The sequence below is a fragment of the Duganella sp. Leaf126 genome (genome assembly GCF_001423125.1).
In the GTDB taxonomy this organism is placed as follows: Bacteria; Pseudomonadota; Gammaproteobacteria; order Burkholderiales; family Burkholderiaceae_D; genus Rugamonas.
Map to the genome: position 1 here is coordinate 1 of NZ_LMNW01000031.1, position 57,671 is coordinate 57,671.

Here is a 57,671-nt window from a genome sequence, read left to right on the forward strand (position 1 = left end):
CCGGCCGAAGCTGAGGCAAACTACTATCAACAACTTTCCGAGCAGGCTATGTCACCTGACTCACACCAAACGGCCTCCTAAATTTCCGGGGCGATTCAGGGCGAGCAGGACATCGCCAACCTCGACGCCATCGCCGCGAAAAAGGCCGAAGCTGACGCGATAGGCAAGACCATCGACCAGTTGAGCAATACACTCCATGGCGCGGACCAGAATTCGGGGAAGAAAGGGGAACTGGTCGAGCTTGAAGCACACATCAAGGACAAGTGCTGGGCTCAGCAGCAGAAGCACGCAAACATCTTTAAGGAGGCGTTCACGGGCTCTCGCAATAGCTCCGAGCGATTCAAGGAGCGTACGCTCACGGAGATGGCGTCGAACAAGGCCGAGCTAAAACCGCTGAACTATCTAACCGAGAAGGCCAAGACCGTTTTCGGGCCGACTCCCACCATTGAGTCTGCGGTTCCGGCGCTTGGCGCCACCGGGGTCACAGAGCACGAATCAAATCCAATCCTCACTAAGAAGGTTATCGGCAAGGAGGACGTGAATATCGCTGAGTTGATCCAGCGGCTGGGCAGCAGCGACTGGGTCAAACAAGGCCAAGTGTTCTACGGAAAGAGCGCGCCCACGTGTCCATTTTGCCAGCAGAAGGTGATCGACGGCTTCGAGGCCAGCCTGTCGAGCTACTTTGACGAGACGTTCGAGCAGGACACCAAGGCCATCGCCGATATGCAAAACAATTACGCCCGCGACGCTGACGCCTTACGCGCGAGGCTAAAAGCGGTTGCCGACGCAGAATCGAAGTTCATGGACATGGCGGCGTTCGTTGCCGAGCAGTCGGCCATTGAGTCGCGGCTCGCCACGAACACGCTCCTGATATCCAACAAGCGCAAGGAACCGAGTCTCCCCATTCAGCTCGAATCGCTGGCTGAAATGCTTGCCGCCGCCGTGAAGCTGATAGCGGAGGCCAACACCGCCGTCGCAGCCCACAACAAGATCGCTCAGAATATCACCAAGGAGCGCTCCGACCTGACTGGCCAAGTGTGGAAGTATGTTCTGGAAGTGGAGCTCAAAGCAGACCTGGCCGCATATGTCACCAAGCGCGCAGGGCTCGTGGCCGCGATCACGAAACTGAGCGGGCAAATCCAAGAGGCCGGTGCATCCAAGCTTACAGCCGGGAAGGACATCAAAACGTTAGAGAAGTCAGCGACGAGCATCGAGCCCACCGTCGATGGAATCAACGCCCTCTTGAAGTCATTTGGCTTTCGAAGCTTCGCACTCGCCAAGGCGGACGATGGCCCGTTTTACAAACTGGTCCGCTCCAATGGCAGCGACGCCAAGGAATCGCTCAGTGAAGGCGAGCGGTCGTTCGTTACGTTCCTCTACTTCTATCATCTACTCAAAGGCAGCGAGAACGAGAGCGGAATGACGGCCGACCGAGTCGTGGTATTCGACGATCCTGTCTCCAGTTTGGACAGTGACGTGCTGTTCATCGTCAGCAGCCTGATCAAGTCGCTGTTCGACCACGTGCGTGAGAACAAGGGCAACATCAAACAGATTTTTATCCTCACGCACAACGTCTACTTCCACAAGGAGGTGACCTACACCTCAAACCATCGCGAAGACACCAAGGCGGGTGAGCGGACATATTGGACCGTCAGAAAAGGCGACGCCGGGGCCACAGTTCAACAGCACCTACCCAACCCCATCAAGACCTCTTACGACTTGCTATGGGCCGAGCTGCGCCGCGAGGAGAAGTCTCCGTTGACGGTCCAGAATACAATGCGAAGAATACTTGAAAACTATTTCAAGATTTTAGGTCGAAACGATTTCGACAAGATTTGCGACCAGTTCGAGGGCCAGCAGAAGGCCATGTGTCGTTCACTGTTCGCGTGGGTAAACGATGGCTCGCATTTTTCCCACGATGACGCGTTCTACACGTTCGACCAAGCCTCAATCGATGTGTATGTAGAAATCTTTAAGCAGGTCTTTGTCAAGGCGAACCAAGAAGCCCACTACGACATGATGATGGCTGGTCCGCAGTGATCTGGAACAAAGGTCGATGTACTGCAACTCGCATAGGGCTATAAAGCGCTAACGAAGGTGGCAAGGGCTTGAACTTCGGGCTGGCACAAGCATCCGACCATGAGCCGGTAGCGAGCCGCTAATACGGTTCATGACCTATTTCCACGAAAGCGAATGATTTCCACATAGAAATATTCAACCAACCATCAACCAAATCTTGACTTGATAGTCAATTTGATAGTTAGTCATGCATAAAACCAAAAAAAATCCAATAAAATCAGCAACTTATATGCAATTATTGGCGGAAGCGGTGAGATTCGAACTCACGAACGGCTCACACCGTCGGCAGTTTTCAAGACTGCTGCCTTCAACCACTCGGCCACGCTTCCTTTGTGCCGGCATTATACAGATTCCCCCCTGCTTTGGCGACAACTACGCCGCCCGGTGCGCCCGGCCCGGGGTCCAGTTGGCGCGCAGGGCTTCTTCGAAGGCGGCCGCTTCCAGCGGTTTGGCGAACAGGTAGCCCTGCACTTCATTGCAGCCGCTGTTTTTCAGGAAGGCCAGCTGTTCCACGGTTTCCACGCCTTCGGCGATCACCTTGTGCTTGAGTTGCTGGGCGATGCTGATGATGGTGTTGGCGATGGCGCAGTCGTTGGCGTCGTCTGGCAGGCCGATGGTGAAGGAGCGGTCGATTTTCAGGGTGTCGATCGGGAAGCGCTTGAGGTAGGACAGGCTCGAATATCCGGTACCGAAGTCGTCGAGCGAGAGCGTGACGCCGATGGCGGTGATGCGGTCCATGATGCCGATCACGCGGTCGATATTGTGCATCAGCGTGCTTTCGGTGATTTCCAGTTCCAGCCAGCTCGGCTCCAGGCCGTAGCGCGTCAGCGTGTCCTGCACGCGGCCCGGCAGCGAGGCCGTGAATTCGCGCGCGGAGACGTTGACGGCCAGGCGGATCGGCGGCAGGCCGGCGTCTTTCCACAGCTTGGCCTGGGCGCAGGCCGCTTCGAGCACCCACTCGCCCACCTGCACCACCAGGCCGGTCGATTCGGCCAGCGGGATGAATTCGGCCGGCGGCACCAGGCCGCGCACCGGATGGCGCCAGCGCACCAGCGCTTCGGCGCCGATGATCTTGCCGTCTTCGATGCAGAACTTGGGCTGGTAGTGCAGCAGCAGCTCGCCGTTGCCGAGCGCGGCGCGCAGGCCGGTTTCGATGCGCATGCGCTCCTGCATGCCCTGGTTCATGTCCTGGCTGTAGAAGGCCACGTGGTCGCCGTCGGCGCCCATGCCGCCTTCCTGCTTGGCGCGGTACATGGCGATGTCGGCCAGGCGCAGCAGGGTTTCGGCGTCGTCGCCGTCCTGCGGATAGACGCTGATGCCGATGCTGCCGCCCACGCGCAGGTCGTGACCGTCGATCAGCATCGGCGTGTTGAGCGTGGCCAGCAGCTTTTGCGCCACCATACTCGCTTCGAAGTGCTGGCCGATGTCGAACAGGCCGACGGCAAACTCGTCGCCACCCAGGCGCGCCACCAGGTCCTGGTCGCGCAGCACGGTGCGGAAGCGCCGCGCCACTTCGCACAGCAGCGCATCGCCGATCTTGCGGCCCAGCGTATCGTTGATCAGCTTGAAGCGGTTGAGATCGATGAACAGCACGCAGCCGTGCAGCCGGGCGCGCTGGGCCACCATCAGCGCCTGGTCCACCAGCTTGGTCAGCAGGGTGCGGTTGGGCAGGTTGGTCAGCGCATCGTAATAGGCCAGGTGGTGGATGCGCTCCTCGGCCATCTTGCGCTCGGTGATGTCGGTCAGGTAGGCGATCAGGCCGACCGAGCGCTGGTTGGCGTCGCACAGCGGCGACAGCGACAGGCTGGCCCAGAACACTTCGCCCGATTTCTTTTTGCGGCGCACTTCCATCAGGCGCCCGCCCTGCTCCAGGAACGGATCGTCGAATCCCATGTCCTCGTCTTCGTACAGGAACAAGATGTTGCGCCCCACCGCCTCCACCGCCGTATAGCCGAACAGCCGTTCGGCGCCTTTGTTCCAGCTGAGGATGAAGCCGTTCATGTCCATGGTCACCACCGACTCGTGAATATGATCGAGGATCTGCGCCTGGTGCTGCAGCTGCGCTTCCACCTGGGTGTAAGCGTGGGTCGTGCGTTGCGCCAGCGAGTGCACCTGCAACACTCTGCCGGCCAGCGCGGCCAGGCTGGCCAGGTGCTGGCGGTCGCTGTCGCTGTAGTCGTGGCGACCGGACACGGTGAAGCGGCCGAAGTACTTGCTGTCGAACCAGATATCCTGCGTCAGCGTGGGCAGCGGCGCGTCGTTGGCCGCATGGATTTCCGGCGCTGGCAGCGTCGCCAGCAGCGAGGCGGCGTCGGCCGGCAGGTACTCGCCCAGCGGGCTGTCGGTCACGCCCCGCACGATGCGCCCCAGCTCCTGCACCAGCGCCTGGCCGCGCAGCCGCAGCACGGCGTCGCACAGCGCAGCGCTGCTGGTGATGAAATCGCTGATCGGCCTGGACTGGGAAGAGGTGCGCATGATGGTTACAAGCTCCGGCTGACCTGCAGCGCCCACTGGTGGGCTTGTAATTGCGTCTGCCAGAACGCTGCGGCATCGATGCCGGCGTCGGCCAGCGCCAGGCGGCGCTGCGCGTCGGCCTGCGCGCCGCCATCGAGCAGCTTGAGCAAGTCGCCGAGCGGACCGGCGCGGTCGAGCAAGGCCATCACCACGTCGAGGTCGAGGCTGAGGGCGGCCACGATTTCGGTCATGTCCATGCCCAGCAACACGTCCAGCAGCGAGAACACACCGGTGACGAACGCCATGTCCTGGCGGTCGCGGTCGCCACCTTGCAGGGCGACCAGCGCTTCCATCTGCGCAGCCCGCACGGCCGCCAGCGGCAGCAGCGGATTGGGCAGGCCATCGTCCTGCTGGCGCGCGTACAGCAGCAATTGCAACCAGCGCTGCAACTGGCGCCGGCCCAGCACGTTAATCGCCTGGCTGAAGCTGTGCACGGGTGAGCTCAGCGCGAAAGCGGCCGAATTGACCAGTTTGAGCAGGTGGTAAGACAGCGACGGATCCTGCTTGAGCAGCAGTTCCAGTTCGTGGGTGTCGGCGTCGCGCGCCAGCAAACCCAACAGCGCCAGCAGGCGCTTGCGCGTGGTACCGTCGCCGGCACTGCCGTTGTCGCCATCGCCATGCCGCTCAGGGTTGGTGGCGAAGTCGCCCGTGAACCAGCTGAAGCCGGCCTGGGCGCAGACCTGGAGACGCGCTTCGCTGCGCATGTGCGACGCCAGGTGCGGACCGGGCTGGCCGGCCAGGGCCACGACCGGCGGCAGGTGCAGCGCAGCGTCCATCATCAGCGCGCGGGCGCCGCACAGGGTGGCAATGGGGCCCGCGGTGACACCCTCGATCATGATGCGGAAACCGGCATCGGCCACGGCGGACAGCTTCTTTTGCGCTGCAGGATCGGCGCACGCGGCAGCCGGTACCCGCAGCAGCACGCGGTTGACAGGCAGGGAGGACAGTTGCGCCAGTTCGAGCCGGGCCGGTGCGGTCACCGGCACCACGATGTCGAGCGGCGCCAGCAGGTCGAACGCGCCCGGCGTTTTGAGCAGCGTGAGCGCAGCCTGGAACGGATGGTCGGCCTGCACACCCTGCGCGGCGTCCGGGTCGTGCTGGCCACCGGCCGCGAGCGGGGTGAGCAGGAGCGCCACCCAGGCGTACCGGGCGTCGGAGATTGCCGCAAGTTCCGCGAGCGGGAACGGCTGGTTATCGGTCGCTGGCATCGATTTCCCTGGAAAGATTCAGCGCGCGTTGTGCGTACCCTGTGCTATGTGCCATATGACGAAATTAATAGAACTTACCACATGGAAATTAACTTTATATTTTTACATAATTGCAATTTACAAGTAGTCCGAATATAGCAGATATTGCCCAGCAAACACGAAATATTAGGAATTGCTTAATAGTATTAGGATAGCGACTCTAAAGTGTTGCAACCATACAAAAATTGCCCGTGCCTATTGTGCATGCTGGACCGCGAAACGGATCAGTTCCGCCTGCCCCTCGATGCCGAGCTTGCGCTTGATGTTGAGGCGGTGCGTTTCCACCGTGCGCACCGACAGGTCGAGCGCACGGGCGATCTGCTTGTTCGATTCGCCGTTGGCGATGTGGCGCAGCACCTCGTGCTCGCGCGACGTCAGCTGGTTGTCGGTATTTTGCGGCTGGGCCAGCTGGCGCGCCAGTGCGGCGCTGTAATAAATTCCGCCCGACATCACGGTTTCGATGGCCACCACGATGTCCTTGCCTGGTGCATCCTTGAGCACGTAGCCGCGCGCGCCGGCCTGGATCGCCTGCGACACGTATTCGAGCTTGTCGTGCATCGACAGGATCAATACGGCGATACGGGGGAAGGCCTGCTTGAACTGCGCGGTCGCCTCGATGCCGTTGGCGCCGCGCATATTGATGTCCATCAAGACCAGGTCGATCGGGTGGTGCGCCGCCTGTTCGAGCGCTTCGGCGGCGCCGCCGGCCTCGGCCACGACTTCGAATTGCGGCATCGCTTCGAGCCGGGCGCGCAGGCCGTCGCGCACCAGGGGGTGGTCATCGACCAGCAGGATTTTGATAGGTGTCGTCATGGGTGTTTGCTGCCTGGTTAGCTGTTGTTGGCGGCGTAAGCCGTGAGCACGGTGCCGTCGGTGGACGAGACGATGCCGAAACGCCCGCCGATGGCGTCCATCCGCTCCATCATGTTGCGCAGGCCGATGCCGTGCTTCGGATGCAGGGCGATACGCTCGGCGTCGAAACCGCTGCCGTCGTCGCTGATGCGCAAGGTCACGCCGTGGGCGCTGCCGGTCAGGCGGATGCCGATGTGGCTGGCCCCGGCGTGGCGTTCGATATTGGTCAGCGCTTCCTGCGCCACCCGGAACAGCACGGTGTTGGCCACGTCCGACAGGACATCGACCACGCCGGTGCTATCGAAGTGTACCGGGGTTCCGGAGCTGAGCGTGTACTCCTGCCCCAGGTGATGCAGGGCCGCGGCCAGCCCCAGGTCGTCGAGGATGGCCGGACGCAGGTTGTGCGAAATGCGGCGCACCTCGCCCATCACGTTGCTGAGCTGGTCCGCTGCGTGTTCAAACACGGCGGTCGCAGCCTGCTGCTGGTCGGGCCGGTTCGATGCGAGCCGGATCATGCCCGCTTCGATCTGCAGCTTGATCGACACCAGCCACTGGCTGATGCCGTCGTGCAGGTCGCGCGAGAGCCGCGCCCGCTCTTCTTCCTGCGACTCCACCACGCGCTGCGCCAGCACCTTCAATTTGGCGTCGGCCACCCGGTGTTCGCTGATATTGAGAACCAGGCCGGCGCCGGCCACCAGCAGCGCGGCAGCAATCGCGATCAGGGCGATCCACAACATCGTGTTGTGGATGTTGCCCGATTGCTGGGTGTCGATCTGCGCCAGCGCCCGGTCCACGTCGTCGAGGTAGATGCCGGTGCCCATCATCCAGCCCCACTCGGGCAGCGCGATCACGTAACCGAGCTTGGGCACCGCCTGCTGGGTCGAGGGCTTGACCCACATGTAGCGCTCCAGCCCGCCGCCGTTGCGGGCCCGCTGCAGCAGGTTCTGGATTGTCGGCCGGCCCATCGCGTCGCGCATCTGGTACAGGTTGCGGCCCACCAGGTCGGGCTGGCGCGGATGCATCAGGGTGTTGCCCTGCATATCGTAGAGGAAGAAATAGCCGTCATCGCCGTAGCTGAGCGACTGCAGGATGCGCTTGGCCTCGTTGCGGGTGGCCTCGTCGTTGCGGCCGGAATTGACCAGGTGCGAAATCGAATGGGAGGCCAGCGCCACGTAGTGCTTGAGTTCCGCCTCCTTGCTGCTCAGGTAGGCCTGCTGGATGGTGTCGCGCTGCTGCTGGGCCAGCAGGGCGGACTGGTGGCGCACCGCCAGCGCGATCGCGCACAGCGCGAAGATCAGCGGCGTGATGGCCAGGAAAATGACTTTTTGCCGCAACTTCATCGGGGTGTGCTCGTGGATGGACTGTAGCCGGGATTTTACGCCTGTGCCGCACCATCCCCCTACGTAGAAACACGCAGCGCGCGTGCGTAATCCTGCGCTTGCCTCCATTATGTAATTCGTGAATACTCGCCATAAGCTGCCAGCATGCCGTATTGGCAAGAGCAGCACCCATTCCTTGGAGGAAGCATGACACCTGTTGCACCCGTCCCCCAGTCCCTCGCTGCCAAGCTGGGCTGGGCCGTCGTCGCCTTGCTGGGCGCCGCTGCGCTGGGCTTCATCGCCCTCAAGCGCGGCGAGTCGATCAGCGCCATCTGGATCGTGATCGCCGCCGTCTGCGTCTACCTGATCGCCTACCGTTACTACAGCCTGTACATCGCCAAAAACGTGCTTGGCCTGGACGCCAGGCGCCTGACGCCGGCGCAGCGCCTCAACGACGGCCTCGATTACGTGCCCACCAATAAGAACGTGCTGTTCGGCCACCACTTCGCCGCCATTGCCGGCGCCGGTCCGCTGGTCGGCCCGGTGCTGGCCGCGCAGATGGGCTACCTGCCCGGCATGTTGTGGATCCTGGCGGGCGTGGTGTTTGCCGGCGCGGTGCAGGACTTCATCGTGCTGTTCATTTCGATGCGCCGCGACGGCCGCTCGCTGGGCGACTTGATCAAGTCGGAACTGGGCCAGATCCCGGGCATGATCGCCCTGCTCGGCACCTTCATGATCATGGTCATCATCCTGGCCGTGCTGGCGCTGATCGTGGTCAAGGCGCTGACCCACTCGCCGTGGGGCAGCTTCACCGTGATGGCCACCATCCCGATCGCGCTGTTCATGGGCGTGTATTCGCGCTTCATCCGCGTGGGCCGCATCGGCGAAGTGTCGATCATCGGCTTCGTGCTGCTGATGGCGGCCATCTTCGGCGGCCAGTATGTGCAGGAACACGCTGCGCTGGCGCCGCTGTTCGACTTCACCGGCACCGAGCTGACCTGGATGCTGATCGGCTACGGTTTCGTCGCTTCCGTGCTGCCCGTGTGGCTGCTGCTGGCGCCGCGCGACTACCTGTCCACCTTCCTCAAGATCGGCACCATCGTCGGCCTGGCGGTGGGCATCATCGCGGTGGCGCCGTACCTGAAAATGCCGGCCATGACCAAGTTCATCGACGGCACCGGCCCGGTCTGGGCCGGCTCGTTGTTCCCGTTCCTGTTCATCACCATCGCCTGCGGCGCCGTGTCCGGCTTCCACGCGCTGATCGCCTCGGGCACCACGCCCAAGATGATCGAAAACGAAATCCACGCCCGCTACATCGGCTACGGCGCCATGCTGATGGAGTCGTTCGTCGCCATCATGGCGCTGGTGGCCGCCTCGACCATCGAGCCGGGCATCTACTTCGCCATGAACAGCCCGGCTGCCCTGATCGGCACCACGCCGGAATCGGCCGCCGCCGCGATCTCGCAGTGGGGCTTTTATATCACCCCGGAAATGCTGGTGCAGACTGCCAAGGACGTGGGCGAGCACAGCATCATCTCGCGCGCCGGCGGCGCCCCGACGCTGGCCGTGGGCATGGCCCACATCCTGTCGAACGCGATCGGCGGCCAGGCCATGATGGCGTTCTGGTACCACTTCGCCATCCTGTTCGAGGCGCTGTTCATCCTCACCGCCGTGGACGCCGGCACCCGCGCCGGCCGCTTCATGCTGCAGGACTTGCTGGGCGCCTTCGTGCCAGCCATGAAGCAGACCGAAAACACCTTCGCCAACCTGGTCGCTACCGGCCTGTGCGTGGCGGCCTGGGGCTACTTCCTGTACCAGGGCGTGGTCGATCCGCTGGGCGGCATCAACACGCTGTGGCCGCTGTTCGGCATCGCCAACCAGATGCTGGCCGCGATCGCGCTGATGCTCGGTACCTGCGTGCTGTTCAAGATGAAGCGCGGCCAGTACGCGTGGGTCACCATCGTGCCGACCGTCTGGCTGCTGCTGTGCACGCTGACGGCCGGCTGGCAGAAGATGTTCCATGCCGATCCGAAAATCGGCTTCCTGGCGCACGCTGCCAAGTACCAGGGCGCCATCGACGAAGGCAAGATCCTGGCCCCGGCCAAGTCGATGGCGCAGATGCAGCAGGTGGTGTTCAACGATTACCTCGACGCCGGTCTGGCCGGCTTCTTCGTGATCGTTGTGCTCAGTGTGCTGGTATTCGGCATCCGCACCGTGGTCAGGGCGCGCGCCAGCAGCGGACCCACCGTCAACGAGGGGCCGCTGGTGCTGGCGCCAGCCGGCGCCAAGGTGTAACGATGCTCGGCGAAATCGCCAAGGCCGGCCGCTACCTCGGGCAAAGCATGCGCCTGATGATGGGCCTGCCCGATTACGACACCTACGTCAGCCACCGCGAGCAGACCCATCCGGGCGAGCCGGTGATGACGTACGAGGAGTTTTTCAAGGAACGCCAGGAGGCCCGCTACGGCGGGGCCGGCAAGCGCGGCGGCTGCTGCTGACGGATTTTTTTACACTGCCGTCCGCCGCGCGCTGCTGCCTGCGCGCAAGTGCCTGATTTCACAGCGTTCATGAGCGCTGGCAAGGGTTTTGCTCCAGGGCTGGCATGGTCCCGATTTCCGGGCGCCATCCACCTCAGGGAGCAACCATGAAAAACTGCCCAACCGCGCTGGCCACCTTCGCGACGATTGCCGCCGCACTGGCCGCCCCCCCTACTGCCATTGCCGGCCCCGCGATCGGTTTCGATCCGACCGGCAGCGGCAATTACAGCACCTACGCCGACCTGTGGACCCACGTCACCGATACCGGGCTCACCAGCGGCTTCGTCCCCGGCGCCAGCGTCGGTGGCGCCAACGCTGCCGCGCCCTATCTGACCGAGTTCCGCTCGCAGATGGTGGTCGGCACCATGTCCAACAGCAACACCCCGGCCCTGGTCACGCCGGCCGGCCTCAACCAGAGTTTCGAGCTCAGCAAGGTGGTGCGCTTCCAGGAACTGGTCGACAGCCAGAACGCCAGCACCGCCCACTTCACGCTGCCGCCCGCCCAGGCCGCTGCCATGGATGTCGATCCGCTGCGCGCCGGCGTGCAGAACCTGGCCATCTATTTCGACCGCATCACGCCCGGTGCGGGCAGCAGCAAATCCGTGCCCGGCAACGGCAACGGCACCGTGGCCTGCTACGGCGCCGGCGCCACCTCCACCGGCTGCGGCACGGCGCCGGGCGACCCCGATGGCGACGGCCTGCTGATCCTGTCGGGCCACCTGGTGTTCAACGACGCCAGCTTTTCGACCGTCAACGGCATCGGCACCGGCTCGTTCGACACCCGCTTCGTGATCGATTATGTCGACGCCAACTACCTCGACGTTGTCACCGGCGCCATCTTCCAGGACAAGACCACCGGCACCACCAACGTACCGTCGTTCTTCACGCCCACCATGATGTGGGACGGCAGCACGCCCACCACGGTGCCGTTCCTGAAGGTCGATTCGTCGCAATCGTTCGCAGCCCAGGCGGTGCCGGAACCGGCCACGCTGGCGATCATGGGATTGGGCTTTGCCGGCCTGGCCTTGATGCGCCGCAAACAGGGCGCGCCGGGCAGGCAGGTTGCCGCTGCCGGCGGGCTGTGCCCGGCCTGATGGCGGGACACGCCAGCCGCGCTGGCGGCAGCCGAAGGCGGAGCAGGCGCAGGCCCGGTCCGCCTTTTTTTATCGGTAGCAGGCACAACATCGGACGCGGTTTGGATCCAGATCAATAACGCTCCGACTTCCTGGCTATATTTTTCCTGTTGGCACTAAATGATCAGCCTGCTTTCAGGGAATCTCCGATGTCCCATCACGAACCTTCCGGCCTGAGCCAGCGGCTGACCATGCTCTCGATGCTCTCGACCGGCAGCGCGCTGCTGCTCGTGTTCCTGACGTTTGCCGGCACCTCGTTCATGAACCGACAGGAAGAAGAGCTCGGCCAGCTGGCGACGCTGGCCGCCGTGCTCGGCGCCGGCGGTAGCGACGGTCCCGGCAAACCCCCCGCCGCAGGCCAGGACCACCGGCAGCTGGCACAACAGCTGCAGGCGCTGGCCCACGACCGCGACATCTTGCAGGCAGCCGTGTACGATCGCGGCGGCGCCCTGCTGGCACGCTACAGTTCGCCACGTCTGCGGCAGTCTCAGGCTGCACCCGAGCGGTTACCGGCCGAGGTGCTGTCCGCTCATCTGCAGACCGACGACCTGTCGGCCAGTGGCGCCGGCGATGGGGCCACGCCGGCATCCGGTGACGGACTGCCTGGCGGCAGCCGCGCGGCCCCCCCGGCAGGCGGGCGCACAGACGCCAGGGCAGGCGCGCTGGCTGGTGACATGACGAGTGGCGCGCAAAGCGGTACGGCGGGCGAAGCTGACACGGATCCCGCAGCCGAACCGGCCGGCCCCAGCGGCCCGCCCTGGATGCCGGCCAACCGTGTCTATCGCGCCTTTGTCCGGCACGGCGAGCCTGCCGGGGTGATCCTGCTCGAGCGCAGCGCGCTGCCGATGTGGTTCGACATCCTGAAAAGCCTGGGCGCGGCAGTCGTTGCCGCTGCACTGGCGTTCATGACGGCGCTGCTGTTCGCGGCCCGCTCGCGCGGCAGCGTGACCGAACCGGTTGCGCGGCTGATCGCGGCCGCGCAGCAGGTCAGCCGCGGCCAGCCCACCGAGCGCATCCTGCACCAGCGCGGCGACGACCTGGGCGCCCTGATCGACAGCTTCAACGACATGCTGGCCCAGGTAGAAGCGCGCGACGGCGCCCTGGCCCAGTACCGCGACCAGCTCGAACGCCAGGTGGGCGTGCGCACCGAGCAGCTGGAAAAGGCCAAGAACGCAGCCGAGGCGGCCAGCCAGGCGAAAAGCGCCTTCCTGGCCACCATGAGTCACGAGATCCGCACCCCGATGAACGGCGTGCTGGGCATGACCGAGCTGCTGCTGGCCACCCGGCTGAACGAGCAGCAGCGCCACTACACGAGCATGGTCAAGCGCTCGGGCGAACATCTGCTGGTGATCATCAACGACATCCTCGATTTTTCCAAGATCGAGGCCGGCAAGCTGACGGTCGAATACATCCAGTTCAACTTCCGCGACCTGCTCCACGATATCGACCACGTGTTCTCGCCCCAGGCCGACGCCAAGGGCCTGCGGCTGGAACTGCAGGTGGCCTGCGACATCCCGGTCGCCATCTGCGGCGACCCCAACCGGCTGCGCCAGGTGATCTTCAACCTGCTCGGCAACGCTGTCAAATTTACCGACACCGGCGAGATCACGGTCAAGGTGGCAGTGGCGGCCGAAGACGCCCAGCGCGTGAGCTTGCGCTTCGAGGTGCACGACACCGGCATCGGCGTCTCCAGCGAGGCGCGCGGGCGCATCTTCGATTCGTTCTCGCAGGCGGACGGATCGACCACGCGCAAGCATGGCGGCACCGGCCTGGGCCTGGCGATCTCCAAGCAGCTGGTGGAGTTGATGGGCGGCACGATCGGTGTCGATCATGCGCTGACGCAAGGGTCGATCTTCTGGTTCGCCGTACATTTCGACAAGCCGCGCGTCGATATAGACGATCCCATTCATACCTCCCACGGACTCCGCACCTTGATCGTCGATGACAACCCCGCCAGCAGAAGCGAGCTGGAACGCCTGCTGGCGTCCTGGCGCATCGCTGCCACCGCCAGCACCGCCACCGAAGCCCTGCCCGTCCTGCGCCAGGCGGCAGCAGACGGCCAGCCCTACAACGCCGTCCTGATGGAGATGGCGCTGCCGCGCACCAGCGGCCTGGCGCTGGCCGCCGCGATCCACGCCGAGCCCGGTCTGGCCGACTTGCGCATCCTGCTGCTGAGCACCGAGCGCGATGCCGCCGACAGCGTCCAGCAGCGCGCCGCCGGGGTCGCTTTTCAGCTGATCAAGCCGGCGCGCGAATGCGATCTGCATTACGGCCTGTTCAGCCGTGCCACACCGGGCGCCTTGCCGGCGCTGCGGGCGCCGACGGGCCAGCCGCGCCACCGCAACGGCACGCCGCCCGCTGCAGCCGTGGCCCCGGCCGCGCCGCCGGTGGACACGCTGAGCGCCTCGGGACCACCGCCACGCCAGCGGCGCAGCCGCAAGGTCTTGCTGGCCGAAGACAACCCGGTCAACGTGGAGGTGGCCAGCGCCATGCTCGAAAGCCTGGGCCTGGACGTCAGCCGTGCCTGCAACGGCGAGGAAGCGCTGCTGCGACTGCAGTCGGGCGACTTCGACCTGGTGCTGATGGATTGCCAGATGCCGGTGATGGACGGTTTCGCCGCCACCGCCGCCATCCGCCGCCGCGAACAGCAGCACGGACGCACGCGCAGCCTGCCGATCGTCGCCATCACCGCCAACGCGCTGCAAGGCGACCGCGAAGCGTGCCTGGCGGCAGGCATGGACGACTACCTGAGCAAGCCGTTCACGCAACAGGCACTGGCCCAGACCATCGCCCGCTGGATCACGCTGCCCCGTACTGCGCCGGGACTGCCGGGAGCCGCTGCTGCCGATATCGATGCACGTGTCGATGGCGCAGGGAGCGCCGACGTCGATGGCCTTGGCGACCGTTTTGATGCTGTCGAGCGTTTCGATGCTGTCGAGCGTTTCGATGCTGTCGAGCGTTTCGATCCTGTCGATCCTGTCGATCTTTTCGCCCCCGTCGAGCGCGCCGAGCGCGCAGATCGCACTGAGCGTTCCGATCGTCTCAAGCCTGCCAAGCCTGCCGAAGCTGCCACGCTCGGCGACAGCGCCGGTCGGGCCGATAGTGCCGCCGGGGCTGAAACGTGCGCGCTGGCTCAGGAACCCGGCATCGGCGCCAAGCCGCCAGTGCTGCCTCCGTCGCCCGCCGCGTCCGGGCCCGCCGGCGACATCGCGATCAACGTCCAGGCGCTGGCCAATATCCGCGCGCTCAGCGCCAGCCACGGCGAGGCGCTGCTCGAACGGGTGCTGCACGCGTACCTGGCCGACACGCCGCCCCATCTGCAGGCGCTGCACACGGCGATCGAAGCGGGCAATACCGACCAGCTGCGCAAGACCGCGCACACGCTCAAGAGCAGCAGCGCCAACGTCGGCGCGCTGGTCTTGTCGCAGCGCTGCAAGGATCTCGAACAGCTGGGCCGCAACAACACCACCGCTGGCGCCGCCGAGCTGCTGGCAGACATGGAACATTCCTTCCAGGCCGTGCGACAGGCATTGGGGGCTTTACTGGAAAAGGAACTCTGACATGGCCACTCCCCCGCCCCGCAGCCGCGCCCTGGTCCTGGTGGCCGACGACGATCCCGTGATGCGCCTGCTGATGCTGGAAATGCTGGCCCAGGTCGAGCTCGACGCGGTGGAAGCCGCGGACGGCGTCGAAGCGCTGGCGCGCTACCAGGAGCTGGCGCCGGACCTGGTGCTGCTTGACGTGGAGATGCCGGGCATGGACGGCTTTGCGGTCTGCCGCGAAATCCGCCGCCTGGACACCCATCCGGCAGCCCCCATCATCATGGTCACCGGCGGCGACGAGCTTGAATCGGTAACGCGTGCGTACGAGGCGGGCGCCACCGATTTCGTCTCCAAGCCGATCAACTGGCCCATCCTCGGCCACCGCGTACTGTACGTGCTGCGCGCCTCCGACGCCATCATCCGCCTGCGCATCGCCGACGCCCAGCACCGCGCGGTGCTGGCGGCGATACCGGACACGTTTTTCCGCATGAACAAGGATGGCTACTACCTCGATTACGAGCAGGGCCACGAGGCCAGCGACGTGTTTTCCAGCGACCTATGCGTGGGCCGCCATCTGAACGACGTGCTGCCGTCCGACATCGCCCGCCGCATGCTGGACAAGGTGCACACCGTGCTCGACACGCAACGTATCAGTTCGCTCGATTACGAGCTGCCCGTCACCAGCGGCGCCGCGCCGCTGCGCCCGCGGCATGGCGAACACGCGGTGGCGGCGCCGGTGCGCCACTTCGAGGCGCGGCTGGTGGCCACCGGTCCCAATGAAGTGCTGGGCCTGGTGCGCGATATCAGCGAGCGCAAGCGCACCGAAGAACAGATCCGCCGGCTCGCCTATTGCGACAGCCTGACCGGCATCCCCAACCGTCAGGCCTTTCTCGAAACGCTGGAGGCCGAACTGGTTCGCTCACGCAAGGGCAACAAGAAGTTCGCCGTGCTGTTCATGGACCTCGACGCCTTCAAGCGCATCAACGACACGCTGGGCCACGACGTCGGCGACCACCTGCTGATGGCGGTCTCGGAGCGGCTGCGCGACACCACGCGGCCCAGCGACCTGGTCTCGCGCACCGAGGTCGGCATCAACAACCTGGCGCGCCTGGGCGGCGACGAATTCACGATCCTGATACCGGACCTGGAACGCGTGGAAAACGCCCTCAACGTCGCTCACCGGGTCAAGGAAGCGATGCGGCGGCCGTTCCAGATCGACACCCACGAAATATTCGTCACGGCCAGCATCGGTATCTCGCTGTACCCGGAAGACGGCGAAGATTGCAGCTCGCTGCTCAAGTTCGCCGACACGGCCATGTACCACGCCAAAAGCTGCGGCAAGAACAATGCCAAGCTTTACAGCTCGTCGCTGACGATGCAGATCATGAGCCATGTGCAGCTCGAAGTGGGCTTGCGCAAGGCGCTGCAGAACGACGAGCTGTACCTGCTGTACCAGCCGCAGATCGCCGTCGCCAGCAACCGCATCGTGGGCGTGGAAGCGCTGGTGCGCTGGCGCCATCCCGAGCGCGGCGTCATCTCGCCCACCGAATTCATTCCGCTGGCCGAGGAAACCGGCCTGATCGTTCAGATCGGCGAATGGGTGCTGCGCACGGCCTGTCGCCAGGCCATGGACTGGCAGACGGCAGGCCAGCACGTGCTGCGGGTGGCAGTCAATCTGTCGGCCAAGCAGTTCAAGGACGACAACCTGGCGCAGATCGTGTTCTCGGCCCTGCAGGACACCGGCCTGCCCTCCCACCTGCTGGAACTGGAACTGACCGAAGGCACGCTGATGGACGACGCCCGCGCCACCATGGTCACGCTGGAACAGTTGCGAGCGATCGGCGTGTACCTGTCGATCGACGACTTCGGTACCGGCTACTCGTCGATGAATTACCTGAAGCGCTTCAACGTCCGCGCGCTGAAGATCGACCGCAGTTTCATCAGCGGCCTGCCGCAGGACTCGGAAAACGCCGCCATCACGCGCGCCATCATCGCCATGGCGCACGGCCTCAAGCTCGCAGTCGTGGCCGAAGGCGTGGAAACGGGCGAGCAACTGCTGCTGCTGGAACAATACGGCTGCGACATGGCCCAGGGCTACCTGCTGGGCCGGCCATCGCCGCCGGCAGCGATCGGCCTGATGCTGGACGGCGGCGCCGCTCCCGACACGCCAGCGGCGTCCTGACTGCAGACCACCGCCGACGCTTTCGGTTCCATACCGCGCATTGATCCAGCGCAGGGACCTGCCTGCGCCACCGCATAAGATAAGCCGATCACTCCGCCTAATGCCTGCTGCTTATCGTTTGCCTTGATCGTTTGCCGTCATCGTTTGCCGTCCATCGTCTGCCGCGAATCGCCATGTCCGCCATGTCCGCCAAGCCTGCCGCCAGCTTTGCCAACGCCCTGATCGAGCGGCACCGCTTCGAGGAAGCGTTCGTGTTCTGGCACGCGCGTCACGCGGACGACGGGCCGGGGGCGCTGGCCACGCTGGCGTCGCTGTCGCGCCAGGCTGCGCGCGAGCACCAGCACCAGCTCGCTGCCGGGTATCACGCCATGCACACGGCGCTGCGGCGCGGCAGCCGCTGGTACCCGGGCATGCTGGCCGAGCGCCTGCTGCCGCTGTACGAGGTGGCCGTCACCAGCGACCGTCTCTGCCACGACGCCGCCCAGCTCGAATATCTGCACCAGCTCGGTGTACTGGGCGACGCCTTCCCGCCGATCATCGCCCGCTATCGCCGGCTGGCGGCGCGGCTGCAAGCGCGCACGCAACCACGTCCTGCATCACACCCGGCAACGATGCTGAACCCGCCGCTGGAAGCGTACCGGAGACCATGGTGGGAACCGCAGCGGCAACCACAGATGGCGCCATGGCTGGAACCGGATCGGGGAACGCGATTCGGCAGCAGCGAACACAGCCGGCATGACCGGCGCACCCTGCTCAGCAGCGACGAACAGGACGCCATCGATGAAGTCTACGACCGCATCATCCACCTGCGCCCGACGCCGTGCGTGGCGCAGGCATTTTCCGGCCACGCGCTGGCGGCCGTCCGCCGCGCGCCGCCCGGCCATGGCATCACCGTTATCGACGATTTTTTATCCAGCGAGGCGCTGGACGAGCTGTGGCGCTTTTGCCTGCAATCGACGATCTGGTTCAGCGAACACGGCCACGGACGGCTGGGCGCCACCTACGATAACGGCTTCAACTGCCCGCTGCTGGTACAGATAGCGCAAGGCGTGTTCGGCGACGGCCGGCAATTACTGGAACTCAAGGCCGGCAAGCATCCGCCGCGCCTGCCGGGCGAATCGCTGCATGGCGCAGCCGGGGGCTGGCAACTGCAGATCTGGCTCACGCCGGACACCGCCAATCTGGACAGCGCCAGCGGCGGCATGGTGATCCGCGACCGCGATGGCCGCACCCGCCACATCGCTTACCGGCAAAACCGCGCCGTGCTGTTCGACCCCCGGCTCGCGCACGGCGCGGCCAGCTGCGACTTCCGCGACGACCATGCGGGCGCGCGCATCACAATGACCATGCTGTACGCGTGACACCGATGCGGTCGTGGCAAGCGGCGCCGCGAGCGTGGCGATGCCGTGTGCCTGGCAGGCCGTGGCGAGGCCCTTCGCATGACGGGTCTTGGTGATGCGCTTTGCATCGAGGGTCGTGGCGATGCCCTTTGCATCGAGGGTCGTGGCAATGTCTTTTGCACGGCGGGTCTTGACGATGCCCTGTGCATGAAAGCCCGCGGCGATGCCGTATGCAAAATGGGCCATGGCCTCTGTTGCGCCGCGCTGCCCGCTGGCTGCCGCGCTTCTGCGGTTTCCTGCCAGCCCGGACGTCTACACCACGCCGTCCTGACGCAGGGTGGCGATCTCGGTGTCGCTGTAGCCTAGCGCACGCAGCACTTCATCGTTGTGCTGGCCCAGCGTGGGGCCGATCCATTGCGTGCGGCCCGGTGTGGCCGACAGCTTGGGCGAGATGGCGGGCAGCTTGATCGGCGTGCCGTCGGCAAACCGGTGCTGCTCGAACATTTCGCGCGCGAGAAATTGCGGGTCGCGCATCATGTCGCGCACCGAATAGATTTTACCGGCCGGCACGTCGGCCGCCTGCAGCACGGCCAGTGCGCTGTCGATATCGTGGGTGTCGCACCAGGCCTGGATGGCGTCGTCGATCTCCTGCGTGCGCTGCACGCGGCCGTCGTTGCGCGCCAGTTGCGCGTCGCCAGCCAGGTCGATGCGGCCCATGGCCAGCATCAGGCGTTTGAAGATGGCGTCGCCATTGCCGGCGATGACGATGTTCTCGCCGTCGCGCGTGGTGTAGGTGTTCGAAGGCACGATGCCGGGCAAGGCGCCGCCCGTGCGTTCGCGCACCACGCCGGCGTGGTCGAACTCGGGCACCAGCGACTCCATCAGGTTGAACACGGACTCGTACAGCGCCACGTCCACCATCTGCCCCTGCCCCTGGTGCTTGCCGCCGGTGACATCGCGGTGGCGCAGCGCCATCATGGCGCCGATCACGCCGTGCAAGGCCGCCACCGAGTCGCCGATCGACACGCCCACCCGCACCGGCGGACGGTCCGGGTGACCGCTCACGTAGCGCAAGCCGCCCATCGATTCGCCGATGGCGCCGAAACCCGGCAGATCCTTCATCGGGCCGGTCTGGCCGAAGCCGGACAGCCGCACCATGATGGTGGCCGGATTGAGCACCTTCAGTTGCTCGTAGCCGAGCTCCCATTTTTCCAGCACGCCCGGGCGGTAGTTCTCGACGATGATGTCGGCCTCGAGCGCCAGCTGGCGCGCCACCGCCCGCCCGCGCGCATCTTTCATGTTCAGCGTCAGCGATTTTTTATTGCGCGCCTGGACCGACCACCACAGCGAGGTGCCGTCCTTGAGCACGCGCCACTTGCGGATCGGATCGCCGTCGCCGGGCGCCTCGATCTTGATCACCTCGGCGCCGAACTCGGCCAGCATGCGCCCACAAAAAGGGCCCGCGATCAGCGTGCCCAGTTCCAGTACCTTGATGCCTGCCAGCGGCAGCGTGCCGGCGGTTGCGGCTGGCGCCGGCGTAGCGCCCTTTCGTACGTCGCTCATGTGGTTCTCCGGTCCAGCATGGCGCGGGCGATGGTGCCGGCGTCCACGTATTCGAGCTCGCCGCCCATCGGCACCCCGCGCGCCAGCCGGCTGACCTGCAGACCGCGCGCCTTGAGCATTTCGCTGATGTAGTGGGCGGTAGCTTCGCCCTCGTTGGTGAAATTGGTGGCCAGCACCACTTCAGTGACCAGGCCATCGGCAGCCCGGGCGATCAGCTTTTCCAGGTGGATATCCTTGGGGCCGATGCCGTCGAGCGGCGAGAGCCGGCCCATCAGCACGAAGTACAGCCCCTTGTAGGTCAGCGTCTGCTCGATCATCAGCTGGTCGGCCGGCGTTTCCACCACGCACAGCAGTCGGCGGTCGCGCGTGTCGTCCATGCACACGTCGCAGATGTCGTCTTCGGTAAAGGTGTTACACAGCGCGCAGTGGTGCACGGCGTTGACGGCCTGGTGCAGTGCGCGCGCGAGCATGTCCGCGCCTTCGCGGTCGTGCTGCAGCAGATGGAACGCCATCCGCTGCGCCGACTTCGGACCGACGCCGGGCAGGCGGCGCAGCGCTTCGGTCAGGAATTCCAGCGACCTGGACATGCAGGAACCGGCTTAGAAAGGCATCTTGAAGCCGGCCGGCAGGCCGGGAATATTCATGCCGGCAGTCATGCCGCTCATTTTTTCGGCGGTGGTCGCCTCGGCCTTGCGCACGGCGTCGTTGAAAGCGGCAGCGACCAGGTCTTCCAGCATGTCCTTGTCGTCGGCCAGCAGCGACGGGTCGATCGACACGCGCTTGACGTCGTTCTTGCAGGTCATCACCACCTTGACCAGGCCGGCGCCGGACTGGCCTTCGACTTCGATCAGGGCCAGCGCGTCCTGCGCCTTTTTCATGTTGTCCTGCATGGCCTGGGCCTGCTTCATCAGGCCTGCGAGTTGGTTCTTCATCATGATGGGTCTCTCCGTGTTGAAATAATAAGGGTGGTCAGGCTGCAGCCGGGGTGGTCTGCGGCTGCGGCGGCACGATCGATCCGGGCACGACCCAGGCGTCGAACTCGGTCAGCATGCTGTTGACCAGCGGATCGTTGGCGACGATGTCTTCGGCCGCTTTCTGGCAGGCGGCGCGGAATGCCTGCGCTTCGGCGCTGGCCGTGTACCACACCGGGCCCAGCTCGGTATCGACACGCACCGGGCGCCCGAAGCGCTCGCACAGCGCCGCGGTCAGCTTTTCCACGTTGCCCGGCGTGCGCCAGGTTTCGATCGGCACGCGCAGCTTGAACACCACGGCGTTGCCATCGGCGCTGCACTCGATCAGTTCGGCCTGCATGGCCAGTTGCTGGGCCACGCCGCGCAGCGGCAAGGCAGCCGCCACACCGGGCCAGTTGCCGTCCCAGTCCAGCGCGGGCACGGGCGTGATCACGTAAGCGTATGGCGCTTTGACCGGTCCTGCCGCCGCGCGCGCCGGCAGGACGATTTGCTGCTCGTCGGCATACTGGGGCGGCAACGACGAGGCATAGGCCGAGGCCGGCGGTGCCATCGGCGACGACAGGTGCGCCAGCGGCACCGGCGCCGCGACGGCACTGTCGTCGGAGAACTCGGTCACCCAGGACGGCACATCGTCGTCCGGCGGCGGGGCTTGATACTGCGGCTGACCGTCATCGGCCGCCTGGCTGCGCGGCCGGGGCTGGAACGCAGGCTGGGGCTGGCTCTGCTGCTGCGCCGGCGGCGATGCTGGCTGTGCCTGGCGCACCGGCGCTTCGAGCACGGCGGCCGCAGCAGCCCCGCCGGCTGGCGGCAAGTCTTCCCACGGCGCCGGGCGCGCGGCCGCAACCGGGCTGCCGTGACCGGCTTGCGGTGACTGCGGACGCGCGGCTCCTGCCGGCGGCGCAGGCATGGCGGGCGCCGCCGCGGGTGCTGCCGCCGCCGGCGCAGCAGGCGATGGCGATGGGGCCGACCGGGCGCCACCGGGCCGCGACGCCGCGCGCGCCGCTTCCAGCGCCGCATTGATCGCAGCCCGCGCCGGGCTGATCGGACCGGCAGGCGACGTTGGCGCCGGCGCGGAAACCGCAGCCGGCCCCGAGCCGGGGCCGGAGGCCGACGCAGCAGTGTTCCCTGCCACGGAACCGGCAGCCGGGCCGGACGCCGATCCAGGAGCCTGCCCCGCCATGGCCCCGGCAGCCGGGCCCGGCCCCGGCCCGGGCGTGTGCCCCGTCATGACCCCGGCAGCCGGACCAGACGCCGATCCAGGAGCTTGCCCCGCCACGGCAGCCGATGCCGGCCCGGCGGTGTGCTCGGACATGACCCCGGGTGACGCCCCCGGCACTGGCGCCGTTGTCGAAGGGCGCACCGGCACCGATGGCGAGGCCGATGCGCGCGCCATGGCGGCAGCGCCGGCGATCACGGCCTGCGGCGTCACGCTGGCGTGGCTGGCCTGCACGTTGGCTGCTGCCCGCGCCGGCCCGCCGCCAGCGGCAGCCGCAGCGCGCGCGGCAGCCACCGCCGCCGGACGCGACAGCGCGGGCGTTGCAGGCGTGGCAGCCGCTTGCCCGTCGGCGCCGCCTACGCCGGGCCGAAAGGCCAGCATGCGCAGCAAGGTCATCGAGAAGCCCGCATATTCGTCGGGCGCCAGGCCCAGCTCGTTACGGCCATGCACGGCGATCTGGTAATACAGCTGCACCTCTTCCGCCTCGAACTGGCCGGCCAGGCGCACGATGTCGGCATATTCCGGCAAGTCGTCGGGCAAGGCAGCCGGTACGGTCTGCGCCAGTGCGATGCGGTGCAACAGCGTGCCCAGGTCTTGCAGCGCGCCGTTGTACGACAGGCTGCGCGTGGCCATTTCGTCGGCCACGGCCAGCAGGTCGGCGCCATCCTGCTTCGCCAGCGCATCGAGCAGGCGGATCAGGTAGGACTGGTCGAGCGCACCGAGCATGCCCTGCACTGCGTCGAGCGTCACATCGCCGGCCGCGTAGGCGATGGCCTGGTCGGTCAGCGACAGCGCATCGCGCATCGAGCCATGGGCGCCGGCCGCCAGCAGGCGCAGCGCCGGCTGCTCGAACGCGATCTGTTCCTGGCCCAGGATGTTTTCCAGGTGGCCGATGATATGCCCGGGCGGCATCTGCTTGAGGTTGAACTGCAGGCAGCGCGACAGCACCGTGACCGGAATTTTCTGCGGGTCGGTGGTCGCCAGGATGAATTTCACGTGTTCGGGCGGCTCTTCCAGCGTCTTGAGCATGGCGTTGAACGCGTGGTTGGTCAGCATGTGCACCTCGTCGATCATATAGACCTTGAAGCGCGCATTGCTCGGGGCATACACGGCCTGCTCGAGCAACTGGGCCATCTCGTCCACGCCCCGATTGGACGCCGCATCCATTTCGATGTAATCGACGAAGCGGCCGGCGTCGATCGCGGTGCACGCCTCGCACACGCCGCACGGCGTGGCAGTGATGCCGCCGTTGCCGTCGGGTCCGACGCAATTGAGCGACTTGGCCAGGATGCGCGACAGCGTGGTCTTGCCGACGCCGCGGGTACCGGTGAACAGATACGCATGGTGCAGCCGGCCGCTGTGCAGCGCATGCGTGAGTGCGCGCACGACGTGCTCTTGGCCGACGAGCGTTTCGAAGTTCCGGGGACGGTATTTACGGGCAAGGACTTGATAGGACATACTGGATTTTACCGTAGATAGCGGTTGCGACGCGCGAAGCGGCAATTGTAGCAACTCGGGACCGGATTAGATATGGCAGCAGCCCGCCCTGCGGCAGCCGGCGGTTCTGCCTTACAATTGACCTTTCGCCCTCTCCCATCGACATGAAAACACTCGCCAAGCTGGCCCTGCTGCTGCCCCTCGCCTTTGCCCTGCCCCTGCACGCCGCCGAGCGCGACTGGGCAAACTACAAGTCCATGGTCGAAGGGCTGCGCATCGACCGCTTTTATGCCGTGCCGGCCGCCGAGCGCGACAAGATCAAGCTGTTTATCAGCGTCAAACCGGTCAATCCGGCCATCAAGCCGCAGGACGTCGTGCTCATCGTGGTCAACGGCGCCGAGCGCCAGACCCTGCCGCCGCTCACGCCCGAGTACCGGCTCGATTTCGGCGCACCCAACCCGCGCTGGATGCATGGCACCACGCGCATCGTCACCACGCTGCCCGATGGCGAAAAATCGGCGATCGGTTACGAGGGCCTGGCAGTGCTGCCGCCGGGCCTGCAATGGCAGTACGCCACCGTGATGGGCAGCGTGGCCCAGATGAATAACGCGATCAAGTCGATGGCCGGCGCCATGCGCTGGTTTGCGCCCAGCGTGGACGTGGTGGTGTTCAAGTTCGCCGGGCCGGCAACGCTGAAGGTGGGCGCCACCGAGTACAAGACCAACGCCAAACACATGATCATCCTGAAACCGGAAGCGACCAAGCTGAAGGAGAACCCGCTGATGACAGCGTCGGAGCGGCCGATCGAAGCGGAACTGCGCGACGAATAAAAGAGAGACGCCATAAAAAAAGCTGCCTGAGGGCAGCTTTTTTTACGTTCTAACTGAATGAGGAGGCGAGCCTGATCTGCGGCACTTATGGTGAACGGCCGTGGCTGCTTCGTTCCCGACCTGACCAGGTTAGCCATGCCACAATGCGCAGGGGCCCGCCAGCGCACATTATATCCTACAGCCCCAGTTCCTGCCAAATGCCGTCGACGCGCGCCTTCACTTCCGGCGTCATGGTGATGGTGGTACCCCATTCGCGGCTGGTTTCGCCGGGCCACTTGTTGGTGGCGTCGATCCCCATCTTGCTGCCCAGGCCGCTCACCGGCGAGGCGAAGTCGAGGTAGTCGATCGGCGTATTGTCCACCAGCGTGGTGTCGCGGGTGGGATCGACGCGGGTGGTGATGGCCCAGATCACTTCTTTCCAGTCGCGCACATTGACATCCTCGTCCACCACCACGATGAACTTGGTATACATGAACTGGCGCAGGAAGCTCCACACGCCGAACATCACGCGCTTGGCGTGGCCCGCGTACTGCTTCTTGATCTGCACCACCGCCATGCGGTAGCTGCAACCCTCGGGCGGCAGGTAAAAATCGGTGATTTCGCTGAACTGCTTTTGCAGCAGCGGAATGAACACCTCGTTGAGCGCCAGCCCCAGCACGGCCGGTTCGTCCGGCGGTTTGCCCGTGTAGGTCGAGTGATAGATCGGGTCGCGGCGCATGGTGATGCGGTCGATGGTGAACACCGGAAAACTGTCCTGCTCGTTGTAATAGCCGGTATGGTCGCCGTACGGTCCCTCGAGCGCGTGCTCGAAGCCGGACGGGTGGTTTTCGTCCGGATAGATATGCCCCTCGAGGACGATCTCGGCCGAAGCGGGCACGCGCAACTCGCTGCCGATCGCCTTGACCAGCTCGGTACGGCTGCCGCGCAGCAGGCCCGCGAACTGGTATTCGGACAGGCTGTCGGGCACCGGCGTGACTGCCCCTAATATAGTAGCGGGGTCGGCGCCGAGCGCCACGCACACCGGGTATGGTTTGCCCTTGTTCTGCAAGGCGTGCTCGCGGAAATCGAGGGCGCCGCCGCGGTGCGCCAGCCAGCGCATGATGACCTTGTTCGGTCCCAGCACCTGCTGGCGGTAGATGCCCAGGTTCTGGCGCTTCTTGTTCGGGCCCTTGGTAATCACCAGGCCCCAGGTAATCAGGGGAGCGATGTCGCCCGGCCAGCAGTGCTGTATCGGCAACCTGGCCAGGTCGACGTCGGCGCCCTCCCAGACGATCTCGTGGCACGGCGCGCCACGCAGTTCCTTGGGCGCCATGTCCCACACCGCCTTTACCAGCGAGCCCATGCCCACCAGGTCCTGGAACCCTTTCGGCGGTTCCGGCTCCTTGAGCCGGGCCAGCACATGGCCGATCTTGCGCAATTCGCTGACATCGTCGGCGCCCATGCCCAGCGCCACCCGGCGCGGCGTGCCGAACAGATTGGTCAGCACCGGCATCTGGTGGCCGACGGGATGTTTGAACAGCAAGGCGGGCCCGCCGGCCCGCAACACGCGGTCGGAGATCTCAGTCATCTCTAAGTGCGGGGAAACTGGCGTCAAAATGGTGCTAATTTCGCCCATTCGTTGCAGCTGAGAAAGGAAATCGCGCAGATCGGAATATTTCATCGGTTTTTTTAATATTTTCTTACAATAGAGTCCACTGTTTAAAAATACAGTTCAAGTGATTGATTTTATTGGTTTTCTAGCGCACACATGGTAAAAAGCTAGATTTAAAAGTTATAGCTTTCAATTGCGTTAGTATTGACTTGATATATTACGCCCCCTACAATCTGCCCTACTTGAAGAGAACACTGCCTCCGGGCGCGTGGCGATGCCCAAGTGGCTGCACGAAGTTGTTGCTCATTCATTCACGGAGTCGGGGCTCCACATGACATTTTAAGGAGTGTTTTCAAAAGGCGTCTGCCTTACCCCCGGAAGAGGTTGTATTGCGACTGGTCCACTCCCATTGCGAGGGACACAGCTCAAGCAAGCAATAACGGCGTCCATGCCCGCACCTACCGTGCGATGGACGATGATATTTCTGATGCACGGCACAGCACCCCAAGGGCTGCGTATTTCTTTATGTCATACGCTGGCAGGGACCCGCTTTCACTGCATTTCAGAGGGGAACTCTATGATTAACCGCTTCACCGGTGCTGCCGCAGTTGCCAGCACCATCCTGGCTCGCCAGCCAGCGGCGTGGTTATCCACCACCCGCATTTCGGCCAAGGGCGTGCTGACCACCGCCCAGCACACCCTGACCATCCTCGGTGTGACTGCCTTGGTCGTGATGGCAGTATTGTTTGTCCGGCCAGACCTGGCCAGAGCGCTCAGCGACAGCCTGAATCCGGCGCCGGTGGCCGAGCCGGTCACCCTGGTGGCGCCACCGCTGTCGGCGCTGATGGACGCGCCCGCGCCTGCCCCTGCGGCAGGTGCCGCCTCGCCGTTGTCGGTCGAGGAAAAAGCCTTGCTCGGCACCCAGAAGCAGCAGCGCTGGGTGACCGACTGGCTGTCCAAGCGCTACCGCGTGGCCGGCGATGCGACCAATATGCTCGTTTCCACCGCCTACCTGACCGCCCGTGAAATCAAGCTCGACCCGCTGCTGATCCTGGCCGTGATGGCCATCGAATCGGGCTTCAACCCGTTCGCGGAAAGCCCGATGGGCGCGCAAGGCCTGATGCAGGTGATGTCCAAGGTCCACCATGAGCGCTTCCAGGAAATGGGCGGCCTGCAGGCGGCCCTCAACCCGGTTGCCAACATCCGTGTCGGCTCGCTGATCCTCAAGGATTACGTCACCCGTGGCGGTTCGGTGGAAGCCGGCCTGAAAAGCTACGTCGGCGCAGCCGCCTTTGCCCACGACGACGGCTACGGCGCCAAGGTGCTGGCCGAATACCAGCGCCTCAAGCAGGTGTCGAGCGGCAAGAAAGTGCCGACCATCACACCGGTCATGGCACAAGCCAAACCGGCGCCGAAGGCCGATGCGCCGGCAAGCGATACGCAGATCGCCGGCCTCTAATATATAGAGGGGCGAAAAAAAGGCCGGGTTCCGCGAGGAACCCGGCCTTTTTCACATTGGCCGCGTCAGAATACCCACAGCTTATCGACCGGCATCTGCAGCCAGTAACGCCCCGGTTCGAGCCTGGTTTTGGAATAGGCACGCAGTCCGACCGCGCCGCTGTCGGGGGACTTGAACAGGCATTCGAAGCGGTCGCCCAGGTACATGCAGGTGAGCAGCGGCAGCTCGATGGCATTGTCCGCCGGGGTGGCGCTGATCTTCACTTCTTCCACGCGGATGATGGTGGTCGGCTCCGCTGCGCCGGTCCCCGCGGTCCCGCGTGCGGTCGCGCTCAGGCGGGCGCCGTTGACGTCGAGCTGCACCTGGCTGCCATGGCGCGCCACGACCTTGGCCGGCAGCCTGTTGTTACTGCCCATGAATTCGGCGGTAAACAGCGTCTCCGGCGTTTCGTACATGGCCTGCGGCGTGCCCTGCTGCTCGATCTTGCCATTGTTGAGCAGCAGGATGCGGTCCGAGATCGCCATCGCTTCGGCCTGGTCGTGGGTCACCATCAGTGCGGACAGGCCGAGGCGCACGATCAGTTCGCGCAAAAAGGCGCGCGCTTCTTCGCGCAGCTTGGCGTCGAGGTTGGACAAGGGTTCGTCGAGCAAAATCACGGGCGGGTTGTACACGAGCGCGCGGGCAATCGCCACGCGCTGCTGCTGACCGCCGGACAGCTGGTGCGGGTAGCGCTCGGCCAGGTGGCCCAGGCCCAGGTTCTTGAGCACATCGGCGACCTTGTCGCGGATCTCGGCCGCGCCCATCTTGCGCAGCTTGAGGCCGTAGGCCACGTTGTCGAACACGGTCTTGTGCGGCCACAGCGCGTACGACTGGAACACCAGCCCCAGGTTGCGGTGTTCGGCCGCCAGCTCGCGCTGCCTGGCGCCGTCGTACACGGTGCGCTCGCCGATGGCGATGGTGCCCTGCTTCGGGCTCTCCAGCCCCGCCACCGCGCGCAGCAGCGTGGTCTTGCCGCTGCCCGAGGGGCCGAGCAGCGCCACCACCTCGCCTTTTTGCAGGTGCATCGAGACACCCTTGAGGATGGGATTGGCGCTGGCGCCGGTGCCGTAGTCGAGGTGCAGATCGTTGACGGTCAGTTCATTCATGGTCAGGTCTCGTTTCATATTGTTGTAGACAGGCGTGTGTTGCACTTGGTGGTGTGACCTAGTTGTGTAACTTCACGCCGAAGCGCAGCGCCACACCGAGGCCGACGGCCACCAGCGAGATATTGATGAACGATAGCGCCGCCACCAGGTCGGTGGAACCGGACGCCCACAGCGACACCAGCATCGCGCCGATCACTTCGGTCCCCGGCGACAGCAGGTACACGCCGGTCGAATATTCGCGCTCGAAGATCAGGAACACCATCAGCCAGGCGCCCAGCAGGCCGTATTTGATCAGCGGCAGCGTGACATGGCGCGAAACCTGGCCGCGGCTCGCGCCCACCGCGCGCGCCGCTTCTTCCAGTTCCGGCCCCACCTGCAGCAGCGCGGTGGAGATCAGGCGCATGCCGTAGGCCAGCCAGACCACCGAATAGGCCAGCCACAGGGCGAAGATGGTCGAGCGCAGCGAGCGCAGCACGGGGATCGCGTTTTCGCTGAGCCACAGCGCCACGCCGTTGTCCACGCCCTGCAACATGCCGTCGAGCCAGTTCGGCACGAACAGGAACACCCACAGGAACGACAGGCCGGCCAGCAGGCCCGGTACGGCGCGCGGCACCAGCACGCTGTAGTCGAGGAAGCGGCTGATCATGTCCGGCTTGCGGTGCATGGCCAGCGCGATGGCGCTGTAGCAGATCACGGCCAGGGCGCCGCCGATCACGCCGATCAGGATGGTGTTGACGATGCCGCGCACCAGCGACGGCTGCTCGAAGATTTCACGGAAGTGCTGCAAGGTCAGCACGTCGGCCAGGTGCACGCCCTCGCCCCAGTACGCCACGAACGAGCGCAGCACGATGCCCGACAGCGGCATGATGATGGTAAACATCAGCCAGCCGAAGATCAGCGCGAACGCCAGCCATTTCCACTGCCCCAGCGGCATGGCTTTCGAGCGCGCGCCCTTGCCCTTGATCGAGACGAACTTGTTGGCCGACTTGAGCAGCCAGCGCTGCAGCATCACCAGCGGGAAGGTCACCATCACCAGGCACACGGCCACCGCCGCCATCAGGTGGTACGACGGCGTGCCGAGCTTGTTGGTCAGCTTGTACAGGTAGGTGGCCAGCACCATGTGGCCTTCCGGATCGCCGAGCACCAGCACCAGGCCGAACACCTCGAAGCCGAGGAACATCACCAGCACGCCGGCATAGGCCAGCGCCGGCGTGATCATCGGCAGCGAGACGCCGAACATCACCTGCAGCGGCGAGGCGCCGGCCACGCGGGCCGCTTCCTCGACGTCCGAACCGAGGCTCTTGAGCGCCGACGACGCGTACAGGTACACGTGCGGCACGTGGGTCAGGCCGGCGATGATGACGATGCTGGTAAACGAGTAGATATTCCACGGCACAAAGCCCAGCAGGTCCTTGGCCCAGATCGAGTAGAAGCCCACCGGGCCCATCGCCACCACATAGCCGAAGCCCATCACCATCGGCGAGACGAAGATCGGCACCAGCAGCACCGGCGCGATGAAGCTCTTGCCCGGCAGGTCGGTGCGGATCATCAGAAAGGCCAGCATGGCGCCGAGCGGCACGGCGATCGCCGTCAGGCCCAGCGCCAGGTACAGTGCGTTCCAGGCAGCGGACGAGAAATCGGGATCGTCGAAAATGAAGTGGTAAGCATCGAGGCCGAACTGCTTGGCCGGCATGAAGAACGGCGCGGTCAGAAAGCTCTGGTAGAAGATCAGGAACAGCGGCAGGAAGATGGCGGTGGCAGCGAGCACCACGACCAGGCCACGCAGCCAGTTGATGCGCTGGCCGCGCCGGCCGCTGCCGGGAAGAGCGAGAGTTTGCATGAGAAGATCCGTTGTAAGGGCGTGCGCAGGCCCCACCGTGCAGACTGCACGGTGGGTGGTGGTCGGGGGACTACCGGAACGGGCGGCTTACTTCTTGCCCGCCGTTTCCTTCCACTGCTTCAGGAACGCCATGCGCTTGGCCGGGGCCAGGTATTCGAGCACGCTCGGGGCCACCGGCACCGGCTTGACATTGTCCTTGCCCACCTGCTTGATCAGGGCGGCCGACGTGGCTTCGCCGGTGACGTCGTCGCGGATCGCGAACAGCTTCGATTCGTTGGCGATGATGTTCTGCGCACGCTGCGACAGCATGTAGTCGAGCCACAGCTTGGCGGCGTTCGGGTTCTTCGCGCCCTTGTTGATGAACAGGATGCGCGAGAGCACCAGCGTGTAATCCTTCGGCATCACCACGCCGATCGACGGATCGGTCTTGGCGCGCACCAGCGCATACGAGCCGATGATGTTATAGCCGATCAGGTTTTCACCGGACGAGATGCGTTCCATCATCGTGCCGGTGGACGACTGCACGCGCACCCTGGCCGCACCGAAGCCGGCCAGCAGGTCGGCAAACCTCGGATTGTTGCGCGCGTCCTGCGTCATCAGCATGAAGCCCACGCCCGATTTTTCGATGTCGTAGGTGGTGACCTTGTCCTTGAACTTCGGCTGCAGGATCAGCTTGGCGAAGTCGGCATGATTCTGCGGCACTTCCTTGGCGTCGAGCAGGCGCTTGTTGTAGACGATGGCGGCCGGCTCGAACGTGGTGCCATACGCCTGGTCTTCCCAGATCGACCAGGTTGGCAGCTTGGCGCTCTCCACCGACTTGTATTTCATCGCGTAGCCGTCCGACGCCAGCCGCATCTGCAGGTCCATCGCCGACGACCACACGGCATCGGCGGTATTGCCGCCGGCCGCCACTTCGGAGATGAAGCGGTTATAGACTTCGGTGGAATTCATGTCGTTGTATTCGACCGAGATGCCGGGGTACAGCACGCCGAAGTCCTTGATCAGCGGCTGGGTGGCCTTGCTGTCGGTGGCGCCGTATACCACCAGCTTCTTTTCCTTCTTGGCGCCGTCGATGATCTTCTGGTAATCGGCCGGATAGCCGGCCGGCACCTGCGCCAGCGCGCCGGTGGCGATCAGCATCAGGGTGGCGCAGGCAGCGATGGTGGTCTTGGGTTTCATGCGAGGTCTCCGTTATGATGGTGGTGATCGAAACTGTTTATTCTGTTTTTTCTAGCGCACCAGGCCGAATTCGGCGGCGCGTTTGCCGTATTCGTCCACGGCCTTGCTGACATACGCCTTGAGGGCGTCGCCGGTCAGCGCAAACGGGTACAGCCCCGCCTCGGCGCGCAGCTGGGCGAACTGCGGGGTGGCCAGCATGCGGTCGAACGCACCGACCCATCGGCGATACTCGGCCTCGGGCACCTGGGGGCCCATCCACACGCCGCGGATTACCGGCCACACCACGTCCACGCCCTGCTCGCGCGCAGTCGGCACCTTGGACAGCACCCCGGGCAGGCGCTGCGGCGCCAGCACTGCCAGCACCCGGGTATTGGCCTCGGCCGCATACAGCACCGCTTCGCTGGCGTCGCCGGACACTGCCTGCACATAATTGGCCTGCATGGCGGTGAATGCTTCGCCGCCGCCTTCGAGCGCCACGAAGCGCAGCACCTTGGGATCGATGCCGGCGCTCCTGGCCAACAGCGCCATCTTGAACCAGTCCTGGCTGCCGGCCGTGCCGGAAAAGCCGAACAGCACTTTTTCCGGATGACGCTTGAGCGCCGCCAGCAGGTCGCCCAGGTTCTTGTACGGCGAGCTGGCGGGCACCGCGACCATGCCGTAGTCGGTCCCCAGCGCCGCCACCCAGCGCACATCGCCCACCTTGGCCTTGCCCAACTTGCCTTCGGCCAGGTACAGCAGCGAGCCGCCGGAAAACGCCACCAGCGTATTGGGCTTGGCGCGCGGCTGCGCCACCAGCGAGTTCCAGGCCACCGCACCGATCCCGCCGGGCAGGTAGCGGATGCTCATCCCGGACGGCGCCGGCTGAACGCCGTGCCCTCCCGCATCGAGCTGCTGCAAGCCTTTGCGGGCCAGCTTGCAGGTCACATCCATGGCGCCGCCAGGCTTGGATGGCACGATGCATTCGAGACTGGCCGCCAGGGCGGAGCTGCTCACTGCACTGCCGGCGGCAAGTGCGGCGCACAGCGCCGGCACGGCAGCAACGACGATGGACCTGTTCTTCTTCATGGGACGTGCTCTCCGGGCTGGCGCCAGGTACTAGAAGCGGTGCTGCATGCCGACGGTGAGGCCGCGCTGGGTGCTGGCATAGCCGGCGTCGTCGCGCGAGAGGCCCGTCAGCTGGCCGTTCTTGGCCTTGGCGTAGGCGGCCGAGACATGCAGGTCGGTGCGCTTGGACAGCGCATACCGGTACCGCGCCACGTACATGGTGGGGTCGGCGTCGCGGCCGGCGGCCACGTTCTTGACGTCGATATGGTACACGGCGCCGGTCAGGGTGGTCACTTCGTTGGCCTTGTAGGCCACGCCGCCCCAGGTGGTGGTCGCTTCGACATCGGCCGTCAGCGCGCGGCCGGCACGCAAGTTGTAATCGCGGTGCACGGCCCAGAATTTGAGCGGACCGCTTTCCACCATCGCGCCCACGTGCCACACGGTGTTTTCGTCGCGGTTGCCGGTGGCGGCCACGGTGTTGCCGTTGTTGCGCTCCCAGGTGGCCATGAAGTTGGCGGTGGCCGAACCGAGCGGCAGCTTGTAGGCGCCGGTCACGCCGGTCTTGGCGCTGTCCGCGGTGCTGCCGGCCTGCTCGCCCAGCGCATAATTGGCGCCGAAGCGGAAGTTACCGAACGTGCCCGCGTACTTGATGATGTTGTCGTAGCCGGTGGTAAAACCGTACTTGCTCGGTCCCGTGGCCGGACCGGAGGTGGCCCACGAATAGTATGGTGCAAAGCCCATCGGGTCGTAGGCGATCACGGTGTCGTACACGCTGGTAAATGAGCGGCCGATGATGACGCGGCCGAAGGCGCCGTCCAGGCCCACGTAAGCCTGGCGGCGGAACAGCGCGCCGTCCTGGCCGCCGCTGTCCATCAGGATGCCGCCTTCGAGGTTGAACACGGCTTTCAGGCCGCCGCCCAGGTCTTCGCTGCCGCGAAAGCCCCAGCGCGACGTGTTCATGCCGCCGGAAATGGCCCGGGTCACGCTGCTGCCGTCAGCGGCGGCGTGGTTCAGGCTTTCAACGCCCACGTCGAGCAGGCCGTAGAACTGCACGTTGGACTGGGCGCTGGCAGTGGTGGCCGCGGTGGCAACGGCAGCGCCGAACACGGTGGCCAGCGCGCGCCGGATCGCCGTGCGGGTAGGTGGATATTGCATGGTCTGTCTCCATCGATATAATTATTGGTGATGTCAGTTATATGCATCTGGCAGCCACTATAGGTTTTGCTTCCTTTCAAATAGCTTTCAGTGTTGCAAGATCATCACAACTGACCGCGCATGCGCCGATTCGCGTCCGCCCCTATCTTTTTAATCCGCGCCCGACGATGATGTCGGCCACCCCAGAACATTCATCACCGAGATCATGCGCATACTGCTCGTGGAAGACCACACCGAACTGTCGCACTGGCTGGCCAAGGCCCTGCGCGACGCCAACCTCACCGTCGAATGCGCCGACAACGGCGCCGACGCCGACGCCCTGCTGCACACCCAGGACTATGCGCTGGTGATCCTGGACCTGACCCTGCCGCGCATGGACGGCCTGGACGTGCTCAGGCGCCTGCGCGCGCGACCGGCGCCGCGCGGCCAGACACCGGTGATGATCCTGACTGCGCGCGGCGGGCTCGACGACAAGGTGCAGGGCCTGAACCTGGGCGCCGACGATTACCTGCCCAAGCCGTTCGAACTGGCCGAACTCGAAGCGCGCGTGAAAGCGCTGCTGCGCCGGCGCATCGGCAGCGAGGCGCTGGTGTACAGCTGCGGCGCGCTGGCGTTCGACACCGTCACCCGCCTGTTCAGCTATGGCGGCGCGCCGCTGGCGCTGACGCCGCGCGAACACGCGGTGCTGGAAACCCTGATCACCCGCACCGGCGCTGCCGTCTCCAAGGAAAAGCTGTTCCGCGAAGTGTTCGCGCTGGCCGACGACGCCAACCTCGACGCGATCGAGCTGTACATCCACCGGGTGCGCAAGAAGCTCGACGTGGCCATGCCCGACGCCGCCGTGATCACCACGCTGCGCGGCATCGGCTACCTGCTGCAGCCGAAACCGGCGTCCTGAAACGGCGCCGGCCATGTCCGCTCACGCTACTTCCAGGGCACCGGGCAGCCTGCGCGGCCAGCTGCTGCGCTGGCTGCTGGGCCCCTTGCTGGCCCTGGTCGCCCTGAACACCGTGTTCGTGTACCGCAACGCGCTCGACGCCGCCGACGTGGCTTACGACCGCTCGCTGCTGGCGTCCACGCGGGCGCTGGCCGAGCGCGTGTCCATCGTCGGCGGCAAGCTGGTGGCGGACGTGCCCTATGTGGCGCTCGACAGCTTCGAGACCGACACCATGGGCCGCATCTTTTACAAGGTCACCGGCATCCACGGCGAAACCGTCTCCGGCTATGGCGACCTGCCGCCGGTGCCGGCCAACGTGCCGCGCTCGGAAGCCTACCCGGCGCTGGTGCGCTTCTACCATGCCGACTACAACGGCCAGCCGGTGCGCATTGCGGCCCTGCTGCAGCCGGTGTACGACGACTCGATGCGCGGCATCGCCCTGATCCAGGTCGGCGAAACGCTGGAGGCGCGGCGCACGCTGTCGAACCAGATCCTGTTCGATACGCTGACCTGGCAAGCGTTGCTGCTGCTGGCCGTGGCGCTGCTGGTCTGGTTTGCCGTGCGGCTGGTGCTGCAACCGCTGATGCGCCTGAAAAGCGCGGTCGAAGCGGGATCGATTGCCGACCGCACCGACGTCGACCCGGCGCTGGTCCACAAGGAAGTGCGGCCGCTGGTGGCGGCGATGAACCATTCGCGCGCACGCCTGCAAAGCCTGATCGAAAGCCAGCGCCGCTTCATCGCGGACGCCTCGCACCAGCTGCGCACGCCGCTCACCGTGCTCAAGACCCAGGCCGAACTGGCGCTGCGCGAATGCGACCGCGCCGGCAGCGACCCCGAACAGACGCGCGCTGCGCTGCGCCAGATCGTCCACAGCATGGCCGCCACCACCGACGCCACCGTCAACCTGGCCAACCGCCTGCTGACGCTGGCGCGCATCGAGCACCGCGCCAGCCACGAGGGCGCGGTGCCCGATGCGGCCGCCAACGCGCCGGTCTCGCTGCGCGATATTGCGCGCCAGGTGGGGCTGGAACTGGCCATGGCGGCCGTGGCCAAACAGATCGACATGTCGCTCGACGATGACGGCCCGGGCATGGTCGCTGGCCAGGCCCTGCTGCTGCACGAACTGATCGCCAACCTGGCCGACAATGCGCTGCGCTACACGCCGCCCGGCGGCAGCCTGGCGCTGCGCGTGCACGAGCGTGCGCCATCGGTGGTGCTGGAAGTATCCGACAGCGGTCCCGGCATCGCGCCAGCCGAGCGCGAGCGCGTGTTTGCGCCGTTCTACCGCGCTGCCGCCACGCTCGAGCGCAACCCCGGCGGTGCCGGCCTGGGCCTGGCCATCGTGCACGACATCGCCACCGTCCACGGCGCCACCGTCACGCTGGGCGACGCTGCCGGCGGCGGCTTGCTGGTCACCGTATGCTTCCCCGCAGCGGCAACGGCCAGGCCCGACCACGGGGCCATACAGGGTAAAATGCCGGCTTGAACCGTCAACACCAGGAACCGTACATGATCACCAGACAGGACATGGTCGAGCTTTTCGCCGACATGAAGCAAAACGCGCCGTGGGACAGCGATAAACCCCTGCTGTGGGGCTATTTCTTCTCCGACCAGGACAAGGCCAAACTCGAACGCGCGGCGCCGCTGCTGCAGGCCAGGGGCTACCAGGTGGTCGGCGTATTCGATTCCAAGCCCGATTCGGAGACGCCGGCGCTGTGGTGGCTGCACGTGGAAAAGGTGGAAGAGCACACGGTCGAGACGCTGGACGTGCGCAACCAGGAATTCTACAAGTTTGCCGAAGAACAGCAGATCGAGACCTACGACGGCATGGATGTCGGCCCTGCCCCCAAGTAAGCCACGCACGATGATCAATCAAACAGGCCGGGCCGCCTGTTTCGCCCTATGATGCGGGGTTGACCGCCTTCCGACCGACCACCATGCTTTCGAAACTGTCGTTTCGCCAGCTGCTGCTGGGCGTCTTCCTGTTGATCGCCGTGTTGCTCAGCGCGGCGTCCCTGCATGCGCTGTGGACGCTGGACCGCCTGACCGCCCACAGCCGCGACAGCGGACACCACGCGCTGGCCCTCACCCGCCATACCCAGCAGCTTGCCGAGCGCAGCGTCGCCATGACGCGCGCGGCACGCCAGTTCCTGGTGCTCGACGACTCCGCCTTCCGCGACCGTTATGCCGACGCCTGGCGCGAAGCGCGTCCCGCGCTCGACGCGCTGCAGCAGGGGCTGCCGCGTGCATCGGTCCAGCAGTTCCAGCGCTGGCGCGCAGCAAGCGAACAGGCCTGGGACCTGCTGCAGGATCCGGCCCGCCCGCGCAGCACGGCGCGCCAGGAGGCGCTGGAAAAGGCGCTGGCGCCGCTGCCGGAAGTGGACGACTACCTCGCCGCCGAGGTCAAGCACGAGGTCGAGCGCCGCAACGCCGCCCTGCTCGACGAACTCGATCAGCGGCGCGCGGTGCTCGGCGCGCAGGTGGTGGTCTCGATCATCGTCGGCGCCCTGCTGGCCGGCGGCTTCGGCCTGTGGCTGTCGCGTCCGCTGGCGCAGATCGAGGCCAGCATCGATTTATTGGGCGACAACAAGCTCGATACGCCGATCCAGGTGCGCGGTCCGGCCGACCTGCAACGCGTGGGCCAGCAACTGGACTGGCTGCGCCAGCGCCTGGCCCAGCTCGAGGAAGACAAGGCGCGCTTCATGCGCCATATTTCGCATGAGCTCAAAACGCCGCTGGCGGCGCTGCGCGAAGGCGTGGCCCTGCTCGAAGACGGCGTCGCCGGCGCGCTGACGCCGAACCAGCGCGAGATCGCCGGCATCCTAAACCAGAACACGGTGGCGCTGCAAAGCCAGATCGAGGCGCTGCTGCGCTATAACGAGGCGAGCTTCGACGCCGACCACCTGCGCCGCGCGCCGACCGACATGGCGCTGCTGGTGGCCGGCGTGATCGACAGCCAGCGCCTGCAGTGGCAAGCGGCAGCGCTGACCGTCAGCTGCGAGGGCCAGACCCGGCCGATTACCGTGGACGCTGATAAAATGGCGGTTGCCGTCAGCAACCTGCTGTCGAATGCCGTGCGCTTCAGTCCGCATGGCGGCTTCGTGTATTTTCGTCTCGCCGAACGCGACGGCAAACTGCTGCTCGACTGCAGCGACCAGGGGCCGGGCGTGGCGCCGGACGACGTCGCCCGCATTTTCGAACCGTTTTACCAGGGCCAGCGCCAGCCGGTCGGGGCGCGCCACGGCAATGGCATCGGCCTGTCGATCGTCAACGAATACATTACCGCCCATGGCGGCACGCTGCGCCTGCTGCCGGCGCCGCGCGGCGCGCTGTTCCGCATCGAGCTGCCCTATCCAACCTGACGTCACCGAGAACACTGCCCACACCATGCCCGCTTCCACCGCCTCCGAATTTTCCACCCGCTGCCACGCCCTGCGCTGGCAGCTCCTGCCGTGCCTGCTGCTGAGCGCGGTGCTGGCCGGCTGCGCTACAACGCCGCGCGCGGTGCCGGCCATGTCGGTCACGCCGGTGCCGGCGCCCGAAGTGCTGCCGCCGCTTGACGACATCGGCCCGCTGCTCAATTATCACCAGGCGCTGCGGCGCCTGACCCAGGGCGAGCTGCTCAAGGAACTGAGCGGACTGCTCCAGCAAAAACGCACGCCGCGCGTGACGCTGCAAACCGGCATGGTGCTGATGCTCACCCGTGGCAATGGCGACCTGGCGCGCGCCCAGGGCCTGCTCGATAACGTGGCCAACTCCACCGAGGCCAGCGCTGCGCCGTACAAGGGGCTGGCGCAGCTGCTGGCCAGCTTTTGCGCCGAGAGCCGCCGCCTGACCGAGCACGTGGAGCGGCTCAACACCCAGCTCGCCACCCAGCAAAAAGAGAGCCAGCGCCGCATCGACCAGCTCAACGACATGGTCGAGGGCCTCAAGAATATCGAGCGCACGCTGCCGGCCAGGCCGGCCGCCGGCGCCGGACCGGGGGCGGGCAAATGAGCGCGCCCGGCAACGGCGCCCACGTGCTGGTGGTCGATGACGACGTCGACCTGCTGCGCCTGCTGTCGATGCGGCTGACTGCGAACGGTTACCGCGTCACGGGCGTGGGCAGCGCCGAGGCAGCGCTGGCGCAGCTGTCGATCGAACTGCCGCGCCTGGTCATCAGCGACATCCGCCTGCCCGAGCGCGACGGCATGTCGCTGTTCCAGGAAATCCGTCACGCCTACCCGGCGCTGCCGGTGATCCTGCTGACCGCCCACGGCACCATCCCGGACGCGGTCGAGGCGACCACGCTGGGCGCCTACGCCTACCTGACCAAGCCGTTTGACGCCAAGGTGCTGCTCGAACGGATCGCCCAGGCGCTGAGCGTGTCGGCGCCGGCCGCCGGTCCGGCCGAGCACGACAATGCCTGGCGCGCAGCGCTGATCAGCCGCAGCCAGTGCATGGACGAGCTGCTGGCCGAAGCGCGCCTGGTGGCCGCCTCCGACGCCAGCATCCTGATCCGCGGCGAAAGCGGCACCGGCAAGGAATTGCTGGCCAATGCCATCCACCGCGCCAGCCGCCGCGCCAAGGCGCCGTTCATTGCCGTCAATTGCGGCGCGATTCCCGAAGCGCTGCTTGAATCGGAACTGTTCGGCCACGTGAAAGGCGCTTACACGGGCGCTACCGGCAGCCGCGACGGCCTGGTGCAGGCGGCCGACGGCGGCACCTTGTTCCTCGACGAGATCGGCGACATGCCGTTGTTACTGCAGGTAAAGCTGCTGCGCGTGCTGCAGGAGCGCGTGGTGCGCCAGCTCGGTTCGGACGTGGGACGCCCGGTCGATGTGCGCATCCTGTCCGCTACCCACCGCGACCTGGATGCGGCCATGGCCGAAGGTCAATTCCGCGAAGACCTGTATTACCGTCTCAACGTGATCACCCTCACCCTGCCGCCGCTGGCGCAGCGGCGCGAAGACATCACGCCGATGGCCACCCAGTTCCTGCACAGCCTGGCCGCCAAGTATGGCAAGACCGTGCACGGCTTCGCGCCGGACGCGCTCGAGGCCTTGACCACGGCGTCGTGGCCCGGCAATGTGCGCCAGCTCTATAACGTGGTCGAACACGTATGCGCGCTGGCAACCTCGCCGCTGATCCCGCTGTCGCTGGTGCAACGCGCGCTGCGCGTGCCGTCGCTCGAAGTGCTCAGCTACACGGAAGCCAAGCAGCGTTTCGAGCGCAACTACCTGGTCCAGCTGCTCAAACTCACCGATGGCAACGTCGCGGACGCCGCCCGCCTGGCCGAACGCAACCGCACCGAGTTTTATCGTTTGCTGCAGAAATACGACCTCGACGCCGCCACCTTCCGCGCCGGCGCAAGCCTTGTCGCTCCCGAGCGACAAGATTAAATCCTTACAAATCAGCCACTTGGGAAATGGCGACAGTTAGCTGTCGCCATTTCCCGACAAAATCCCCTGCTTTTCGCGCGCCAGCGGGCCCGCACCGGCGTCGGCCACCAAGTACGTTCTGCAAGTCATTGATTTTCAATATGTTTGTTGACCTGGCACGCCCTTTGCTAAGAGTTGGGTAACGTCACAGACGTCTTATCCTCAAACTCGATAAAGGAAGCACATCATGATGACTAACAAACTGCTTGCACGCCTGATGGTCGCCGCCACGCTGACCGCCGCTGCCGCAACCGGTACCGCTTTCGCAGCGGGTCAACAGGAAGCCGCCATGGCAGGCGCCGCCAAGTCCGGCACCGCTGCCACCGATGAAGCCATCACCAGCAAGATCAAGTCTTCGCTGGCCGAACATAAGGAAGTCGGCGTCACCACCACCGACGGTGTCGTCGTGCTGAGCGGCGCAGTGCCGAGCACCGAAGTCGGCACCAAAGCCATCCAGACCGCCTCGGCCGTGCCGGGCGTGAAGGAAGTGAAAAGCGAATTGACGGTGGCCACCAAGTAAGCGCCCCGCCGATGCAACCGAACACCGGGGAGAGCCATCTCCCCGCGTAACCACCCTGTAACACTGACGCAGTACCCTGTGTTTTTCCGTATCCTGTAGTAACACTGCTGGACCCTTTGCAACACCTTTGTAACACCTTAGTAACTGACCCTTTTCCGGATAGCGTGCGTAGCGCTGTCCGGTTTTTTTTTGCCCGGGTCTTGCGCCATGTCATCCACGGCAAGCCACCGGCTGAGAAAGTATTGCAGATACGAAATCTCACCGAAGGCACTGTCATGACGCAGTTGGTCGAACAGGTAAAGGCGACACTAGCGCCATGGGCCAGCGATACCAGACTCCATGCCCTCCGACTTGACCACGCCGACGCCGCATTCCTGGTCGAAGCGTTCGCGGCCGACGACGGCGTGCAGGCACTCGGCCAGCGCGACCTGATCCTGCTTTCGACCGACGCCAGCCTGCAGCTCGCGCCATTGCTCGGCAAACAGGCAGCGCTCGAGACGACCCTGGCCGATGGCAGCCGCGCCCGCTTCAGCGGCCTGGTCACGCAAGCGGCCATGCTGGGCAGCTTCGGCGGCCTGGCGCGCTACCGGCTGCGCCTGCAACCATGGTTGTGGCGCCTGGGCCAGGTCCGCAACAGCCGCGTGTGGCAAGACAAGACCGTGATCGAGATCGTGGAATCCGTGTTCCAGGGCCACGTACCGCTGGCGCAGTGGCGCTGGAGCGATGAAGTCGCCGCCTGCATGGCCGATGCCGGCGCCCGCAGCTACTGCTGCCAGTACCGCGAATCGGACCTCGATTTCGTCACCCGCCTGCTCACCGAAGAGGGGCTGGCCTGGCGCTTCGAGGAAGCGGACGGCGGCCAGTGCCTGGTACTGTTTGCCGACAGCAGCAACCCCAGCGCCACGATCGAGGACGTCAGCAGCGCTGCCGGCGCCGGCATCCGTTTTCACGGCGCCCGCTCAGCCGAAGCGTCCGACACCATCACCGCGCTGCGCCCGGCGCAGTCTGCGCGCCGGCCTCACCACCGTGCTCAGTTACGACTACAAGGCCAAGAAGGCAGTCGCTGCCAGCGTGCCGACCCGGGGCGCGGTCGGCGGCGAACGCGCGCCGCAGATTGAAAGCTACGACACGCCGGGCCAGTATTTTTTTGCCGACAGCGCGCAAGCCCAGCGCTACGCGCTGCTGCAGATGGARGCGCAGGAAGCGCGCCGCGCCCTGTGGTCCGGCCGCTCGACCGTGCGCACGCTGCGCGCCGGCACCCGGTTTACCATGACCCAGGGACCGCTGGCAGCGGACGACGATGGGCAATACGTGGTGCTGCGCGTGGTCAGCGTCGGCGTCAACAACCTGCCCAGGCCCGCGCAGCAAGGCCTGGCCGAGCTGTTCGGCCCGATCCCGGAACTGCTCGACGAAACCATNCGCGTGGTCAGCGTCGGCGTCAACAACCTGCCCAGGCCCGCGCAGCAAGGCCTGGCCGAGCTGTTCGGCCCGATCCCGGAACTGCTCGACGAAACCATGCCCSATCGACCGGAGCAGTTCGACGCCGTGATCGCCAAGGCCGGCGAGAGCGGCTACGCCAACCATTTCGAGGCGATTGCMGCMGCCACGCCATGGCGCCCGGCCAACGACGACAGCGGCTTGCGCCACCATCCGAARCCGACCGCCCACGGCAGCCAGAGCGCGATCGTGGTCGGCGCCGATGGCAGCACCRRTGCRGCCGGCGCCGATGAAATCTACTGCGACAGGCTGGGCCGCGTGCGCATCGTGTTCCACTGGCAGCAGGACAGCAATGCCGGCTGCTGGGTGCGCGTGGCGCAGCGCGCGGNGCCGGCGCCGATGAAATCTACTGCGACAGGCTGGGCCGCGTGCGCATCGTGTTCCACTGGCAGCAGGACAGCAATGCCGGCTGCTGGGTGCGCGTGGCGCAGCGCGCGGCCGGCGGCGGCATGGGCAGCCAGTTCCTGCCGCGYATCGGCCAGGAAGTGCTGGTGCAGTTTTTGGAAAACGATATCGACCGCCCCGTCATCGTCGGCGCGCTGTACAACGGCCAGGGCGAAGGCGGCCANGCCGCGCATCGGCCAGGAAGTGCTGGTGCAGTTTTTGGAAAACGATATCGACCGCCCCGTCATCGTCGGCGCGCTGTACAACGGCCAGGGCGAAGGCGGCCASCYRYCGACACCGGGCGGCAAGACCGCGAGCGACAGCGATGCCGCCGTATTCCAGTCCGCGCACGACCACGGCATCTCCGGCCAGGGCAACCTGGCCGGCGGTAACAGCCCGCTGTGGCACGGCGCTGCTGCCGACACGGCCGGCCACCGCAACAGCGCCGCSCAATGGGGYATCCGCAGCAAGGAATTCGGCGGCAGCGGTTACAACCAGCTGCTGTTCGACGACACCGACAACCAGGGCCGCATCCATTTAAAGAGCAGCCATGCCGCCAGCGAACTGACGCTCGGTCACCTGATCCACGCGGCAGATAATTATCGCGGCAGCCTGCGCGGCACCGGCGCCGAACTGCGCACCGACGGCTACGGCGCCGTGCGCGCCGGCGCCGGTTTGCTGGTGTCGAGCTACAAGTTCACGCACGGCGCCGACAGTCGCGAGCCGGCCGGCGACAATACCGCCGGCATGGCGCTGCTGAAACAGGCCGCAACATTGGGCGAGACCTTCAGCGGCGCCGCCAAGACCCATCAAACGGTGGCCTATGCCAGCCACCTGGGCGCGGCCAAGGCCGACACCAGCCGCCTCGACGACAAGTCAGCCCCGCTCAAGGCGCTGCTGACGGCGGCGTCCGGCATGCTGAGCAGCCGCCTCGACGACAAGTCAGCCCCGCTCAAGGCGCTGCTGACGGCGGCGTCCGGCATGCTGAGCCAGGAAAGCGTGGACACCGCCAGGGCCGAGGCGCCCGACAAACCAATCGCGCCGGCCGACGACAAGCTGCCGCACACGAACGACGCCATCATCGCGATCGTCGCCAAGGCGGGACTGGGCGTGCTGGCCGGCGAACAGCTGCAGCTGGCCAATGGCGAGACGGTCACGCTGATGAGCGGCCAGGACAGCCAGTTCGCCACCGGCGGCCAGATGCGCGTGCACAGCGGCCAGGCCATCGGTGTGCTCGCTGGCGCGGTAAAAGCAGGGGGCGCCAATGTCGGCTTGCAGATGATTGCGGCCAAGGATGCGATCGAACTCCAGGCGCAAGCGGACGTGATGCACATCCAGGCGCGCGACGAAGTCAATGTCGTCAGCGCCAACGCGCATATCGACTGGGCAGCCGCGAAGAGCATCAGTTTATCGACGGCCGGGGGCGCGGCGCGACGAAGTCAATGTCGTCAGCGCCAACGCGCATATCGACTGGGCAGCCGCGAAGAGCATCAGTTTATCGACGGCCGGGGGCGCGAACATCACGATCAGCGGCGGGAGTATCACGGTGCAGTGCCCGGGCAAAATCACCATTCACGCCGGGAAAAAGTATTTCGACGGTCCCGGTCGCTCTGTCTACCCTATGCCGGTAATGCCTCGCAGCATATGCAGGGAGTGTCTGCTCAAAGCGGCATCGAGTGGCTCGCCTTTTGCCGCCAGAGGAGCATAAGTTGAAACCCAAAGATTTCATTCCTGCAGACGATGCCCTTCCCTTGTTGAAATCGCTCGAACAGCTGAAGGGCGACGCGATCGGTGCGGCGCTTTACAGCTTGATTGACGGCGCGAAATTTCGGGACTAGCAAAGATCACATTACCAGCCGACGGCAGCGTCGCGCGCTATCCGCTATTGGGGGAATCTGCTCAGCACGACGCCGTCGATGTCGGCCCAATGTTAATCAGACATGAACGACGTGAGTATTGCCCACTACTCATCAAATTACTCAATACTGGCGGAAGCGGCCGTTTTCTATCGCTGATTTTGTCACCGGCTCCCCTGCCCTGCCTGCTCGATCAACTGAGATGGTTGACCGAGGTGGAACATGACGACGGCACCGAGTGGATCATGCGCTATTATGATCCGGTCATTTTCCCCCACTGGCTGGAGATACTCGACCTCGGACAACGTGAAGTCGTCATCAACGGAATCTCCGCCTGGCTGTACATGGACGCTCGCGGGATGCCGCAAACAATACGCGGTGACCCAACGACGACACCAGCGAGCATCGACAGCAGACCCATGCTGCTGACCCAACACCAATGCAACCAGTTAATGCACAAGACCTTGCCTTACATGGTCATGCATCAACTGGAGAGCGATGATGGACAGGCGCTCAGGGCAATACCGCAATGTCAGCGCTACGATTTTTTCTCGACGCAGCTTGCGAAAGCGCATTCTTATGGATTATTGGCGCCAACGGATCTGAAAACCTATTGTATGTTGGCACTGATGGTTGGTGCCGATTTCGACAGCCTGCCACTGGCTGCGAGTGCCCTGCTGGCCAGACGGCAGATTACATTCAGCCAGCAGGTTTTAAAATGGACCCCTGAACAGTGGGCGACCTTGTAGCAAACAGTGCTTCTTAAGGCAAGCAAGATGAAATTTATAATCATTGCATTCTTTTATGTTATCGCTTTATCGGCTTGCAATTCAAAGGCAAAGGAGGAGCGCCTGATAAAAAAAATGAATGAAAAAACTTTCACGGCAATCTCATACAACTATACAAAATATGACCTATATGGCATTGCTTTTAAAGACGTGTCTTTACCATTCAATATTGATGAAGCACCCAGTGGAGGATCAGTTTTCTTTCATAACTCGAGCAAAATGAATTTGGATAGTGGACAGACAATCTACTTCGGTGAAGGATGTTGTTTTATCTGGGACCTTCCCGTTGACAAACCAATACGGGTTCGAGTGGTATGGAATGTGGTTTACGATACGTTTTATTATGACGGAAAATCCAGTCTTTACTACGACGAGCGGACGTCAAAAGAAAGTGCTCCGGGAACGCGCTGGTGCCAAGCCATCGTAGATATCCAACCATCAACAGAGTCTATCCGTCCCACGACCGTATTCCTTCATTTTCTACCGGATGGTTCGGTGCAAGCACGACTTGGAAAATCTCAGCTTGATGCGGTACTGAATTCTGAGCAGGTAAAGTTGCATTCCAATCCCCTCCCGCCACACCAATTTTGCAAGCAAGAGATTGAAAACCCATTTTACGGCATCCCGCGCAGACCACATATGGAATAGAACATGACGCAGCCAACCGTACGCAGAATTAGCGATCTCAGTCTTCACGACAAGGCAGCGAGAAATATTTACCGCAGCTTTTTGAAACGTAAGGTGAAGACCGCTGAAGATGGAGGCATGTGCAGGAGGCCAGTCTGGATTAGTTGCTTCTTTGACGGAACCGGCAATAATTACGATTATGATGGAAAAGGTAAGCGGTCGAGCGAAAAATATAGCAATATTGCTAAACTGGCGAAATTTGCGCACAATGCATTTGATGTGGAGCAACGGACATACGCAATCTACGCTCCCGGGGTCGGCACACCGTTTCGCGAGATAGGAGATACAGGAACCGGCATCGATAAAGTGCGAGGCACCGCAACTGGAGCGAAGGGGCAGGCCCGTATCTCGTGGATGCTAGAGAAATTAAAGTCTCGCGTCGACGATCACATGCCGCACGTGAACCAGATAAACGTCGCAGTATTTGGCTTTAGCAGAGGAGCGGCCCAGGCAAGGGCTTTTGTGAGACAACTCGCAGAACAATATTGCTCCAAGCACGAAGATGAACTTATCTGGACCAAGAGCTGGGCCGTCATCCAGCCAAAACTGGTCATTTATTTTCTCGGAATTTTTGATACGGTGGCATCGATAGGGTTCGGCGGAAGCCGCTTCGAATCAAATTTAAAATATTGTGTCGGGCCATTGTGGGGCGGCGTGATGTATTTGCTGGATAATGCAGGGCATTCAGATTGGGCCAACGACCTCAGCATCCCTTCCTACGTCCAGTTTTGCGAGCATTACGTGGCAGCACACGAAGTCCGAGAGAAATTTCCTGGCGATTCTATTCGATCCGACCAATTGCTTCCCTCAAATTGCCGGGAAATTTTTTATCCGGGCAGCCACTCGGACATCGGTGGCGGATACGATGACATGGATCAGGAGACTCGGTCCAACGAACTGTCGCGCATACCGTTATGCAATATGTACCTGTCGGCCTACGCAGCAGGTGTTCCGTTCAGGTCACCGCAAGAAATACTTGACCAGTATGGCGACATGTTTGACATCTCGACAGAACTGGAAAAATGCTTCGATGCCTATATGAGGCATATCACTCCAAGCGACCGCTTGGAAACACAGGTTATCAGTCACCTCAATGCTTATTACCACTGGCGCTGCGGGCGTACCGAGCGCCAACGGCATGCGCGCAAGGAGCGTGAAGCGCTTATCGCCCGCGGTGAGTCTGGCATGTCTTCCGCACCGGACCAATACATGACCCGCACTGACGGGGAGTGGGAGAAGGACGTACAGCGCATAGCGAAAAAAAAACCGGTCTTTTCCGCAGTGCTACCAATGCCATTGAGGATGTGATCTTCGATGCCTGGAAAGGCACTTTGCGTAAGTCGATGGCAACCTCGGAGCGGGAAGCTTTCGACCATTTTTTTGATCGCTACGTCCACGACTCCGTGGCAGGGTTCAAGAGTCAGCTCTCCGAGGCGGGCCTCAGCTTCGTCGAAGCCAGCCGCTGGACCAGGAATCGTCAATATTTTCTGGGCAAACGCGACCAGACATTTCTTTATTGGCGTTACGAAGGAAGAAGCTCAGCATCCCTAGACCCCGGCAAGCAAACCTGACAGCGCCCGTACAAGACGCTGCGGAGCGGTCTGAAGGCGCCTGAGTCCCACGGCGTCCCGGATCAGGCCAAATACTTGGATGCACGACGTTCGAGGTCGCCAGCGCCAGCCGCCACTGCGCAATAGCAGCGCCTGGCCCCATTCGCTGTCCCGCTGGTCAGTCGGCGGCGGCAGCGGCGTTGCATTCCACTCTTCGCGAACCGATCACCTCCCGGACGGTCGCCGATGGCGAAACGCCACGATCGTATTGCGCCGCTGCCGATGTTGTCCATGCGACACCCCGGCGCCAGCACAACGCCTCAGCTCAGGTTTTCCAGCCGAATCTTGGTCACACTGCCATGCACCGTGGTCAGCGCTTCCATCTTGGCGATCGCGGCCGTTACGTTCTTTTCCTGGGTCTGGTGCGTGAGGAAAATGATGTCGGTGCGGGTTTCGCCTTCGGCCGGTTCCTTCTGCATCATGGCGTCGATCGAGATCGTGGCGTCGGCCAGGATGCGGGTCAGGTCGGCCAGTACGCCGGGCTGGTCTTCCACGTTCATGCGCAGGTAGTAGCTGGTGGTCACTTCCGACATCGGCAGGATTTCGATGTTGGTCATGGCGTTGGGCTGGAAGGCCAGGTGCGGCACGCGGTGCTCGGGATCGGCCGTGGCCAGGCGGGTGATGTCGACCAGGTCGGCGATGACGGCCGAGGCGGTCGGCTCGGCGCCGGCGCCCTTGCCCGAGTACAGCGTGGCGCCGACCGCGTCGCCTTGCACCAGCACGGCGTTCATCGCTCCTTCCACGTTGGCGATCAGGCGTTTATTGGGAATCAGCGTCGGGTGCACGCGCAACTCCACGCCTTCCTTGCCGCCGACGGTGGCGCGCTTGGCGATGCCGAGCAGCTTGATGCGGTAGCCCAGTTGTTCGGCGTAACGGATATCGACCGCGTTCAGTTGTGAAATCCCTTCCACGTGGGCCTTGTCGAACTGTACCGGGATGCCGAAGGCGATGGCCGACATGATGGTGGCCTTGTGGGCGGCGTCCACGCCCTCGATGTCGAAGGTCGGATCGGCTTCGGCATAGCCGAGCTCCTGCGCCTGCTTGAGCACGGTAGCAAAGTCGAGACCCTTGTCGCGCATCTCGGACAGGATGAAATTGGTGGTGCCGTTGATGATGCCGGCCAGCCAGTCGATGCGGTTGGCGGTCAGGCCTTCGCGCAGCGCCTTGATGATCGGGATGCCGCCCGCCACGGCCGCCTCGAACGCGACCATCACGCCCTTCGCTTGCGCGGCGGCGAAGATCTCGTTGCCGTGCACGGCCAGCAGCGCCTTGTTGGCGGTGACCACGTGCTTGCCGTTGGCAATCGCCTGCAGCACCAGGGCCTTGGCCTGGTCGTAGCCACCGATCAGTTCGACGACGATATCGATGTGCGGATCGTTGACGATCTCGAACGGGTCGGCCACGACCTTGACCTTGCCGCCGGTGCGCTCCCTGGCGCGCTCGAGATTGCGGGCCGAGACCGCCACCACTTCGATCGCGCGGCCGGCGCGGCGGCGGATCTCTTCCTGATTGCGTTCGAGCACATTGAACGTACCGGAGCCGACATTGCCGACGCCTAACAAGCCTACTTTGATCGGTTTCATATAAATCGTTTCTTCTGATTGAGTGAAGTTCGCCCCCTGTCCGTGGCATGGCGCACAGTACCGCTGCGGCGCCGCCCCGGACCTGCCGAGACGATCTTAGACAGTGGCGCCGTGCCGCTTGCGGTAGCTCTCCATGAACCTGGCCATGCGACCGAACGCTTCCGTCATGTCGTCCGCATTAGGCAGGAACACGACGCGGAAGTGATCGGGGGCGATCCAGTTGAAACCCGAGCCCTGCACGATCAGCACCTTGGTTTCGGCCAGCAGCTCGTAGGCGAACTGCTGGTCGTCGGCAATCGGGTACATGGCCGGGTCGAGTCGCGGGAACATGTACAGCGCCGCCTTCGGCTTGACGCAGGTAACGCCCGGAATCGCGGTTAGCAGCTTGTGGGCCAGATCGCGCTGTTTCAGCAGGCGCCCGCCCGGCCCCACCAGGTCCTGGATCGACTGGTAGCCGCCGAGCGCAGTCTGGATCGCAAACTGTCCCGGTGCGTTGGCGCACAGGCGCATCGAGGCCAGCATGTTGAGGCCCTCGATATAGTCCCTGGCGTGCGATTTTTCACCCGACACCACCATCCAGCCGGCGCGGTAGCCGCAGGCGCGGTAATTCTTCGACAGGCCGTTGAAGGTCACGAACAGCACGTCGTCGGCCAGCGAGGCGATCGAGACGTGCTCGGCGCCGTCATACAGCACCTTGTCGTAGATTTCGTCGGCATAGATGATCAGCTGGTGCTGGCGCGCCAGTTCGATGATTTCCAGCAGCAGCGACACCGGGTACAAGGCGCCGGTCGGGTTGTTCGGGTTGATGACCACGATGGCGCGCGTGTTGGGCGTGATCTTGCTGCGCATGTCGGCAATGTCCGGGTACCATTCCTGCTGCTCGTCGCACACGTAGTGCACGGGCTTGCCGCCGGAGAGGCTGACCGCAGCGGTCCACAGCGGATAATCGGGCGCCGGCACCAGCACTTCGTCGCCATTGTTGAGCAGCGCGTTCATCGACATCACGATCAGCTCGGATGCGCCATTGCCGAGGTAGATGTCGTCGATGGTGACGCCGGCGATCTTTTTGCCTTGCGTGTAGTGCATCACCGCCTTGCGCGGCGCGAACATGCCCTTGGAATCGGTGTAGCCGGCCGCATTGGACAGGTTGCTTTTCATGTCCTGCACGATCTCGTCGGGCGGGTCGAAGCCGAACACGGCCAGGTTGCCGATGTTGAGCTTGACGATCTTGTGACCTTCCTCCTCCATCTGGCGCGCTTTTTCCGGCACCGGGCCGCGGATCTCGTAGCAGACTTCCGCCAGTTTGTTCGATTTTTGAATCGGTCGCAAAATAAAATCCTGTTCAGATGAGGCAAAAACGCTGCGGACTGCCAAAATGGCCGTGCCGCATTGCTGCAATGCGAAAATAACGATTGTGCCGAAAGCATCCCATTTAATCAACCTTTGAGGGGTGTCAAGGCCCCGAAAAACGGTAGAATGACAGTCTTGCGCAGCATTCTTGCAGACATCACCATGAAGCTTCATCAAAGCGATACCCAAAAGTACCAAACCGTCACCGGCTACGACCAGACCGGCGTGGAAATCAACGCCCAGCGCTACAACCACAGCCTGGTGGTGCTGCCCGAGGTGGCGCCGCGCCCGCTCGATGCGCCCAGCTTCGCCTCCCTGACCGCCGAGCACTTCGACCAGATCGGCGCGCACGAGCCCGACGTGGTCATCCTGGGCACCGGCGCGCGCCAGCGCTTCATCCACCCGCGCCTGACGGCTGCGCTGACGCTGCGCCGCATCGGCGTCGAATGCATGGACAGCCAGGCCGCCTGCCGCACCTATAACATCCTGATGGGCGAAGGCCGCAAGGTGGCGCTGGCGCTGATCATCGACGCGGCCGAAGCGGCTGCCTGACACCCTTGCAGACGCGCCGGCCGGCCCCATATCAACTTCCCTTGCGCCGCCGGCAGCGCCGCGCTGCCCCCAGCTTTTTACCCAGATAAACCTCAGGAGAATGTCCTTGGCTGACCGCCCATCCCCCGTGACCGATTTTTCCGCCGCCATGACGGGCGGGCAGACTTTCCAGCTGTCGGGCCGCCCGGCGCGTTACACGGTGCTGTTCTTCTATCCCAAGGACAACACGCCCGGCTGTACCACCGAGAATATCGCGTTCCGCGACCTGCACGAACAGTTCCAGGCGGCCGGCGCCGAGATCTATGGTGTCAGCCGCGATTCGCTGCGCTCGCACGAGAGCTTCAAATCCAAGCTGGGCCTGCCTTTCGAGCTGATCTCCGATCCCGAGGAAACGCTGTGCGAACAGTTCGGTGTCATGAAGATGAAGCAAATGTATGGCAAGACCGTACGCGGCATCGAGCGCAGTACGTTTGTGATTGACGCTGGCGGCCAATTGGTGAAAGAATGGCGTGGCGTGAAGGTTGCTGGTCACGTTGATGAAGTGCTGGAATTCGTCGCGCGTCAGGCCTGATGGTTCAGTCGCGCAGCGGAGCCGCTTAACCGTTGTCGTACCATCCACCGATCTTGAGTCTACACTGTCAACCAACCACCTCTCACTGGTGGCCCCCCGGCCACCGCGCAGTCCTACCACCGGGCCAGATGTATGCCCATCGGCAGTCTTGTTACCTGTCTTACCCAGCATCCACCCCATCCGGTCCCAACGTTTGCCGCGTCAGCGCGGGCAAGCGCGCTGCGCCTATGGGCGGATTCCTCCAGATATTTTTCGATTGAGATCCTGATGCCACTGCCAAAATTACCAAGCAAGCCGGCAACCATATTGCCGACCAAAGAATACCCCCAAGCCACTGCCCAGCGCCCAGTGTCCGCCATCGCGGCAGCCGCGGCGGCGGTCGTGGAAGTCGAACCCGTTCCTGCTGCAGCGCCGAAGAAAGCGGCGCCTGTGATCCAAGCCGCTCCCGCGCCGGCAGTTGCCGCAGCGCCCGTTGCCAAGGCGCCGGCCAAAACCGGCAAGTCGAAAGCGGTCGCCGCCGTGCTCAAGGCTGCACCGGCCGTGCTGAAAGCGGCTGCCGAGGCAGCGCCGGCAGCCACCCCGGCGCCGGTCGCCAAGCTGGCCCCGGTGACCGCGCCAGATACGCCGGCAGCGCCAGCCAAGCCAGCCGCCAAGACCAAGGCTGCGCCGTCGCGCGCCAAGGTCACGCCGATCACGGCCGAAGCGCCGCGTCCGGCCAAGCCCAGGCCCGGCGATGCCGGCATCAAGTCGTCCACCAGCCGCAACGCGGACCAGGCCGGCACCAGCAAGCTGTTCGTGCTCGACACCAATGTGCTGATGCACGATCCGACGTCGCTGTTCCGCTTCGAGGAACACGATGTGTACCTGCCGATGATGACGCTCGAAGAGCTCGACAACCACAAGAAGGGCATGACCGAAGTGGCGCGCAACGCCCGCCAGGTCTCGCGCACGCTCGACGCGCTGGTGTCGAACACCGACGACGACGCCATCGAGCTGGGCATTCCATTGTCCAAGCTCGGCAACAAGGACGCCAAGGGCCGCCTGTACTTCCAGACCCGCATGCAGAACGCCGACCTGCCGCTCGGTCTGCCGGTCGGCAAGGCCGACAACCAGATCCTGGCCGTGGTGCGTTCGCTCGAAGCTGACCAGCCCGGCCGCGCCATCGTGCTGGTGTCGAAAGACATTAACATGCGCATCAAGGCGCGCGCGCTGGGGCTGCCGGCCGAAGATTACTTCAACGACCACGTGCTGGAGGACACCGACCTGCTGTACTCGGGCATCGTGCAGCTGCCGAACGATTTCTGGAACAAGCACGGCAAGGAACTCGAGTCGTGGCAGGAGAACAAGAACGGCCAGAGCGCCACGTTCTACCGCGTGACCGGCCCGTTCGTGCCGTCGTTGCTGGTCAACCAGTTCGTGTTCCTGGAGCCGCAAAATGGCGAGGCGCCGTTCTACGGCCAGGTCAAGCAGCTCAACGGCAAGACTGCCGTGCTGCAGACGCTGCGCGACTTCAGCCACAACAAGAACAATGTGTGGGGCGTGACCGCGCGCAACCGCGAGCAGAACTTCGCCCTGAACCTGCTGATGAATCCGGAGTGCGACTTCGTCACCCTGCTGGGCCAGGCCGGTACCGGCAAGACCCTGCTGGCGCTGGCTGCCGGCCTGGCGCAAGTGCTGGAAACCAAGCTCTACAACGAAATCATCGTCACCCGCGTGACGGTGCCGGTCGGTGAAGACATCGGTTTCCTGCCCGGCACCGAGGAAGAAAAGATGTCGCCGTGGATGGGCGCCTTCGACGACAACCTCGAAGTGCTCAACAAGTCCGATTCGGACGGCGGCGAATGGGGTCGCGCAGCCACGCAGGACCTGATCCGTTCGCGCATCAAGATCAAGTCGCTCAACTTCATGCGCGGCCGCACCTTCGTCAACAAGTTCCTGATCATCGACGAAGCGCAGAACCTGACGCCCAAGCAGATGAAGACGCTGGTCACGCGCGCCGGTCCCGGCACCAAGATCCTGTGCCTGGGCAACATTGCCCAGATCGACACGCCTTACCTGACCGAAGGTTCGAGCGGCCTGACCTACGTGGTCGACCGCTTCAAGGGCTGGTCGCACAGCGGTCACGTAACGCTGGCACGCGGCGAACGCTCGCGCCTGGCCGACCACGCCAGCGACGTGCTGTAACGCAGTCGCCTGCCCCCGAAGGCCCCGCCGGCAGCACTGCCGGCGGGGCTTTTTTTTATCTCACCATCCCTCAACGGCAATTACTACGGGAAATTTTTGTTACTTCTTAAAAATTCCCTTCTCAACGCCATGACGAAAATGCTTGAAACGCGGCCGTAGCTGTACGACACTGAGACCTCCAGGCTGCTGGTACTTCCGAATTTGCACCCGCCCGAGGTGACACGATGGACATTCCAATTCTGATCCAAAAGCACGGCGGCAGCAGGTATGGCGTGACCGTGCCCGATATTCCCGGCTGCACCACCAGCGGCGAAACCGTGGACCGCGCCCTCAGCAACGCCACCAGGGCCATCTACAACCACGTCGGCCAGCTGGTGGAACGGGGCAAGGCGTTCGAGCTCAAAGCGTCGCAAGTCGAATACCTGGCGCGCGAACCCGATTACGCCGACGGCATCTGGGCCCTGGTCAGCCTCGACCTGGCCCGGCTCGACGATCCGCCCCTGGGCTGATCGCCACCGGGCGCTTGACCTTCCCCCCGCTGTAAGCCTTACAGTATGGTTTTCCCAACTGTCAGGAGCACACCATGTATCAGTTACGTGTCGAAGAGATGAGCTGCGGTCATTGCGTCAGCGCGGTCACGCGCGCGGTGCAGTCGGTCGATGCGACAGCCAAGGTAGAAGTCGATCTGGCCAGCAAGACCGTGCGCATCGACAGCGCAGCGGGGCTGGCGCCGCTCAAGGCGGCCATTGCCGACGCCGGCTTTCCGGTAGCCGACCCAGCATAACCATCACTTACACCACATCGCCCAGGCTGTGCAGGATAGGACAGTCGGGGCGGTCGTTGCCCTGGCAGCAGCTGGCCAACGTATGCAGCGTGTCGCGCATGTCGGTCAGTTCGGCGATGCGCCGGTCGAGGTCGGCCACGTGGTCCATGGCGATGGCCTTGACGTCCGCGCTGGCGCGCGCCTTGTTCTGCCACAGCGACAGCAGGTCGCCGATTTGTCCCAGTGAAAAACCGAGCGACCTGGCGCGCCTGACGAAGCGCAGCGTATGCAGGTCTGCGTCGCTGTAGATCCGGTAGCCGGCGTCGGACCGCCGACCGGGCGGGATCAGCGCAATGCTTTCGTAGTAGCGGATCATCTTGGCGCTGATGCCCGATGCCTTGGCGGCTTGCCCGATATTCATGCGGCGCTCCCGGTATCGGTACGCGGCTGCCAGCGGCGCAGCAGCAGCGCGTTGCTGATCACGCTCACCGAGCTGAGCGCCATGGCGGCGCCGGCTACCACCGGATTGAGCAGGCCCAACATCGCCAGCGGCAGCCCGACCAGGTTGTAGATGAACGCCCAGAACAGGTTCTGGCGTATCTTGTTGTAGCTGCGACGCGAAATGTCGATGGCGTCCGCCACCAGCGCCGGGTCGCCGCGCATAAGGGTGATGCCGGCCGCCTGCATCGCCACGTCGGTGCCGGTGGCCATGGCGATGCCGACATCGGCTGCCGCCAGCGCCGGCGCATCATTGATGCCGTCGCCGACCATGGCGACCGTGGCGCCGGCCGCTTTCAGCGCCACGATGCGGGCGACCTTGTCGGCCGGCAGCAGGCTGGCGGCCACCGTGCCGATGCCCAGCACAGTCGCGACGCGCTGCGCGCTGCCCTGGTTGTCGCCGGTCAGCATCACGGTGGCGATGCCCTGTGCATGCAGCCGCGCGATGGCCGCCTGCGCGCCGGGCTTGACCGGGTCGCTGAAGGCAAACAGGCCCAGCAACTGCGGTCCGCAGGCCAGCCACGAGACCGTGTTGCCGGCCGCCTCCAGCGCCTCGGCCCGGGCCTGCAACGGCGCCAGATCGACGCCCTCTTCGGCCATCAGGCGCGTGCTGCCCAGGGTCAGCGCCAGCCCGTCCACGTGGGCCGTCAATCCCCTGCCCGGCAGGGCTTGCACGGCGCTGGCGGTCAGCGGCGCCAGCGCGCGGGCGGATGCCGCCGAAAGTATGGCCCTGGCCAGACTGTGCTCGCTGCCGGCCTGCACGGCGGCAGCCAGCTGCAGCAGCCGCTGTTCATCGACGCCACGGGCGTGTGTGGCCGCCAGCGAGGGTTTTCCGACCGTCAAGGTCCCGGTTTTATCGAACACGACCGTGCTGACCGCGTGCGCCGTTTCCAGCGCTTCGGCGTCCTTGATCAGGATGCCGTAGCGGGCCGCGACGCCGGTGCCGGCCATGATGGCGGCCGGCGTGGCCAGGCCCAGCGCACATGGGCAGGCGATCACCAGCACCGCCACCGCGTTGATGATGGCCCGTTCGAGGTCGCCGCCGGCCCACCACCAGCCCAGCAAGGTCAGCAGCGCCAGCCCCAGCACCACCGGCACGAAGACGGCGCTGACCTTGTCCACCAGGTGCTGGATCGGCGCCTTGGCCGCCTGCGCGTCTTCCACCAGCCGGATCAGGCGCGCCAGGGTGGTCTCGGCGCCGACCGCGCTGGTGCGCACCAGCAGCACACCGGCGCCGTTCACGGCGCCGCCCGTCACCTGGTGCCCCGGATGTTTGCTCACGGGCAGGCTCTCGCCGGTCAGCAGCGCTTCATCGACATCGCTGGCGCCCTCGAGCACGACGCCGTCCACCGGCACCGTGGCGCCGGGACGCACCACCACCAGGTCGCCCACGCGCACCTGGGCGACCGGCACCGCGTGGTCGCGGCCGTCGCGCCGCACCAAGGCAGACTCGGGACGCAACACCTGCAAGGCGCGGATGGCCGCGGCGGTCTGGCGCTTGGCGCGCGATTCCAGCCATTTGCCGAGCAACACCAGCGTGATCACGACCGCCGAGGCTTCGAAATACAAATGGGCCGTGGCGTCACGGCTGAACAGCAGCAGGTACACGCTCAGGCCGTAGGCGGCGCTGGTGCCGAGCGCCACCAGCAGGTCCATATTGCCGGCTCCGGCGCGCACCGCCTTCCAGCCGGCGCGGTAAAAGCGCCAGCCGAGCAGGAACTGGACCGGCGTCGCCAGCGCCCACTGCAGCATGCCCGGCAGCGCCCAGTGCGACGCCGTCGGCGGCAGCAGCATCGGCAGCAACATCGGCAACAGCAGCGGCAGCGACAGGACCGCAGCCAGCACCACCTTCCAGCCATCGCCCGCAGGCGCCGGCCCGGCTGCGGCAAGTGCCGCGACGCTGTTGGCGGCGCTGTCGTCGTGGGCCACGGCGGCGCGATAGCCGGCCGCATCGAGGGCGGCGATCAGGGTCGCCGCCTCCACGCCGCTGACCTTGACGCGCGCGCTGTCGGTGGCCAGGTTGACGCTGGCGGCGTGCACGCCGGGCACCTTGCGCAGCGCCTTTTCGACGCGTCCCACGCACGAGGCGCACGTCATGCCCTCGATGCCGAGGTCGATCTCGGAGGTGGCCAGCGCAAACCCGGCCTTTTCCACGGCCTGCTGCAGCCCTGCGATGGCCAGTGGCGCGGCGCTGGTGACGCGCGCGGTGTCAGTGGCCAGGTTGATGCTGGCGCCGGTCACGCCGGGCACGCCGGCCAGCGCCCGCTCGACCCGGCCGGCGCACGCGGCGCAGCTC

Annotated in this window: 44 protein-coding genes, 1 tRNA gene, 1 other RNA gene and 3 pseudogenes (1 of these 49 running past the window's edge); 29 read left to right on the top strand and 20 right to left on the bottom strand. The window is 64.6% G+C overall.

Annotated features, from left to right (window positions below):
* Positions 1-111 precede the first annotated feature (111 nt).
* Positions 112-2,040 (top strand): AAA family ATPase, encoded by a 1,929-nt coding sequence (locus tag ASF61_RS13420; protein ID WP_255354572.1) that lies wholly within the window; start codon positions 112-114, stop codon positions 2,038-2,040.
* Between the two features lie 278 nt (positions 2,041-2,318).
* Here the strand turns inward: ASF61_RS13420 and ASF61_RS13425 are convergent.
* The 5 genes from ASF61_RS13425 to ASF61_RS13445 all read right to left on the bottom strand — a co-directional run bounded on the left by ASF61_RS13425 (position 2,319) and on the right by ASF61_RS13445 (position 8,032).
* Positions 2,319-2,408: transfer RNA gene (locus ASF61_RS13425), tRNA-Ser, on the bottom strand.
* Positions 2,409-2,451: 43 nt separating this feature from the next.
* Complete coding sequence (locus ASF61_RS13430) at positions 2,452-4,554, bottom strand: bifunctional diguanylate cyclase/phosphodiesterase (protein ID WP_056156644.1); 2,103 nt, start codon at positions 4,552-4,554, stop codon at positions 2,452-2,454.
* 5 nt (positions 4,555-4,559) lie between these two features.
* A complete protein-coding gene (locus ASF61_RS13435; protein WP_056156646.1) occupies positions 4,560-5,801 on the bottom strand; it encodes an HDOD domain-containing protein in 1,242 nt (413 codons plus the stop codon).
* Positions 5,802-6,035: 234 nt separating this feature from the next.
* Positions 6,036-6,653 carry a response regulator transcription factor gene (locus ASF61_RS13440; protein WP_056156648.1) on the bottom strand — a complete coding sequence of 206 codons (618 nt, stop codon included), beginning with the start codon at positions 6,651-6,653 and terminating at the stop codon, positions 6,036-6,038.
* A gap of 17 nt (positions 6,654-6,670) precedes the next feature.
* The gene (locus tag ASF61_RS13445; protein ID WP_056156650.1) at positions 6,671-8,032 is read right to left on the bottom strand and encodes a cache domain-containing protein; all 1,362 of its coding nucleotides are present in this window, start codon (positions 8,030-8,032) and stop codon (positions 6,671-6,673) included.
* 186 nt (positions 8,033-8,218) lie between these two features.
* Between ASF61_RS13445 and ASF61_RS13450 the strand changes: the two genes are divergently transcribed.
* From ASF61_RS13450 to ASF61_RS13475, 6 genes are all read left to right on the top strand, one after another.
* Positions 8,219-10,306, top strand: coding sequence for a carbon starvation CstA family protein (locus ASF61_RS13450; protein WP_056156651.1), 2,088 nt, complete (start codon positions 8,219-8,221; stop codon positions 10,304-10,306).
* 2 nt (positions 10,307-10,308) lie between these two features.
* Positions 10,309-10,509: a YbdD/YjiX family protein gene (locus tag ASF61_RS13455; RefSeq protein ID WP_056156653.1), complete on the top strand. Its 201-nt coding sequence runs from the start codon at positions 10,309-10,311 to the stop codon at positions 10,507-10,509.
* A 146-nt stretch (positions 10,510-10,655) separates the two neighbouring features.
* Entirely contained in the window at positions 10,656-11,642 is a 987-nt protein-coding gene (locus tag ASF61_RS13460; RefSeq protein WP_056156654.1) for a PEP-CTERM sorting domain-containing protein, read from the top strand.
* A gap of 188 nt (positions 11,643-11,830) precedes the next feature.
* Positions 11,831-15,241: a hybrid sensor histidine kinase/response regulator gene (locus ASF61_RS13465; RefSeq protein ID WP_229205848.1), complete on the top strand. Its 3,411-nt coding sequence runs from the start codon at positions 11,831-11,833 to the stop codon at positions 15,239-15,241.
* 1 nt (position 15,242) lies between these two features.
* On the top strand, positions 15,243-17,405 hold the full coding sequence (locus tag ASF61_RS13470; RefSeq protein WP_056156657.1) for a bifunctional diguanylate cyclase/phosphodiesterase: 2,163 nt from the start codon (positions 15,243-15,245) through the stop codon (positions 17,403-17,405).
* A 173-nt stretch (positions 17,406-17,578) separates the two neighbouring features.
* Positions 17,579-18,766, top strand: a complete 1,188-nt coding sequence (locus tag ASF61_RS13475) for a hypothetical protein (RefSeq protein ID WP_056156660.1) — start codon at positions 17,579-17,581, stop codon at positions 18,764-18,766.
* Between the two features lie 291 nt (positions 18,767-19,057).
* Here the strand turns inward: ASF61_RS13475 and ASF61_RS13480 are convergent, their stop codons facing one another.
* From ASF61_RS13480 to dnaX, 4 genes are read right to left on the bottom strand one after another with little or no spacing between them, the layout of a single operon-like run.
* Positions 19,058-20,308, bottom strand: a complete 1,251-nt coding sequence (locus tag ASF61_RS13480) for a CaiB/BaiF CoA-transferase family protein (RefSeq protein WP_056156661.1) — start codon at positions 20,306-20,308, stop codon at positions 19,058-19,060.
* Positions 20,305-20,895: a recombination mediator RecR gene (gene recR, locus ASF61_RS13485; RefSeq protein WP_056156663.1), complete on the bottom strand. Its 591-nt coding sequence runs from the start codon at positions 20,893-20,895 to the stop codon at positions 20,305-20,307. The genes ASF61_RS13480 and recR overlap by 4 nt, the downstream gene beginning before the upstream one ends.
* A gap of 12 nt (positions 20,896-20,907) precedes the next feature.
* Positions 20,908-21,243, bottom strand: coding sequence for a YbaB/EbfC family nucleoid-associated protein (locus tag ASF61_RS13490; RefSeq protein WP_056156666.1), 336 nt, complete (start codon positions 21,241-21,243; stop codon positions 20,908-20,910).
* 34 nt (positions 21,244-21,277) lie between these two features.
* On the bottom strand, positions 21,278-23,953 hold the full coding sequence (gene dnaX / locus ASF61_RS13495) for a DNA polymerase III subunit gamma/tau (protein ID WP_056156667.1): 2,676 nt from the start codon (positions 23,951-23,953) through the stop codon (positions 21,278-21,280).
* A gap of 143 nt (positions 23,954-24,096) precedes the next feature.
* Here dnaX and ASF61_RS13500 point away from each other — a divergent pair, with 143 nt between their 5' ends.
* Positions 24,097-24,762, top strand: coding sequence for a hypothetical protein (locus tag ASF61_RS13500; RefSeq protein ID WP_056156670.1), 666 nt, complete (start codon positions 24,097-24,099; stop codon positions 24,760-24,762).
* 61 nt (positions 24,763-24,823) lie between these two features.
* On the opposite strand, the gene ffs is transcribed toward ASF61_RS13500, so the two are convergent.
* Both ffs and ubiD read right to left on the bottom strand, forming a co-directional pair.
* An RNA gene (ffs, locus tag ASF61_RS22855) (signal recognition particle sRNA small type) lies at positions 24,824-24,922 on the bottom strand.
* A gap of 15 nt (positions 24,923-24,937) precedes the next feature.
* The gene (gene ubiD / locus ASF61_RS13505; RefSeq protein WP_082491646.1) at positions 24,938-26,422 is read right to left on the bottom strand and encodes a 4-hydroxy-3-polyprenylbenzoate decarboxylase; all 1,485 of its coding nucleotides are present in this window, start codon (positions 26,420-26,422) and stop codon (positions 24,938-24,940) included.
* A 508-nt stretch (positions 26,423-26,930) separates the two neighbouring features.
* Between ubiD and ASF61_RS13510 the strand changes: the two genes are divergently transcribed.
* On the top strand, positions 26,931-27,812 hold the full coding sequence (locus ASF61_RS13510) for a lytic transglycosylase domain-containing protein (RefSeq protein WP_082491648.1): 882 nt from the start codon (positions 26,931-26,933) through the stop codon (positions 27,810-27,812).
* Between the two features lie 65 nt (positions 27,813-27,877).
* Here ASF61_RS13510 and ASF61_RS13515 read toward each other — a convergent pair whose 3' ends face one another.
* The 5 genes from ASF61_RS13515 to ASF61_RS13535 form a co-directional block, all read right to left on the bottom strand.
* Positions 27,878-28,957: an ABC transporter ATP-binding protein gene (locus ASF61_RS13515; protein WP_056156674.1), complete on the bottom strand. Its 1,080-nt coding sequence runs from the start codon at positions 28,955-28,957 to the stop codon at positions 27,878-27,880.
* Positions 28,958-29,015: 58 nt separating this feature from the next.
* Positions 29,016-30,797 (bottom strand): iron ABC transporter permease, encoded by a 1,782-nt coding sequence (locus ASF61_RS13520; protein ID WP_056156676.1) that lies wholly within the window; start codon positions 30,795-30,797, stop codon positions 29,016-29,018.
* An 87-nt stretch (positions 30,798-30,884) separates the two neighbouring features.
* Positions 30,885-31,976, bottom strand: coding sequence for an ABC transporter substrate-binding protein (locus tag ASF61_RS13525; RefSeq protein ID WP_056156677.1), 1,092 nt, complete (start codon positions 31,974-31,976; stop codon positions 30,885-30,887).
* Between the two features lie 51 nt (positions 31,977-32,027).
* Entirely contained in the window at positions 32,028-33,041 is a 1,014-nt protein-coding gene (locus tag ASF61_RS13530; protein ID WP_056156679.1) for a tripartite tricarboxylate transporter substrate binding protein, read from the bottom strand.
* A 30-nt stretch (positions 33,042-33,071) separates the two neighbouring features.
* Entirely contained in the window at positions 33,072-34,175 is a 1,104-nt protein-coding gene (locus ASF61_RS13535; RefSeq protein WP_082491650.1) for a porin, read from the bottom strand.
* A gap of 205 nt (positions 34,176-34,380) precedes the next feature.
* Here ASF61_RS13535 and ASF61_RS13540 point away from each other — a divergent pair, with 205 nt between their 5' ends.
* The 15 genes and pseudogenes from ASF61_RS13540 to ASF61_RS13590 all read left to right on the top strand — a co-directional run bounded on the left by ASF61_RS13540 (position 34,381) and on the right by ASF61_RS13590 (position 47,835).
* Positions 34,381-35,073, top strand: a complete 693-nt coding sequence (locus tag ASF61_RS13540; RefSeq protein ID WP_056156681.1) for a response regulator — start codon at positions 34,381-34,383, stop codon at positions 35,071-35,073.
* Positions 35,074-35,086: 13 nt separating this feature from the next.
* Positions 35,087-36,598 carry a sensor histidine kinase gene (locus tag ASF61_RS13545; RefSeq protein ID WP_056156683.1) on the top strand — a complete coding sequence of 504 codons (1,512 nt, stop codon included), beginning with the start codon at positions 35,087-35,089 and terminating at the stop codon, positions 36,596-36,598.
* A gap of 23 nt (positions 36,599-36,621) precedes the next feature.
* A complete protein-coding gene (locus ASF61_RS13550; RefSeq protein WP_056156685.1) occupies positions 36,622-36,966 on the top strand; it encodes a ribonuclease E inhibitor RraB in 345 nt (114 codons plus the stop codon).
* Positions 36,967-37,049: 83 nt separating this feature from the next.
* Entirely contained in the window at positions 37,050-38,474 is a 1,425-nt protein-coding gene (locus tag ASF61_RS13555; protein WP_082491652.1) for a HAMP domain-containing sensor histidine kinase, read from the top strand.
* A gap of 25 nt (positions 38,475-38,499) precedes the next feature.
* The gene (locus ASF61_RS13560) at positions 38,500-39,108 is read left to right on the top strand and encodes a hypothetical protein (RefSeq protein ID WP_056156688.1); all 609 of its coding nucleotides are present in this window, start codon (positions 38,500-38,502) and stop codon (positions 39,106-39,108) included.
* Positions 39,105-40,493 (top strand): sigma 54-interacting transcriptional regulator, encoded by a 1,389-nt coding sequence (locus ASF61_RS13565; protein ID WP_056156690.1) that lies wholly within the window; start codon positions 39,105-39,107, stop codon positions 40,491-40,493. Before ASF61_RS13560 ends, ASF61_RS13565 begins: the two co-directional genes overlap by 4 nt.
* A gap of 226 nt (positions 40,494-40,719) precedes the next feature.
* Complete coding sequence (locus ASF61_RS13570) at positions 40,720-41,052, top strand: BON domain-containing protein (protein ID WP_056156692.1); 333 nt, start codon at positions 40,720-40,722, stop codon at positions 41,050-41,052.
* Between the two features lie 275 nt (positions 41,053-41,327).
* Positions 41,328-42,470: pseudogene (locus ASF61_RS24115) on the top strand (type VI secretion system Vgr family protein); the annotation flags it as partial.
* Between the two features lie 408 nt (positions 42,471-42,878).
* Positions 42,879-43,117, top strand: a pseudogene (locus tag ASF61_RS24330) (phage baseplate assembly protein V); the annotation flags it as partial.
* 1 nt (position 43,118) lies between these two features.
* Positions 43,119-44,641, top strand: a pseudogene (locus tag ASF61_RS24120) (DUF2345 domain-containing protein); the annotation flags it as partial.
* 1 nt (position 44,642) lies between these two features.
* Positions 44,643-44,771 carry a hypothetical protein gene (locus ASF61_RS24335; protein ID WP_255354567.1) on the top strand — a complete coding sequence of 43 codons (129 nt, stop codon included), beginning with the start codon at positions 44,643-44,645 and terminating at the stop codon, positions 44,769-44,771.
* A 5-nt stretch (positions 44,772-44,776) separates the two neighbouring features.
* On the top strand, positions 44,777-45,538 hold the full coding sequence (locus ASF61_RS13580; RefSeq protein ID WP_255354574.1) for a DUF4123 domain-containing protein: 762 nt from the start codon (positions 44,777-44,779) through the stop codon (positions 45,536-45,538).
* A 27-nt stretch (positions 45,539-45,565) separates the two neighbouring features.
* Complete coding sequence (locus ASF61_RS22865; RefSeq protein WP_082491657.1) at positions 45,566-46,225, top strand: DUF3304 domain-containing protein; 660 nt, start codon at positions 45,566-45,568, stop codon at positions 46,223-46,225.
* Between the two features lie 3 nt (positions 46,226-46,228).
* A complete protein-coding gene (locus ASF61_RS13585) occupies positions 46,229-47,572 on the top strand; it encodes a DUF2235 domain-containing protein (RefSeq protein WP_082491659.1) in 1,344 nt (447 codons plus the stop codon).
* Positions 47,569-47,835, top strand: a complete 267-nt coding sequence (locus tag ASF61_RS13590; protein ID WP_056156698.1) for a hypothetical protein — start codon at positions 47,569-47,571, stop codon at positions 47,833-47,835. Before ASF61_RS13585 ends, ASF61_RS13590 begins: the two co-directional genes overlap by 4 nt.
* Positions 47,836-48,134: 299 nt before the next feature.
* On the opposite strand, the gene ASF61_RS13595 is transcribed toward ASF61_RS13590, so the two are convergent.
* Both ASF61_RS13595 and ASF61_RS13600 read right to left on the bottom strand, forming a co-directional pair.
* On the bottom strand, positions 48,135-49,457 hold the full coding sequence (locus ASF61_RS13595) for a homoserine dehydrogenase (RefSeq protein WP_056156700.1): 1,323 nt from the start codon (positions 49,455-49,457) through the stop codon (positions 48,135-48,137).
* 96 nt (positions 49,458-49,553) lie between these two features.
* Entirely contained in the window at positions 49,554-50,786 is a 1,233-nt protein-coding gene (locus ASF61_RS13600; RefSeq protein ID WP_056156702.1) for a pyridoxal phosphate-dependent aminotransferase, read from the bottom strand.
* 183 nt (positions 50,787-50,969) lie between these two features.
* Between ASF61_RS13600 and ASF61_RS13605 the strand changes: the two genes are divergently transcribed.
* From ASF61_RS13605 to ASF61_RS13625, 5 genes are all read left to right on the top strand, one after another.
* On the top strand, positions 50,970-51,359 hold the full coding sequence (locus ASF61_RS13605) for an Mth938-like domain-containing protein (protein WP_056156704.1): 390 nt from the start codon (positions 50,970-50,972) through the stop codon (positions 51,357-51,359).
* 100 nt (positions 51,360-51,459) lie between these two features.
* Positions 51,460-51,930, top strand: coding sequence for a peroxiredoxin (locus ASF61_RS13610; protein ID WP_082491661.1), 471 nt, complete (start codon positions 51,460-51,462; stop codon positions 51,928-51,930).
* Positions 51,931-52,197: 267 nt separating this feature from the next.
* Positions 52,198-54,114, top strand: a complete 1,917-nt coding sequence (locus tag ASF61_RS13615) for a PhoH family protein (protein WP_056156706.1) — start codon at positions 52,198-52,200, stop codon at positions 54,112-54,114.
* A gap of 224 nt (positions 54,115-54,338) precedes the next feature.
* Positions 54,339-54,623 carry a type II toxin-antitoxin system HicB family antitoxin gene (locus ASF61_RS13620; protein WP_056156707.1) on the top strand — a complete coding sequence of 95 codons (285 nt, stop codon included), beginning with the start codon at positions 54,339-54,341 and terminating at the stop codon, positions 54,621-54,623.
* Positions 54,624-54,697: 74 nt separating this feature from the next.
* Positions 54,698-54,898, top strand: a complete 201-nt coding sequence (locus ASF61_RS13625) for a heavy-metal-associated domain-containing protein (protein WP_056156709.1) — start codon at positions 54,698-54,700, stop codon at positions 54,896-54,898.
* A 7-nt stretch (positions 54,899-54,905) separates the two neighbouring features.
* Here ASF61_RS13625 and cueR read toward each other — a convergent pair whose 3' ends face one another.
* A complete protein-coding gene (cueR, locus tag ASF61_RS13630; RefSeq protein WP_056156711.1) occupies positions 54,906-55,298 on the bottom strand; it encodes a Cu(I)-responsive transcriptional regulator in 393 nt (130 codons plus the stop codon).
* On the bottom strand, positions 55,295-57,671 hold the 3' portion of the coding sequence (locus ASF61_RS13635; RefSeq protein ID WP_056156713.1) for a heavy metal translocating P-type ATPase. Its footprint extends 47 nt past the window's final position; the window shows 2,377 of its 2,424 coding nt (coding positions 48-2,424); its start codon lies off the right edge, out of view; its stop codon occupies positions 55,295-55,297. The genes cueR and ASF61_RS13635 overlap by 4 nt, the downstream gene beginning before the upstream one ends.

Excerpts from the sequence above, each read along its gene's own strand:
- ASF61_RS13430 (WP_056156644.1), bottom strand. The coding sequence starts at position 4,554 with ATGCGCACCTCTTCCCAGTCCAGGCCGATCAGCGATTTCATCACCAGC.
- ASF61_RS13435 (WP_056156646.1), bottom strand. The coding sequence starts at position 5,801 with ATGCCAGCGACCGATAACCAGCCGTTCCCGCTCGCGGAACTTGCGGCA.
- ASF61_RS13440 (WP_056156648.1), bottom strand. The coding sequence starts at position 6,653 with ATGACGACACCTATCAAAATCCTGCTGGTCGATGACCACCCCCTGGTG.
- ASF61_RS13445 (WP_056156650.1), bottom strand. The coding sequence starts at position 8,032 with ATGAAGTTGCGGCAAAAAGTCATTTTCCTGGCCATCACGCCGCTGATC.
- ASF61_RS13450 (WP_056156651.1), top strand. The coding sequence starts at position 8,219 with ATGACACCTGTTGCACCCGTCCCCCAGTCCCTCGCTGCCAAGCTGGGC.
- ASF61_RS13455 (WP_056156653.1), top strand. The coding sequence starts at position 10,309 with ATGCTCGGCGAAATCGCCAAGGCCGGCCGCTACCTCGGGCAAAGCATG.
- ASF61_RS13460 (WP_056156654.1), top strand. The coding sequence starts at position 10,656 with ATGAAAAACTGCCCAACCGCGCTGGCCACCTTCGCGACGATTGCCGCC.
- ASF61_RS13465 (WP_229205848.1), top strand. The coding sequence starts at position 11,831 with ATGTCCCATCACGAACCTTCCGGCCTGAGCCAGCGGCTGACCATGCTC.
- ASF61_RS13470 (WP_056156657.1), top strand. The coding sequence starts at position 15,243 with ATGGCCACTCCCCCGCCCCGCAGCCGCGCCCTGGTCCTGGTGGCCGAC.
- ASF61_RS13475 (WP_056156660.1), top strand. The coding sequence starts at position 17,579 with ATGTCCGCCATGTCCGCCAAGCCTGCCGCCAGCTTTGCCAACGCCCTG.
- ASF61_RS13480 (WP_056156661.1), bottom strand. The coding sequence starts at position 20,308 with ATGAGCGACGTACGAAAGGGCGCTACGCCGGCGCCAGCCGCAACCGCC.
- recR (WP_056156663.1), bottom strand. The coding sequence starts at position 20,895 with ATGTCCAGGTCGCTGGAATTCCTGACCGAAGCGCTGCGCCGCCTGCCC.
- ASF61_RS13490 (WP_056156666.1), bottom strand. The coding sequence starts at position 21,243 with ATGATGAAGAACCAACTCGCAGGCCTGATGAAGCAGGCCCAGGCCATG.
- dnaX (WP_056156667.1), bottom strand. The coding sequence starts at position 23,953 with ATGTCCTATCAAGTCCTTGCCCGTAAATACCGTCCCCGGAACTTCGAA.
- ASF61_RS13500 (WP_056156670.1), top strand. The coding sequence starts at position 24,097 with ATGAAAACACTCGCCAAGCTGGCCCTGCTGCTGCCCCTCGCCTTTGCC.
- ubiD (WP_082491646.1), bottom strand. The coding sequence starts at position 26,422 with ATGAAATATTCCGATCTGCGCGATTTCCTTTCTCAGCTGCAACGAATG.
- ASF61_RS13510 (WP_082491648.1), top strand. The coding sequence starts at position 26,931 with ATGATTAACCGCTTCACCGGTGCTGCCGCAGTTGCCAGCACCATCCTG.
- ASF61_RS13515 (WP_056156674.1), bottom strand. The coding sequence starts at position 28,957 with ATGAATGAACTGACCGTCAACGATCTGCACCTCGACTACGGCACCGGC.
- ASF61_RS13520 (WP_056156676.1), bottom strand. The coding sequence starts at position 30,797 with ATGCAAACTCTCGCTCTTCCCGGCAGCGGCCGGCGCGGCCAGCGCATC.
- ASF61_RS13525 (WP_056156677.1), bottom strand. The coding sequence starts at position 31,976 with ATGAAACCCAAGACCACCATCGCTGCCTGCGCCACCCTGATGCTGATC.
- ASF61_RS13530 (WP_056156679.1), bottom strand. The coding sequence starts at position 33,041 with ATGAAGAAGAACAGGTCCATCGTCGTTGCTGCCGTGCCGGCGCTGTGC.
- ASF61_RS13535 (WP_082491650.1), bottom strand. The coding sequence starts at position 34,175 with ATGCAATATCCACCTACCCGCACGGCGATCCGGCGCGCGCTGGCCACC.
- ASF61_RS13540 (WP_056156681.1), top strand. The coding sequence starts at position 34,381 with ATGCGCATACTGCTCGTGGAAGACCACACCGAACTGTCGCACTGGCTG.
- ASF61_RS13545 (WP_056156683.1), top strand. The coding sequence starts at position 35,087 with ATGTCCGCTCACGCTACTTCCAGGGCACCGGGCAGCCTGCGCGGCCAG.
- ASF61_RS13550 (WP_056156685.1), top strand. The coding sequence starts at position 36,622 with ATGATCACCAGACAGGACATGGTCGAGCTTTTCGCCGACATGAAGCAA.
- ASF61_RS13555 (WP_082491652.1), top strand. The coding sequence starts at position 37,050 with ATGCTTTCGAAACTGTCGTTTCGCCAGCTGCTGCTGGGCGTCTTCCTG.
- ASF61_RS13560 (WP_056156688.1), top strand. The coding sequence starts at position 38,500 with ATGCCCGCTTCCACCGCCTCCGAATTTTCCACCCGCTGCCACGCCCTG.
- ASF61_RS13565 (WP_056156690.1), top strand. The coding sequence starts at position 39,105 with ATGAGCGCGCCCGGCAACGGCGCCCACGTGCTGGTGGTCGATGACGAC.
- ASF61_RS13570 (WP_056156692.1), top strand. The coding sequence starts at position 40,720 with ATGATGACTAACAAACTGCTTGCACGCCTGATGGTCGCCGCCACGCTG.
- ASF61_RS22865 (WP_082491657.1), top strand. The coding sequence starts at position 45,566 with ATGAAATTTATAATCATTGCATTCTTTTATGTTATCGCTTTATCGGCT.
- ASF61_RS13585 (WP_082491659.1), top strand. The coding sequence starts at position 46,229 with ATGACGCAGCCAACCGTACGCAGAATTAGCGATCTCAGTCTTCACGAC.
- ASF61_RS13595 (WP_056156700.1), bottom strand. The coding sequence starts at position 49,457 with ATGAAACCGATCAAAGTAGGCTTGTTAGGCGTCGGCAATGTCGGCTCC.
- ASF61_RS13605 (WP_056156704.1), top strand. The coding sequence starts at position 50,970 with ATGAAGCTTCATCAAAGCGATACCCAAAAGTACCAAACCGTCACCGGC.
- ASF61_RS13610 (WP_082491661.1), top strand. The coding sequence starts at position 51,460 with ATGTCCTTGGCTGACCGCCCATCCCCCGTGACCGATTTTTCCGCCGCC.
- ASF61_RS13615 (WP_056156706.1), top strand. The coding sequence starts at position 52,198 with ATGCCACTGCCAAAATTACCAAGCAAGCCGGCAACCATATTGCCGACC.
- ASF61_RS13620 (WP_056156707.1), top strand. The coding sequence starts at position 54,339 with ATGGACATTCCAATTCTGATCCAAAAGCACGGCGGCAGCAGGTATGGC.
- ASF61_RS13625 (WP_056156709.1), top strand. The coding sequence starts at position 54,698 with ATGTATCAGTTACGTGTCGAAGAGATGAGCTGCGGTCATTGCGTCAGC.
- cueR (WP_056156711.1), bottom strand. The coding sequence starts at position 55,298 with ATGAATATCGGGCAAGCCGCCAAGGCATCGGGCATCAGCGCCAAGATG.